Origin of the sequence: Pseudomonas sp. LH21, from assembly GCF_036549575.1 — a bacterium.
In the GTDB taxonomy this organism is placed as follows: Bacteria; Pseudomonadota; Gammaproteobacteria; order Pseudomonadales; family Pseudomonadaceae; genus Aquipseudomonas; species Aquipseudomonas peradeniyensis.
In genome coordinates, this window is sequence record NZ_CP144367.1 from 3,505,361 (window position 1) to 3,563,031 (window position 57,671).

General features: G+C 63.8%; 43 protein-coding genes, 1 pseudogene and 1 riboswitch (2 of these 45 running past the window's edge). Of the genes and pseudogenes, 27 read left to right on the forward strand and 17 right to left on the reverse strand.

What is annotated here, in order from left to right; all coding sequences use genetic code 11:
- The 3 genes and pseudogenes from VUG52_RS15875 to mobA form a co-directional block, all read left to right on the forward strand.
- On the forward strand, window positions 1–14 hold the final stretch of the coding sequence (locus VUG52_RS15875; RefSeq protein ID WP_262952892.1) for an efflux RND transporter periplasmic adaptor subunit. 1,162 nt of this gene lie to the left of the window's left edge; 14 of the gene's 1,176 nt are visible here — the last part of the coding sequence; the start codon falls outside the window, past its left edge; it ends in the stop codon at window positions 12–14.
- Between the two features lie 11 nt (window positions 15–25).
- Window positions 26–3,147: pseudogene (locus tag VUG52_RS15880) on the forward strand (efflux RND transporter permease subunit).
- A 120-nt stretch (window positions 3,148–3,267) separates the two neighbouring features.
- Entirely contained in the window at window positions 3,268–3,783 is a 516-nt protein-coding gene (mobA, locus tag VUG52_RS15885; RefSeq protein ID WP_442964593.1) for a molybdenum cofactor guanylyltransferase MobA, read from the forward strand.
- Window positions 3,784–4,001: 218 nt separating this feature from the next.
- On the opposite strand, the gene VUG52_RS15890 is transcribed toward mobA, so the two are convergent.
- The 3 genes from VUG52_RS15890 to VUG52_RS15900 are packed head-to-tail and all read right to left on the reverse strand — an operon-like array spanning window position 4,002 to window position 9,691.
- Window positions 4,002–5,405 (reverse strand): efflux transporter outer membrane subunit, encoded by a 1,404-nt coding sequence (locus VUG52_RS15890; RefSeq protein WP_331831734.1) that lies wholly within the window; start codon window positions 5,403–5,405, stop codon window positions 4,002–4,004.
- Window positions 5,405–8,533 carry an efflux RND transporter permease subunit gene (locus VUG52_RS15895; protein ID WP_262952898.1) on the reverse strand — a complete coding sequence of 1,043 codons (3,129 nt, stop codon included), beginning with the start codon at window positions 8,531–8,533 and terminating at the stop codon, window positions 5,405–5,407. Before VUG52_RS15895 ends, VUG52_RS15890 begins: the two co-directional genes overlap by 1 nt.
- A gap of 15 nt (window positions 8,534–8,548) precedes the next feature.
- Complete coding sequence (locus tag VUG52_RS15900) at window positions 8,549–9,691, reverse strand: MexC family multidrug efflux RND transporter periplasmic adaptor subunit (protein WP_331831735.1); 1,143 nt, start codon at window positions 9,689–9,691, stop codon at window positions 8,549–8,551.
- A gap of 182 nt (window positions 9,692–9,873) precedes the next feature.
- Between VUG52_RS15900 and VUG52_RS15905 the strand changes: the two genes are divergently transcribed.
- From VUG52_RS15905 to VUG52_RS15925, 5 genes are all read left to right on the forward strand, one after another.
- On the forward strand, window positions 9,874–11,406 hold the full coding sequence (locus VUG52_RS15905; protein ID WP_331831736.1) for an FAD-dependent oxidoreductase: 1,533 nt from the start codon (window positions 9,874–9,876) through the stop codon (window positions 11,404–11,406).
- Between the two features lie 88 nt (window positions 11,407–11,494).
- A complete protein-coding gene (locus tag VUG52_RS15910) occupies window positions 11,495–12,040 on the forward strand; it encodes a hypothetical protein (protein WP_331831737.1) in 546 nt (181 codons plus the stop codon).
- Window positions 12,037–12,468: a hypothetical protein gene (locus VUG52_RS15915; protein ID WP_331831738.1), complete on the forward strand. Its 432-nt coding sequence runs from the start codon at window positions 12,037–12,039 to the stop codon at window positions 12,466–12,468. The genes VUG52_RS15910 and VUG52_RS15915 overlap by 4 nt, the downstream gene beginning before the upstream one ends.
- A 94-nt stretch (window positions 12,469–12,562) precedes the next feature.
- Complete coding sequence (locus VUG52_RS15920) at window positions 12,563–13,570, forward strand: aldo/keto reductase (RefSeq protein ID WP_331831739.1); 1,008 nt, start codon at window positions 12,563–12,565, stop codon at window positions 13,568–13,570.
- A gap of 252 nt (window positions 13,571–13,822) precedes the next feature.
- Window positions 13,823–14,455 carry a LysE family translocator gene (locus VUG52_RS15925; RefSeq protein ID WP_050705894.1) on the forward strand — a complete coding sequence of 211 codons (633 nt, stop codon included), beginning with the start codon at window positions 13,823–13,825 and terminating at the stop codon, window positions 14,453–14,455.
- A 36-nt stretch (window positions 14,456–14,491) separates the two neighbouring features.
- On the opposite strand, the gene VUG52_RS15930 is transcribed toward VUG52_RS15925, so the two are convergent.
- Window positions 14,492–14,707: a hypothetical protein gene (locus VUG52_RS15930; RefSeq protein WP_050705895.1), complete on the reverse strand. Its 216-nt coding sequence runs from the start codon at window positions 14,705–14,707 to the stop codon at window positions 14,492–14,494.
- 432 nt (window positions 14,708–15,139) lie between these two features.
- On the opposite strand from VUG52_RS15930, the gene VUG52_RS15935 reads away from it, so the two are divergent.
- From VUG52_RS15935 to VUG52_RS15960, 6 genes are all read left to right on the forward strand, one after another.
- On the forward strand, window positions 15,140–18,220 hold the full coding sequence (locus tag VUG52_RS15935; protein ID WP_331831740.1) for a T6SS effector BTH_I2691 family protein: 3,081 nt from the start codon (window positions 15,140–15,142) through the stop codon (window positions 18,218–18,220).
- 20 nt (window positions 18,221–18,240) lie between these two features.
- The gene (locus VUG52_RS15940; RefSeq protein ID WP_016391483.1) at window positions 18,241–19,437 is read left to right on the forward strand and encodes an IS256 family transposase; all 1,197 of its coding nucleotides are present in this window, start codon (window positions 18,241–18,243) and stop codon (window positions 19,435–19,437) included.
- 82 nt (window positions 19,438–19,519) lie between these two features.
- Entirely contained in the window at window positions 19,520–20,413 is an 894-nt protein-coding gene (locus VUG52_RS15945; RefSeq protein ID WP_082337755.1) for a DUF6708 domain-containing protein, read from the forward strand.
- Entirely contained in the window at window positions 20,410–23,400 is a 2,991-nt protein-coding gene (locus tag VUG52_RS15950; RefSeq protein ID WP_220689826.1) for a T6SS effector BTH_I2691 family protein, read from the forward strand. The genes VUG52_RS15945 and VUG52_RS15950 overlap by 4 nt, the downstream gene beginning before the upstream one ends.
- A gap of 2 nt (window positions 23,401–23,402) precedes the next feature.
- Window positions 23,403–24,296, forward strand: coding sequence for a hypothetical protein (locus tag VUG52_RS15955; RefSeq protein WP_331831742.1), 894 nt, complete (start codon window positions 23,403–23,405; stop codon window positions 24,294–24,296).
- Window positions 24,297–24,311: 15 nt separating this feature from the next.
- Window positions 24,312–24,566: a PAAR domain-containing protein gene (locus tag VUG52_RS15960; RefSeq protein ID WP_082337758.1), complete on the forward strand. Its 255-nt coding sequence runs from the start codon at window positions 24,312–24,314 to the stop codon at window positions 24,564–24,566.
- A 101-nt stretch (window positions 24,567–24,667) separates the two neighbouring features.
- Here the strand turns inward: VUG52_RS15960 and VUG52_RS15965 are convergent, their stop codons facing one another.
- Window positions 24,668–25,855, reverse strand: a complete 1,188-nt coding sequence (locus VUG52_RS15965; RefSeq protein WP_050705898.1) for an MFS transporter — start codon at window positions 25,853–25,855, stop codon at window positions 24,668–24,670.
- 112 nt (window positions 25,856–25,967) lie between these two features.
- Between VUG52_RS15965 and VUG52_RS15970 the strand changes: the two genes are divergently transcribed.
- From VUG52_RS15970 to VUG52_RS15990, 5 genes are all read left to right on the forward strand, one after another.
- Window positions 25,968–26,888, forward strand: coding sequence for a LysR family transcriptional regulator (locus VUG52_RS15970; protein ID WP_262952807.1), 921 nt, complete (start codon window positions 25,968–25,970; stop codon window positions 26,886–26,888).
- Between the two features lie 98 nt (window positions 26,889–26,986).
- Entirely contained in the window at window positions 26,987–28,156 is a 1,170-nt protein-coding gene (locus tag VUG52_RS15975) for a DUF1624 domain-containing protein (protein WP_262952808.1), read from the forward strand.
- Between the two features lie 27 nt (window positions 28,157–28,183).
- A riboswitch (cobalamin riboswitch) is annotated at window positions 28,184–28,381 on the forward strand.
- 114 nt (window positions 28,382–28,495) lie between these two features.
- Entirely contained in the window at window positions 28,496–29,509 is a 1,014-nt protein-coding gene (locus tag VUG52_RS15980) for an ABC transporter substrate-binding protein (protein ID WP_331831743.1), read from the forward strand.
- Window positions 29,506–30,522, forward strand: a complete 1,017-nt coding sequence (locus VUG52_RS15985; protein ID WP_331831744.1) for a FecCD family ABC transporter permease — start codon at window positions 29,506–29,508, stop codon at window positions 30,520–30,522. The genes VUG52_RS15980 and VUG52_RS15985 overlap by 4 nt, the downstream gene beginning before the upstream one ends.
- The gene (locus VUG52_RS15990; protein ID WP_331831745.1) at window positions 30,519–31,307 is read left to right on the forward strand and encodes an ABC transporter ATP-binding protein; all 789 of its coding nucleotides are present in this window, start codon (window positions 30,519–30,521) and stop codon (window positions 31,305–31,307) included. The genes VUG52_RS15985 and VUG52_RS15990 overlap by 4 nt, the downstream gene beginning before the upstream one ends.
- A gap of 217 nt (window positions 31,308–31,524) precedes the next feature.
- On the opposite strand, the gene VUG52_RS15995 is transcribed toward VUG52_RS15990, so the two are convergent.
- A complete protein-coding gene (locus VUG52_RS15995; protein ID WP_331831746.1) occupies window positions 31,525–32,862 on the reverse strand; it encodes an AAA family ATPase in 1,338 nt (445 codons plus the stop codon).
- The gene (locus VUG52_RS16000; RefSeq protein ID WP_331831747.1) at window positions 32,859–34,004 is read right to left on the reverse strand and encodes a DUF262 domain-containing protein; all 1,146 of its coding nucleotides are present in this window, start codon (window positions 34,002–34,004) and stop codon (window positions 32,859–32,861) included. The genes VUG52_RS15995 and VUG52_RS16000 overlap by 4 nt, the downstream gene beginning before the upstream one ends.
- 434 nt (window positions 34,005–34,438) lie before the next feature.
- On the opposite strand from VUG52_RS16000, the gene VUG52_RS16005 reads away from it, so the two are divergent.
- The gene (locus VUG52_RS16005) at window positions 34,439–34,786 is read left to right on the forward strand and encodes a DUF6124 family protein (RefSeq protein WP_331831748.1); all 348 of its coding nucleotides are present in this window, start codon (window positions 34,439–34,441) and stop codon (window positions 34,784–34,786) included.
- A 276-nt stretch (window positions 34,787–35,062) separates the two neighbouring features.
- On the opposite strand, the gene VUG52_RS16010 is transcribed toward VUG52_RS16005, so the two are convergent.
- Both VUG52_RS16010 and VUG52_RS16015 read right to left on the reverse strand, forming a co-directional pair.
- Complete coding sequence (locus VUG52_RS16010; protein WP_331831749.1) at window positions 35,063–35,497, reverse strand: bleomycin resistance protein; 435 nt, start codon at window positions 35,495–35,497, stop codon at window positions 35,063–35,065.
- A gap of 247 nt (window positions 35,498–35,744) precedes the next feature.
- Window positions 35,745–36,116: a GFA family protein gene (locus VUG52_RS16015; RefSeq protein WP_050705904.1), complete on the reverse strand. Its 372-nt coding sequence runs from the start codon at window positions 36,114–36,116 to the stop codon at window positions 35,745–35,747.
- 165 nt (window positions 36,117–36,281) lie between these two features.
- On the opposite strand from VUG52_RS16015, the gene VUG52_RS16020 reads away from it, so the two are divergent.
- The 6 genes from VUG52_RS16020 to VUG52_RS16045 all read left to right on the forward strand — a co-directional run bounded on the left by VUG52_RS16020 (window position 36,282) and on the right by VUG52_RS16045 (window position 41,621).
- Window positions 36,282–36,437, forward strand: a complete 156-nt coding sequence (locus tag VUG52_RS16020; protein ID WP_155952705.1) for a hypothetical protein — start codon at window positions 36,282–36,284, stop codon at window positions 36,435–36,437.
- Window positions 36,438–36,495: 58 nt separating this feature from the next.
- Entirely contained in the window at window positions 36,496–36,975 is a 480-nt protein-coding gene (locus VUG52_RS16025; RefSeq protein WP_050705905.1) for a hypothetical protein, read from the forward strand.
- A 230-nt stretch (window positions 36,976–37,205) separates the two neighbouring features.
- Window positions 37,206–38,708, forward strand: a complete 1,503-nt coding sequence (locus tag VUG52_RS16030; RefSeq protein WP_262952818.1) for a sensor domain-containing diguanylate cyclase — start codon at window positions 37,206–37,208, stop codon at window positions 38,706–38,708.
- 210 nt (window positions 38,709–38,918) lie between these two features.
- Complete coding sequence (locus tag VUG52_RS16035; protein WP_262952813.1) at window positions 38,919–39,698, forward strand: DNA/RNA non-specific endonuclease; 780 nt, start codon at window positions 38,919–38,921, stop codon at window positions 39,696–39,698.
- Between the two features lie 233 nt (window positions 39,699–39,931).
- Window positions 39,932–40,138 (forward strand): hypothetical protein, encoded by a 207-nt coding sequence (locus VUG52_RS16040; protein ID WP_050705907.1) that lies wholly within the window; start codon window positions 39,932–39,934, stop codon window positions 40,136–40,138.
- 148 nt (window positions 40,139–40,286) lie between these two features.
- Entirely contained in the window at window positions 40,287–41,621 is a 1,335-nt protein-coding gene (locus tag VUG52_RS16045) for an MFS transporter (RefSeq protein WP_331831751.1), read from the forward strand.
- Window positions 41,622–41,736: 115 nt separating this feature from the next.
- Here VUG52_RS16045 and katG read toward each other — a convergent pair whose 3' ends face one another.
- From katG to VUG52_RS16075, 6 genes are all read right to left on the reverse strand, one after another.
- A complete protein-coding gene (katG, locus tag VUG52_RS16050; RefSeq protein WP_331831752.1) occupies window positions 41,737–43,983 on the reverse strand; it encodes a catalase/peroxidase HPI in 2,247 nt (748 codons plus the stop codon).
- Between the two features lie 316 nt (window positions 43,984–44,299).
- On the reverse strand, window positions 44,300–45,712 hold the full coding sequence (locus VUG52_RS16055) for a DOPA decarboxylase (RefSeq protein ID WP_050705910.1): 1,413 nt from the start codon (window positions 45,710–45,712) through the stop codon (window positions 44,300–44,302).
- 184 nt (window positions 45,713–45,896) lie between these two features.
- Window positions 45,897–46,841 carry a LysR family transcriptional regulator gene (locus tag VUG52_RS16060; RefSeq protein WP_050705911.1) on the reverse strand — a complete coding sequence of 315 codons (945 nt, stop codon included), beginning with the start codon at window positions 46,839–46,841 and terminating at the stop codon, window positions 45,897–45,899.
- An 86-nt stretch (window positions 46,842–46,927) separates the two neighbouring features.
- Window positions 46,928–47,638: a YebC/PmpR family DNA-binding transcriptional regulator gene (locus VUG52_RS16065; RefSeq protein WP_028688730.1), complete on the reverse strand. Its 711-nt coding sequence runs from the start codon at window positions 47,636–47,638 to the stop codon at window positions 46,928–46,930.
- A gap of 105 nt (window positions 47,639–47,743) precedes the next feature.
- A complete protein-coding gene (locus VUG52_RS16070) occupies window positions 47,744–49,135 on the reverse strand; it encodes an FAD-dependent oxidoreductase (RefSeq protein ID WP_050705912.1) in 1,392 nt (463 codons plus the stop codon).
- 14 nt (window positions 49,136–49,149) lie between these two features.
- Window positions 49,150–50,466: an MFS transporter gene (locus VUG52_RS16075; protein WP_050705913.1), complete on the reverse strand. Its 1,317-nt coding sequence runs from the start codon at window positions 50,464–50,466 to the stop codon at window positions 49,150–49,152.
- Between the two features lie 245 nt (window positions 50,467–50,711).
- Between VUG52_RS16075 and VUG52_RS16080 the strand changes: the two genes are divergently transcribed.
- Window positions 50,712–51,581 (forward strand): LysR substrate-binding domain-containing protein, encoded by an 870-nt coding sequence (locus VUG52_RS16080; RefSeq protein ID WP_050705914.1) that lies wholly within the window; start codon window positions 50,712–50,714, stop codon window positions 51,579–51,581.
- Window positions 51,582–51,722: 141 nt separating this feature from the next.
- On the opposite strand, the gene VUG52_RS16085 is transcribed toward VUG52_RS16080, so the two are convergent.
- Window positions 51,723–53,086, reverse strand: a protein-coding gene (locus VUG52_RS16085) for an IS3 family transposase (protein ID WP_220689812.1) whose coding sequence is annotated in 2 segments (ribosomal slippage) — window positions 51,723–52,621 and window positions 52,621–53,086 — 1,365 coding nt in all. Because the reading frame shifts where the segments join, the coding sequence is not laid out codon by codon here.
- Between the two features lie 902 nt (window positions 53,087–53,988).
- Window positions 53,989–57,671, reverse strand: partial view of an amino acid adenylation domain-containing protein gene (locus tag VUG52_RS16090; RefSeq protein WP_331831755.1) — the end only. Its footprint extends 4,960 nt past the window's final position; only the last 3,683 of its 8,643 coding nucleotides appear in the window; its start codon lies off the right edge, out of view; its stop codon occupies window positions 53,989–53,991.

The window sequence follows — 57,671 nt, forward strand, 5'->3', positions numbered from 1 at the left end:
ACACCGGCCAATGAGGGCCTGATCCATGCCGCAGTTCTTCATCGACCGCCCGGTATTCGCCTGGGTGGTCGCCCTGTTCATCCTCCTGGTCGGCGCCCTGGCCATCCCGCAGCTGCCGGTAGCCCAGTACCCCGACGTGGCGCCGCCGCAGGTGGAAATCTACGCCGTCTACCCGGGCGCCTCGGCGGCGACCATGGACGAGAGCGTGGTCAGCATCATCGAGCAGGAGCTCAATGGTGCCGACAACCTGCTCTACTTCGAGTCGCAGAGCAGCCTGGGCAGCGCCACCATCACCGCCAGCTTCCAGCCCGGCACCAACCCGGACATGGCCCAGGTCGACGTGCAGAACCGCCTCAAGGTGATCGAGTCGCGGCTGCCGCGCCCGGTGACCCAGCAAGGCCTGCAGGTGGAAAAGGTGTCCACCGGCTTCCTGCTGCTGGCCACCCTCACCTCCGAGGACGGCAGCCTCGACGAGATCGCCCTGTCGGACATCCTCGCGCGCAACGTGATGAACGAGATCCGCCGCATCAAGGGCGTCGGCAAGGCACAGCTGTACGGCTCGGAGCGGGCCATGCGCATCTGGATCGACCCGGCCAAGCTGGTCGGCTTCAATCTCACGCCCAACGACGTGGCCGAGGCCATCGCCGCGCAGAACGCCCAGGTCGCCCCCGGCAGCATCGGCGACCTGCCCAGCCGGCCGACCCAGGAGATCACCGCCAACGTGGTGGTCAAGGGCCAGCTGAGCACCCCCGAGGAATTCGCCGCCATCGTCCTGCGCGCCAACACCGACGGCTCGACCGTCACCGTCGGTGATGTCGCCCGGGTCGAGATCGGCGCCCAGGAGTACCAGTACGCACGCGTCTGAACGGCAAGGCCACCAGCGCCTTCAGCGTCAAGCTGTCGCCCGGCGCCAACGCCATGGAAACCGCGGGCCTGGTCAAACAGAAGCTCGACGAGCTGGCGCGCTACTTCCCGGCCGGGGTGAAGTACGACATCCCCTACGACACCTCGCCGTTCGTCAAGGTCTCGATCAAGCAGGTGATCAACACCCTGGTCGAGGCCATGGTGCTGGTGTTCGCGGTGATGTTCCTGTTCCTGCAGAACTTCCGTTACACCCTGATCCCGACCCTGGTGGTGCCGGTGGCACTGATGGGCACCTTCGCGGTGATGAACGCGCTGGGCTTCTCGATCAACGTGCTGACCCTGTTCGGCATGGTGTTGGCCATCGGCATCCTGGTCGACGATGCCATCGTCGTGGTGGAGAACGTCGAGCGGATCATGGCCGAGGAAGGCCTGCCGCCGAAGGAAGCCACGCGCAAGGCCATGGGCCAGATCAGCGGCGCCATCGTCGGCATCACCCTGGTGCTGGTGGCGGTGTTCCTGCCGATGGCCTTCATGAAAGGCTCGGTGGGCGTGATCTACCAGCAGTTCTCGGTGTCGATGGCGGTGTCGATCCTGTTCTCGGCGTTCCTCGCCCTGAGCCTGACCCCGGCCCTGTGCGCCACCCTGCTCAAGCCGCTGGAAAAGGGCGAGCACCATGAGCGCAAGGGTTTCTTCGGCTGGTTCAACCGCCGCTTCGAGGGCATGAGCAACGGCTACCAGCGCTGGGTGACCCACGCCCTGGCCCGCAGCGGCCGCTACCTGCTGGTGTATGCCGCGTTGCTGGCGGTGCTCGGCTACGGCTTCAGCCAGCTGCCCACCGCCTTCCTGCCCACCGAAGACCAGGGCTACACTATCACCGACATCCAGCTGCCGCCGGGTGCCAGCCAGGCCCGTACCATCGAGGTGGCGCAGCAGATCGAGGCGCACAACGCCGAAGAACCGGGGGTGGCCAACACCACGCTGATCCTCGGTTTCAGCTTCTCCGGCAGCGGGCAGAACGCGGCGCTGGCCTTTACCACCCTGAAGGACTGGTCCGAGCGCGGGGGCGACGACAGCGCGCAGTCCATCGCCGACCGCGCGACCATGGCCTTCACCCAGCTCAAGGACGCCATCGCCTATGCGGTGCTGCCGCCGCCGGTGGATGGCCTGGGCGAGTCGACCGGCTTCGAGTTCCGCCTGCAGGACCGTGGCGGCATGGGCCACACCGTGCTCATGGAGGCCCGCGACCAACTGCTGGAGGCCGCGCGCAAGAGCAAGGTGCTGGTCAACGTGCGCGAAGCCTCGCTGGCCGAAAGCCCCCAGGTAGAGCTGGAAATCGATCGGCGCCAGGCCAACGCCCTGGGCGTGTCGTTCGCCGACATCGGCGCGGTGCTCGACACCGCGGTGGGTTCCAACTACGTCAACGACTTCCCCAACCAGGGCCGCATGCAGCGGGTGGTGGTGCAGGCCGAAGGCGACCGACGCAGCCAGGTCGAGGACCTGCTGAAGATCCACGTGCGCAACAACAGCGGCAAGATGGTGCCCCTGGGCGCCTTCGTCACGGCCCACTGGCAGTCCGGCCCGGTGCAACTGACCCGCTACAACGGCTACCCGGCGGTGTCGATCTCCGGCGAGCCGGCGGCCGGCTACAGCTCCGGTGAGGCAATGGCCGAGGTCGAGCGCCTGGTCGCCCAACTGCCGGCCGGCTCCGGCCTGGAATGGACCGGCCTGTCGCTGCAAGAGCGACTGTCTGGCAGCCAGGCGCCGCTGCTGATGGCGTTGTCGCTGCTGGTGGTGTTCCTGTGCCTGGCGGCACTGTACGAAAGCTGGTCGATCCCCACCGCAGTGCTGCTGGTGGTGCCTCTGGGCGTGCTCGGCGCGGTACTGGCCGTGACCCTGCGCGGGATGCCCAACGACGTGTTCTTCAAGGTCGGCCTGATCACCCTGATCGGCCTGTCGGCGAAGAACGCCATCCTGATCATCGAGTTCGCCAAGGACCTGGTGGACCATGGGCACGACGCGGTGGACGCCGCGATCCAGGCCGCGCGCCTGCGCCTGCGCCCGATCGTGATGACCTCGCTGGCGTTCATCCTCGGCGTGGTGCCCCTGGCCATCGCCAGCGGCGCCAGCTCGGCCAGCCAGCAGGCGATCGGTACCGGGGTGATCGGCGGCATGCTCAGCGCCACCTTCGCCGTGGTGTTCGTGCCGGTGTTCTTCGTCGTGGTGATGCGCCTGGCAAGGCGTGGCCGGACAAGGACGGCCGAAGCAGCCACCCACGAGGCCTGACTGGACAAGCCCCGCGGTAAATGGGAGGGTTCCCGGCATTGACTGCCCGGAACCCTTTTTCATGCCTGACGCCCTCCCCCCTGCTCCATCCTCATCCTCGCCGGAGGCCGTGGCCAGCGCATGGGCGGCCGCGACAAGGGCCTGGTGGCCTGGCGCGGCGAGCCGTTGGTGGCCCATGTGCAACGTGCCGTGCGGCCGCTCAGCGATGACCTGGTGATTTCCTGCAACCGCAACCAGGCGGCCTATGCGGCGTTTGCCGACCAGCTCGTCGGCGATGCCGAAGCAGGCTTTCCCGGTCCGCTGGCCGGGGTCATCAGCGGGCTCAAGGTGGCGCGACATGAGTGGGTAGTGCTGCTGGCCTGCGATGCACCACGGATCGACCGGGCCTTGATCGAGGACCTGCTGGCCCTGGCGGTGGCCCACGACAGCGCGGCCATGGTGCGCCAAGGTGGGTATTGGCAGCCGATGTTCAGTGTGTTGCCGCGGCGGTTGCTGCCACTGCTGGAGCAGGCCTGGCAGGCGGGTGAGCGGAGTTTGCAGAAGGCCTTGCTGAAGGCGAGCGTCCAGGGGCTGGAGTGTGGCGAGGACGATCCGCGATTGAGTAACTTCAACAGCTCGGATCTGTTGCACCATTAGCCTGTCCACGACCCTCTGTAGGAGCGGCCTTGTGCCGCGAAAGGGCTGCAAAGCAGCCCCAGGATCTCGTGGCGAGGCGGATATTGCCGGGGCCGCTACGCGGCCCTTTCGCGGCACAAGGCCGCTCCTACACAGATTATGTAAGCCCAAATAAAAAAGGCCCCGGGGCAAAGATCCCCCGGGGCCAAGCGGTTGGATTCCCCAACCAAAGGAGTCTTTCAGCCCTTGTCCGGCCAGCCACCGCCCAGGGCACGGAACAGATCGACCAACGCCAGCTGGCGCTGGGTGCTGGCCTCGATGAAGGCCGCTTCGTTGACATAGCCGTTGCGCTGCGCGTCCAGGTAGCGCAAGTGGTTGTCCACCCCGCCCTCGTAGCGCGCCTTGGCCAGCGCCACGGTCGCCCGGCTGGTGTCGGCCAGGGCCCGGCGCGCCGCTTCCTCGCGGCGCAGGGTGTCGGTGGCGGCCAGGGCGTCGGCCACTTCGCGGAAGGCGGTCTGGATCGTGCCTTCATACGCCGCCACCGCCGAATCCTTGCGCGCCTCGGCCAGGCTCAGGCCGGCCTTGTTGCGCCCGGCGTCGAACAGCGGCAGCGACAGCTGCGGCATGAAGCTCCAAGTGCGCGAACCACCGTCGAACAGCCCGGACATCTGCGCGCTGGAAGTGCCGAAGCTGCCAGTCAGGCTGATCCGCGGGAAAAACGCCGCCCGCGCCGCGCCGATATCGGCATTGCGCGCCCGCAGCCGGTGCTCGGCGGCGAGGATGTCCGGACGGCGTTCGATCAACGCCGACGGCGCGCCCGGGGCGATGTCCTGCAGGACCAGCGGTGCCTCGCTGCGCTCGGCCGGGATCGCCTTCGCCGCGTCCGCGCTGCCCAGCAGCAGCACCAGGGCGTTGTAGGCCTGGCGCTGCTCGCGCACGATGCCTTCCAGCTCGGCCCGCGACTGCTCGACCAGCCCCAGCGCCTCCTGGTGATCCAGCGCCGTGGCCGTGCCGGCGGTGCGCCGCTGGCCGACCAGGGCCAGCGAATCCTCGCGGCTGGCCAGGGTCTGGCGGGTCAGCGCCAGGCGCCGCTCGGCGCCGTCCAGGGTCAGGTAGGCCTGGCTGACTTCGGCGATCAGGGCAATGCGCGCGGCGCGGCCAACTTCCTCGGTGGCGAGGTACTGCTCCAGGGCCGCGTCGCTCAGGCTTTTCACCCGGCCAAACAGGTCCACCTCGTATTCGGGCAGCGACAGGCCCACCTGGTAGGTGCTGCTCACCCCTTCGCGGCCATCGCTCGACAAGTCGGTCGGCAAGTGCTGGCGGTTGCCGGAAGCCCCGGCATTCAAGCCCGGGACCCGGTCGGCACGCTGGATGCGGTACTGCGCGCGGGCCTGCTCGATATCCAGCAGGGTCTGGCGCAGCGAGCGGTTGTTGTCCAGCGCGGTCCCCACCAGCTGGCGCAGGGACGGGTCGACGATGAACGCCTGCCAGTCCAGTTGCTCCACCGCCTGGCCGTGATGGCCGGCGGCATCGCCCCACGCGGTCGCCACCGGCGCCTCGGGGCGCTGGTAGGTCGGTGCCAGAGAGCAGCCGGCCAAGGTGACGGCCAGCGCGAACGGAATTGCAAGATTGCGCATGAGCATCACTGGGTTACCTCGACAGCGTGTTGCACGGGGGCCGGCTTGCGCTTGAGCAGCTTGAGCACGAATACGAAACAGATCGGCACGAACACCACGCCCAGCAAGGTGGCGCTGAGCATGCCGCCGATCACCCCGGTACCGATGGCGCGCTGACTGGCCGCACCGGCGCCGGTGGCGATGGCCAGCGGCACCACGCCGAGAATGAAGGCCATGGAGGTCATCACGATCGGGCGGAAACGCAGGCGCGCGGCCTCGATGGCGGCGTCGCTCAGGCTGTAGCCCTTCTCCCACAGTTCCTTGGCGAACTCGACGATCAGGATGGCGTTCTTCGCCGCCAGGCCAATGATGGTGATCAGGCCGACCTTGAAGTACACGTCATTAGGCAGCCCGGTAAGCATCACCGCCCACACCGCGCCCAAGGCGCCGATCGGCACGATCAGCATCACCGTCAGCGGGATCGCCCAGCTTTCGTACAGCGCCACCAGCAGCAGGAACACCACCAGGATGGCCAGGGCGAACAAGGCCGTGGCCTGGCCGCTGGAGACCTTCTCCTGGTACGACAGGCCCGTCCAGGCATAGCCGATGCCAGGCGGCAGCTCGCTGACCAGACGCTCCATCTCGGCCATTGCCTGGCCGGTGCTGTGGCCGGGCGCGGCGTCACCGGCGATGCGGATCGACGGATAGCCGTTGTAGCGCACCAGCTGCACCGGGCCCTCTTCCCATTTCGTGGTGACGAAGGCGCTGAACGGCACCTGCTCGCCACTGGCGTTGGGCGCATACAGGCGCAGCACGCTTTCCGGGGTCATGCGCTCGCCCTGCTCGGCCTGCACCACCACGCGCTGCTGGCGCCCGGCGTTGGTGAAGTCGTTGATCACCGCCGAACCGAAAGCGGTGGCCAGAGTGCTGTTGATGGTTTCGAAGCTCACACCCAGGGCGCGAGCCTTCTCGCGGTCGATCTGCACGCGCAGCTGCGGCGCCTCGGCCAGGCCTTCCATCATCGCGTAGAGGATCACCGGGTTGCCGTTGGCGCGGGCCAGCAGCTGGTCGCGGGCCGCCAGCAGCGCTTCGCGGCCCAGGCCGCCACGGTCCATCAGGCGCAGGGCGAAACCGCCGGAGTTGCCCAGGCCGTCGATCGGCGGCGGCATGACCGCAGTGATGGTGCCGTCGCCATTGGCCGCGAACTGGGCGTTGATGGCAGCGGTTTCCGCCTCCGCCGATTGCTCGGGGCCGCGCACGGACCAGTCCTTGTAGGTAGGGAACGCCAGCGCGGCGTTGTCACCCTGGCCCGAGAAGCTGAAGCCGCTGACGATGAACGAACTGGCCGTCGCCTCGCGGGACATCAGGAATTGCTCCAGCGCCTCGGCGGTGTGGTCGGTACGCACCCGGCTGGCGCCCGGCGGCAGTTGCACGTCGACGATGCTGTAGCCCAGGTCTTCCGCCGGCACGAAGGCTTCCGGCAGACGCAGGTAGGAATAGCCGAGCACCACCAGGATACCGACGTAGGCCAGCATCCAGCGCCCGGCGCGGGCCACCAGGGCGCTGTTCATTACCGAGTAACGCTCGGTCACGCGGGCGAAGGCGCGGTTGAAGGCGCCGAAGAAACCGCCTTTCTCGTGGTGACCGTGGGGCACCGGCTTGAGCAGCGTGGCGCACAGCGCCGGGGTGAAGGTCAGGGCGAGGAAGCCGGAGAACAGGATCGACACCGCCAGCGACACCGAGAACTGCTGGTAGATCACCCCCACGGAACCGGACATGAACGCCAGCGGCAGGAACACCGCCGCCAAGACCATGGTGATACCGATGATCGCCCCGGACACCTGCCCCATCGCCTTGATGGTGGCGTCCACCGGCGACAGGCCCTCCTCGGCCATCAGCCGCTCGACGTTCTCCACCACCACGATGGCATCGTCCACCAGGATGCCGATGGCCAGCACCATGCCGAACATGGTCATCATGTTCACCGAGAAGCCGAGCAGCTTCATGATCATCAGTGTGCCCAGCAGGCACACCGGCACCACGATCGACGGGATCAGGGTGTAGCGCACGTTCTGCAGGAACAGGAACATCACCAGGAACACCAGCACCATGGCTTCGATCAGGGTATGGATCACCTTCTCGATGGCCACGTCGACGAAGCGCGAGGTGTCGTAGGGCACCGAATACTCGACGCCCTCGGGGAAGAACTGCGCAAGCTCCGCCAGGCGCTCCTTGACCAGCGTCGCGGTCTGGATGGCGTTGGCGCCGGGCGCCAGCTGCACCGCGCCGGCCACGGCCGGGTGGCCGTTCAGGCGCGAGGACAGGTTGTAGTTCTCGCTACCGATGGCCAGGCGCGCGACATCGCCCAGGCGCACGCTGGAGCCGTCCGGGTTGGCGCGCAGGACGATGCCGGCGAAGGCCTCGGGAGTATCGAGGGTGCCCTGTACCGCCAGGGTCGCGGTCAGCTCCTGCTCGCTGGCCCCCGGCGTGCTGCCGAAGCTGCCGGCCGGCACCTGGACGTTCTGGCCACGGATGGCGTTGTTGATGTCGTCGATGGACAGGCCATAGCCCACCAGTTTCTGCGGATCGACCCAGACCCGCATGGCCGCTTCGGAGGCGAAGAACTGCAGCTTGCCCACGCCCGGCACGCGCAGCAGTTCGTTGTTGATGTTGCGCGCGGCGTAGTCGGCCAGGGCCGTGGTGTCGCCGCGGTCGCCGGCATTGCTGGTCAGGGCGTAGATCAGCAGGAAGCCGGAGCTGGCCTGCTCCACCTTCAGGCCCTGGGTCAGCACTGCCTGGGGCATGCGTGCCTCGGCCTTCTTCAGGCGGTTCTGCACATCGACCTGGGCCATGTCCGGTTCGGTACCGGGCTCGAAGGTCACCAGCACCTCGGCGACGCCGTTGGAGTTGTTGGTGGACTCGTAGTACAGCAGGCCCTTGGCGCCGTTGAGCGACTCCTCGATGATGCTGGTCACCGACTCCACCAGCACCTTGGCCGAAGCGCCCGGGTAGCTGGCGGTGATGGAAATCTGTGGCGGTGCCACGCTGGGGTACTGGGCCACCGGCAACGCCGGGATCACCAGCAGGCCGGCCAGGGAAATGAACAGCGCCACGACCCAGGCGAAGTTCGGCCGATTGATGAAGAACTTGGACATCTCGCTACCCTCGCTTTATTTCGCCGCGACCGGCTGCGCCTGCGCCGGCACCACGGGCATGCCCGGGGCCAGGCCGGCCGGGCTGCCGACGATGACCTGGTCACCGCCGCGCAGGCCTTCGACGATCTGCCAGCGCGAACCGTGCATCACGCCGGTGCGCACGCTGCGCGCCTCGGCCAGGTTGCCGGTGCCGACCACCATCACCCGTGCCTCGCCGTCGCTGCCGCGCTGCACGGCGCGTTGCGGCACCAGGGTGGCCTGCTGGTCGGTGCCCTGGGGGGTGCGCACGCGCACGTACATGCCCGGCAGGAGAATGCCGTCGGCATTGTCGAAGCGCCCGCGCAGGGTGACTTGGCCAGTGCCGCGGTCGACCGCCACGTCGGTGAACATCAGCGCACCCTGGCGCTGGTAGTCGGTGCCTTCCACCTGGGCGGTCAGCGCCTTGTCGTCGCCGCCACCCAGAGCGCCGTCCTTGAGGGCCTGGCGCAGGCGCAGGGCGTCGGCGGCGGACTGGGTGAAGTCGACATAGATCGGATCGAGCTGCTGGATGCGCGCCATCAGCGTGGCGTCGCCCTGCCCGACCAGCGCGCCTTCGGTGGCCAGGGCGCGACCGATGCGCCCGGAAATCGGCGCGGTGACCGTGGCGTAGCCCAGGTTCAGGCGCGCGGTCTGCACGTCGGCCTGGGCCGAACGCACGGCAGCCTGGGCGCTGCGCAGCTCGGCGGTGGCGCTGTCGAAGTCCTGCTGGCTCACCGCCTCGATCTTCACCAGCGGCTCATAGCGTTTTACCCGCGCCTGGGCTTCCTGCTGCACGGCCTGGGCCCGGGCCAGGTCGGCCTCGACGCGGGCCAGGGCCGCCTTGAACGGCGCCGGGTCGATCTGGAACAGCACATCGCCGGCCTTGACGTCGGCACCTTCCTCGAAACGCTTGTGCAGGACGATACCGGCCACCCGAGCACGCACCTCGGCCACCCGCATCGGCTCGACCCGACCTGGCAAGGTCGAGGCCAGGGCCAGTGGCTCGGCGGCCACGGTCACGATTTCCACCGGAAACGCCGTTTCAGCGCCGACCTGCTGTTCGTCGGCCGCCCCGCAGCCAGCCAGGGCTACTGCCACTGCCAACCAGCTGGCCACGCCTATTGCACGCAAATTGCTCATGAACTCACCCGAGCCGTTAACTAAATTTGGCGCGAATGGTACTTGCACATTCGATTTGAGTCAATTTAGTCTCATTTGAAGTTTTTGTGAAAAGTTGTAATGGCCATCTCCGATCGTCGGCTCGTCGCAGCCCGGGCCCATGGCAGGCGTCAAATGAAACACAACGCCTGAGGAGATCCGCCATGACCCTGCACGCCGTGGCCAGCCTCGACCAGCTCGAGGAACACCGCCCCCTGCGCGTCCAGGCCGGCACCGAGGACATCGTCCTGGTGCGCCAGGGCGAGTTGGTGAAGGCCTACCAGGCCAACTGCCCGCATGCGGGCGCGCCCCTGGAGGAAGGCGCGGTCTGTGGCGGGCTGCTGATCTGCCCCTGGCACAAGGCCGCCTTCGCCGTGGACGAGGGCGCGGTCTGCGAGCCGCCGGCCCTGACCGGCCTGCGCCGCCATGCCGTGCAGCTCAAGGACGGCCAGGTCTGGGTCGACGACCAGCCGCTGTCCGAGACAGCGCCACCGCGCCACAGCGACGCCCGCACCTTCGTCGTGGTGGGCGCCGGCGCCGCCGGCTCGGCCGCCATCGCCACCTTGCTCGAGCATGGCTTTGCCGGGCGCCTGCTGTGGATCGACCAGGAACAGCCGAACGCCTACGATCGCACCGCCCTGAGCAAGTTCGTCATCGCCGGGCAGATGCCGGTGGACGAAGTGCCGACCCTGCTGGCCCCGGACGCCCTGCGCCGTGGCCAGCTACAGCGTTTGCACGGCAAGGTGCGCGCCGTGGATGCCGGCAAGCGCGTGATCACCCTGGCCGACGGCCAGAAGCTGAAATACGACGCCGCCCTGCTGGCCACCGGCGGCAAACCCAGGCGCCCCGAACTCTCCGGCGTACAGTTGCCCGGTATCTGCGTACTGCGCTCGCGCACGGATGCCGCGCAACTGCTCGACCTGGCCGAGCCGGGCCAGCCGGTGGTGATCGTCGGCGATGGGTTCATCGGCCTGGAGGCCGCCAGCGCCCTGCGCAAGTACGGCCTGCAGGTGCATGTGGTCACGCGTCACGCCATCCCGCTGGCCCGGCAGCTGGGCGACCGTATCGGCCAGACCCTGCGCGAGCTGCACGAGCGCAAGGGCGTGGTATTCCACGGGCCGACCGAGGTGAGCGGCTTCGAAGGCCGGGAGCGGGTCGAGGCCGTGTTGCTGGCCAATGGAGAGCGCCTGCAAACCCCGCTGGTGCTGCTCGGCACCGGCGTCAGCCCGGCCACCGGCTACCTGCACGACCTGCCCCTGGCCGAGGACCGGTCACTGACGGTGGACGCCCACCTGCAGGCCGCCGACGGCCTGTGGGCGGCCGGCGATATTGCCACCTTCCCCCTGGCCGGCCGCCCGGTGCGCATCGAGCACTGGCGCCTGGCCCAGCAGCATGGGGTGATCGCCGCCGCCAACATGCTCGGCGAGCGCCGCCGCTACGACGACGTGCCGTTCTTCTGGACCTACCAGCACGGGCGCACCTACGAAGTGCTCGGGCATGCCAGCGGCTGGAACCGCATCGAGTACGTCGGCACCCCGGAACAGGGCGACTTCATCGCCCTGCAGTGCCTGGACGACCGGGTCGAGGCGGTGATCGCCAAGGGCCACGCACGGGCCATGGCGGTGCTGTCGCAGCGGCTGAAACGGCCGCTGTCGAGCCGCGAGGCGCGTGATCTGATCGATGCCTGGCCAGATTGAGACCTGACGTTGCCCGGGCAGTGGCAACCGCGCGCTCGTCGCCGTACAGTACGCCGCAGACTCGCCCCAGCGCATGGAGATTGACCCAGTGCACTTCGACTGGCACGAACACCAGGCCCACCTCTTTGCCAGTACCCAGGCGCTTGCAGAGACGCCACAAGCACACCCCTTGGCAGGCTACTTCAGCCATGACGACGGGTCACTGCCGGAAATCGAGCTCCACTTTGCCCGGAGCGCGGATATGCCGAGCGCATTCGCACGCCTGTTCACCCTCGGTGCGAGGGTGGACTGCGGCAGCTTGTGGGACAAGGCAAGCGGGTGCGAAACGCCCTTTACCGGCCCACAGGATGCCTCACGTGTCAGTGACGGTGTTGTCGAACCGTTTCATATACTGGCCAAGGGCATCGACATCGATGGCCAACCCCTCCCTGACCTGGGCGTGATGGTCTGCGAGCACGGCCTGACACTGGACTATCGCATGGGGCCTGACTGGGATGCGCCTCGAATCGACGCCCTGCTGTCGCTGCTGCGCCAACTTCGGCAACAAGGCGGCCAGGTTCGCATCCCTTGGTGGCAGGCAGACGGCGAACAGGACTTTCTGCAGGCCCTGGGCCGCGGCGGAGCCGACGGATGAACTCGCGCTCCCTGGATATCCAGCGGCTGCTCAGGAAGCGACAACTCAATGTGCAGGAACAGAACCTGCTCACTGCCCATCGCATCAGAGAGTCGGCACGCCCCTGGCTCACCCGTGAGGTGCCGCCTGCCCTGCTGCGCGTCGCCGAAAGCCATGGGATCGACTGGACACGCTCCCTGCTGCTGGACCTTGAGTTCGACTTCCCCGGCATGGCCAGCCTGACGGGCAGTCTGTTGACCGATACCGAACGCTTCATAGACTTCGAGCTCGAGACCGACAGCAGCTACTGCCAGCTGCTGTCTGTCGAATGCTGGGAAGACGTGACGGCCCAGCATGACCACGGATTGCGCAACCGGGGTACCGGCAAGGGTTATGCAACCATTGCCCTGGAAACAAGGCGCGAACTGCTCGGCCCGCCGACACGCTGAGCACATGCCCTGCCTTTGCCACCGCGAGCTTTCATTACCGGGGTGAACTGTGTAAAACAAGTTCACCCACACTGTAAGGAAAGGATGACTCGCAATGATCTACCGCCCCCTCGGCCGCTCCGGCCTGCACGTCTCGGCCCTCACCCTGGGCAGCATGATGTTCGGTGAGCAGACCGGCACCGAAGACTCGCTGCGCATCATCGACAAGGCCTGGGACCAGGGCATCAATTTCGTCGACACCGCCGACGTCTACAACGGCGGCCGTTCCGAGGAGATCGTCGGCGAGGCGGTGGCGCGCAACCGCCACGACTGGATCATCGCCTCCAAGGCCGGCTACGGCCCGGTCGATGGCGTGCCGAACCGCAGCGGCCTGTCGCGCAAGCACCTGTTCAATGCCATCGAGGCCAGCCTCACCCGCCTGGGCACCGACTACCTGGACATCTACTACCTGCACCGCGAGGACCACACGGTCCCCCTGGAGGAGACCGTGCGCGCCATCGGCGACCTGCTGGCCCAGGGCAAGATCCGCTACTGGGGCGTGTCCAACTTCCGTGGCTGGCGCATCGCCGAGATCTGCAACCTGGCGGAGAAACTCGGCGTGGCCAAGCCCGTGGTCAGCCAGCCGCTGTACAACATCGTCAACCGCCAGGCCGAACCCGAGCAACTGACCGCCGCCGCCTACCATGGCCTGGGCGTGGTACCGTTCAGCCCGCTGGCCCGCGGCGTGCTCAGCGGCAAGTACGCGCCCGGCTCGACCCCGGACCAGGGCAGCCGCGCCGGCCGCCAGGACAAGCGCATCATGGAGGTGGAATGGCGCCAGGAGTCGCTGGCCATCGCCCAGAAGATCCATGCCTACACCGAGGCCAAGGGCGTGGGCATCGTCGAGTTCGCCATCGCCTGGGTGCTGAACAACCGCCTGGTCAGCTCGGCCATCGTCGGACCGCGCACCGAGGCGCAGTGGGACACCTATGCCGGCGCGCTGGAGGTGAAGATCACGGCGGAGGACGAAGCGTTCATCGACTCGCTGGTGACACCCGGCCATGCCTCGACGCCCGGGTTCAACGATGCGGCGCACTTCGTCAGCGGGCGCCTGCCACGCTGACGCTCAGGTCTAGGTCTGGGTCTGGGTCTAGGGCGTAGAGCCTAGAACGTGGGAGCGGGCTTGCCCCGCGATGAAAGTTACGCAATGCCTGGCACCCGCTTCGCGGGTGTTCGCGGGGCGCGTCGCATCGGCGCACTGCCGCTCCCACGCCGTCCCCAGCAGATCCACAGCTCATGTGTCCGCAAGCCCCCATGGCGGTCCGCCCCGATTGCTGGCATTGTTCGACTTTCCCCGCGCAAAGGACGCGCTTCCATGGCCCTGCACCTCTGGTTGACCTTCTCCTTCGCCTACCTGCTCACCTCGCTGATCCCCGGCCCCAACGTCCTGCTGACCGTGCGCAACGCTTTGCGCTACGGCCCCTCGGGCATGGGCATGACCCTGTTCGGCAACCTCACCGCACAACTGCTGACCATCACCGCCGTGGCCATGGGCGTGGGCGCCCTGCTGATCTCGCTGCCCACGGCGTTCCTGGTGCTGAAGTTGGCCGGCGCCGGCTACCTGATCTACCTCGGCCTGCGCCAGTTGCTGGGTAATAGCGGCCCCGCCGCCCCGGCGGCCCAGGTGGTCGCGACGCCACCCCAGACGCAATGGCGGATCGCCGTGGAGGCCTTCCTGGTCTCGGTGAGCAATCCCAAGACCCTGGTGTTCTTCTGCGCCTTCCTGCCGCAGTTCCTCGAGCCCGGGCGGCCGATCTTCGGCCAGTTCGCGGCAATGTACCTGAGCGGCGCACTGATCGTCTGCCTGGTGCATTCCTTCTACTGTTTCACCGCCTGGCGCTTCGGCCTGCGCCTGAAGGCTTCGCCCCTGGCCGCCTGGTTCAAGCGCGCCACCGGCGCGCTGTTCATCGGCCTGGGCGTGCGCCTGCTCAACGCCCGGGCAGTGTGACGCTCACCTGCTCCCTCGCAAGGCCTGGGTGGTGATTCAGGACTGCCCCAGGTTGAGCACCAGCGCGATGAACGCCTGCTCGTCGAGCCACTCGTCCTCATGCAGGTCGATGGCCCGGCAGGAGTCGCCCTGGAGACTGGCATTGAGCAGCCCGGCCTGGTGGATCAGCGCCCTGAGTCGGGCCATTCGCGGACCACGCCAGTCGGCAAGGCTGGCGATGCGGGCGTCGATCTGCTCGCGGGCTTCGGGCATGGGGGCATCCTCAGGCAGGTTCTCCCAAGAACTGTAAGCGAATGCTGCCAAATAGCCCTTAAAGGGAAAATCAGAGAAACGTCCTACGCGGATTTGGGAAGCACTGTCGACCACCCACAATCCGTTCCTCGCTAGTGTTTCAGGTCTGCGTCACCGTCGCCCGTGGCTGGCTGCAACAGCCATCCACGGGCCTGCACGACGGTACGGCCATTACCAGCCAGCGAGGACCTTATGCGAACGTTCCCCGGAACACGTCAGCACCAAAACCCCGCCCCCAATCGAGGCGCTCAACGCCGTCATGCTGCGATAGCTGACAGGCCACTCCCAAGATGCCAGGCAACGACGAGCACCGTCTAGTTCAAGGACAGCCGTATCCGAAGGACCTCTCATGTCCAGCCAATCAAACACTGGCCCCACGCAAGGAGCTAAACCATGACTGACGCCGCCGTCGGCAGTGCCACCTCCGGCCCTGCCTGCAGCCCACGCGTGCCCATCCTGCCGGTGCGCTATGCCATCGTGCCGCGTACGGGCGATGCCCCTGCCTGTCGCTACGCAGGCGCAGGCTTCAACCTGGAACAAGGCTTCGCCCCGCTGCAGCACTCGTCCTACACCCTGCGCGCGCTGCGCCCAGGCTACATCTACGTGTTTATGAAAGGCCCCCAGGGCGAAAAACTGGTCATTCATGAGTACGACGGCGAAGGACGCTACCAGGAGTTGCGCTACCAGGGCCTGGAAGGCTACCACTTGCGCGAACGCTACCTGTCCAGCCAGAGCATGGGCTGGGTATGGGCCGACACCCGCCCGGACACCGCCAAGGAAGTGTGGATCGGCTACAGCCCGCACCTGTGGACCAACGCCACGACTGCCCGCATCACCGCTTCAGCAACCCTGCGCAAACGGCATATGCGCCAGCTGGACATGGCCGAGCTGATTGCCGGCAACCAAGCCCCCTCCACCCAGCCCCATGTGCTGCCGCTCAGTGCGCTGCAAAACTGGGTCGAAGACTACAAACCGGCAAGCCGGCGTATGTCCCTGACCTGGAGCAGCCACGCGTCCACAACCACCTTGTCCGTCGGCAGGCTCAACGCTATTGCCCGGGACTATCCCAGCACCCAGCCGAAAATACCGGTGGTGGTGGCGCTGGCTGATGCTGAAGGCGTGGCCCTGGACCTGAGCCTGTCGGTCTCGGCCTACCAGCACCAACTGCATGACCTGATGCCCGCCGAACAGCTGGAACACACCAAGCCCGCGCAAGGCACCGAGCAGGAAGGCGTACCGGCGTGCTATCAGCTGGATGCCGAACGGCTCAGTCAGCAGAGCCGCGATTTTCACCATCGCAACCTGGTCGCCCTGTTGCTGAACAAAACCCTGGAGACGATGTACCCGGCGGATATGCCCGCTACCGAAGTGGTCGAAATAAGACTGCAGTCCACCCGCACCGGACGTCCTCTCCCCCCGGCCGAGGCACGTTACCGGGCCCTCACTCACAAGGACTATTCCCCGAACGGTGCGCGTTTGGCGCTGCGCATCGATACCGACAAATACCTGCAGTTCCTCGCCGAACGCGATGAGCTGGAGCAGCGCATTGCAGGCCTGCGCAAACTTGCCCTGCAAGCCAGTCATGATCACGACACGTGGCTGGCCACGGCCGAAGCTGCGCATATCGATGACCCCTACAGCCTGGCCGCCGCACTGGCGTGCTATGACCGCAACGAACGCATCTCGGCCCGTGGCCTCGAAATCGCCCTGGCCCTGCTGATTTACCCGATGGGCCAGCCGGCACCCGGTACCGAAGACCAAGATCGGCGCTTCAAACGCCTGGAACAGTGGCTGGACCAGCACGACAGCCCGCTCTACACCGCCCTGGCGCCGTTCAACCCCTTCAAGGACAAAGCCGATGCGGCCGGCAGTGTGCTGGGTGGCAGCGACAATGTCATCGAAGGGCTGGCCGGGCGTTTTCCGGCCATTGCCGACATCACCGATCTCACGGCCCAGTCCGTCAACGCCGTGGTGCTCAAACGCCTGCGTGGTCACACCCGCTGGGATGCCAGCCATACCCTGCGTCAGCAAGTACTGCTGGCGGCGCGTGAGGCCAATGCCGAGAAAGCGCTGGGGCTGTTGGCGGCGCGTTACCAGATCACCGACCAGGCCATCCGGGAAAACCCGTTCAGCCAGGAGGTGGAGCGGTATTTGAAGAGCGGCATGGCGCAGGTTGAGGAAATGAAGCAGCTGCGTATTTCGGGCAACCGGACGGTGGCGGTTGAGTTGACCACCACTGCGCGGGTTAAACCCAACTTGCTCGGGTTGCTTACGTCGGGCGGAGGCGGTGGTCTGAACGCTGGAATGCTGTGGTTCAACGTGATCTCGCTGAAGACGGCTTACAACAGCCTGCAGAAAAGCAATGCGCCGGAATACACCCTGGGGTTTGCGGCATCTATTTTTGGGGTGATCGGTGCGGCCGCGGCGACATTGGTTAGCGTACGCGCAACGCAGAAGGCGGTGATGTTGAGATTGAGCTCGACGGCGCCGGGGATGGCGTTTGGTAACAGCGTGATCAAGTTCCTAAGTAGTAATCTATTTGCGCGCTTAGCGGGATATCCCGCAATTGGCTTTGGCTTGCTCTCTGATGGACTCAAGACGAAACGCCAACTCGATAATGGTGATTCAACTGCAGCCAGCTATACGTCAGCCGGTGGAGTAAGCATGGCTGTTGGCTCTGTCATCGTCCTTGAGGCCGGGCTTGCAATAGCAGGGCCCACGGTGTTTGTGCCCTTCGCCGGATGGGCCGCAGTTGCATTGTTGCTCGCGGGAGCAGCAATCATTGCTGGAGGCCTGTATCTTCACGCCAAAGCACATGAACGCGTTCACAGGCCGATTGAGCTTTGGGCAGCACGCAGCATCTTTGGCAATCGCATCAACGATGGAGAGGCCCGTTCTGAAATTATCCTGGACCTTGAAAAGAAACTTCCGAGATTCTCCTCACTGCACGCAGAAATCAAAGCTTGGCACAACGAGCACTACGGACCAAAGCTCATATCAGCCGAGCAGGCCCTATCATTTGGTGTAACCAATGTGGACACCAAGTGGCATCATAACAACCATTGGGCACCGCCAAACTGGACCGCTATCACGCATAACGAAGTAGTCACGCCTCAACCAAGCGCTGAGTTCACAGTTCTTTTACCGGGCTTCGCAATAGGAACAAGCGAGTGGTCAGGAATTTCGAGCAGCCTTCGTAACGATGGAGGAATGGACGTATTTCCGATCACTCCCGCCGCCTACGTTGTGGGCGCCGGCTTGATTCTGCATTTCAAGCACACGCTGACCCACCAAAACCACGTCTCACTGCATCTCGCCTACAGCGCCAGTCAAGGGCTGGACGAAGGCACTGAGATTCATTCGAACTTCGATCGTGTCCCAGGAAGTGGTGTAACTGAACCAGCCGAAGGCGCCCTGCGGGCGAAAGAGGATGGTCATCGTGGTTCTTGGCTAACGTTGAGTTTGCGGACTTAACCTTCACCAGAGAAACCACGATGACCAAGCCCACTATCGCATTGACCGAGTTGGTTGAGAAAGGGGCAGACGCTGATCTGCTCAAGCAAATGATCCAGTTCGTTGCCCAGCGCATGATGGAGTTCGATGTCGAAGGCCTGTGCGGCGCCGGCTTCGATGTCAAAAGCCCAGACCGGACAAACAGCCGCAATGGCTACCGTGATCGCCTCTGGCAAACCCGCGCCGGTGACGTTGACCTGAAGATCCCGAAGCTGCGCCAGGGCAGCTACTTTCCTGGCTTTCTCGAGCCTCGACGTACCGCCGAGAAGGCCATGGCAGCGGTGATCCAAGAAGCTTACATTCAGGGCGTTTCAACGCGTTCGGTGGACGAGCTGGTCAAGGCCATGGGCATGACCGGCATCTCCAAAAGCCAAGTGTCACGGCTGGCTGGTGAGATCGATGAGCGCGTTCACGCCTTCCTTGACCGACCGCTTGAAGGCGACTGGCCCTATCTCTGGATAGATGCCACCTACGTCAAAGTGCGGGAGGCCGGGCGCATCGTCTCGGTCGCCGTAATAATCGCTGTGGCCGTGAACACCGATGGTGGCCGTGAAGTCCTGGGCATGCGTGTTGGCCCATCAGAAGCCGAGCCGTTCTGGACGGACTTCCTGCGAAGCCTGATGCGGCGTGGCTTACGTGGAGTGAAGTTGGTCATCTCCGATGCCCACGAGGGGCTCAAGGCGGCTGTCTCCAAGGTCTTCAACGCGACCTGGCAGCGCTGCCGCGTGCATTTCATGCGTAACGCCATGGCCCATGTCGGCAAGGGTCAGCGCACCATGGTGGCAGCGCTTCTGCGCACGGTTTTCGCCCAGGACAGCCGTGCCGAATGTCATCAGCAGTGGCGCCTGGTCGCCGATCAGTTGCGCGAAAAGTACCCCAAGATCGCGACGCTCATGGACGGCTGCGAGGATGAAGTGCTGGCGCACATGGCGTTTCCAAAAGCGCACCGTCAGCAGTTGCACAGCACCAATCCACTGGAACGGCTCAACGCTGAAATCAAACGTCGCACCGACGTCGTGGGCATCTTTCCCAACGACCCTGCAATCACACGGCTGGTAGGCGCGATGCTGCTGGAGCAGAACGACGAGTGGTGCCTGCAACGGCGGTATATGCAGTTGGAGGCCTTCGAGGCAGTCAGCGATAATCCACAGGCCAAGCTGTCGGCCGTGATCAACTAAACGGCAAACTCAGTGGTCAAGGCCATGATGAGTTACACCACTTCCCGGGACACGATCCGAACTTCCGTCTCGAGCGCTGATCATGGCAACCATATGGCTATTTAACTCAACCTCATGCTCAGGGTACGAACCCGCCATTGGTGGACAGCTATTAAACATATCCAAAAACTCTTTATGCCTACGCAACCCATGGGTAACAGACTCTGTATTCATGGGAAAACTTTACTGCGCAATGATTATTGGATTAATGATCGGCTTCTACCCATTTCTATTTTCTAGCGTCAGCTGGAAGGATTTTTTACTTGAGCCCATACTAATGACCGGAATGGTGCTTATGCCTTTCACCTTCCTTCCATTTCTATTTTACCGAATATGGTTCATCAAAGGCTTATCAAGCGTTTGCTTCAACCGCTCAACAAAAAAAATCTACTACCAACGTTTTAAGAAGGTATTCGTCTTCGAGTGGAGCAATACTGGAGGTGGTCTTTTCAGGCGCACAGAGTTTGGTGGTTCATCTTTCACCACCTCCTATGCACTTGCATTCGCACCCCGTCGAAAAGACGGAAGTCTCCATCAAAAAGATTGCCTCTGGACCGACAGCAACGAACCCGCCGAACCCGGCATCAAGCACGTCGCCGAAGTCTGGGAATACCTTCGCCACTTCATGAACCACGGCCCAGCCAAACTCCCTCCTCCCGGCGAACCCAACTGGTGGCACCGGCCGCTTCATGCCATCTGCCTGACCCCGGCAGAAGCCTGGCGCCACTACGCCCCCTGGCGAACCGGCGAGCCCGGAGAAATGCAGGGTAAGAAGAACTGGCAACTGCCGTTCTGGGCCGTGTTGTTCCCCTACAACCTCGGCCTCGCCCTCTGCTGGTATGGCGTCTGCCGACTCTTCAATGTCCGGGCAGCACCGCCTCCGCCTGAGGCCTTCGACGAAGCCCCAGTACGCTCAACCAAAAGGCAGCGTAAATGACCGACGTTTCTGCCAACAGCGCCACCTCCGGCCCCGCCTGCAGCCCACGCGTGCCCATCCTGCCGGTGCGCTATGCCATCGTGCCGCGTACGGGCGATGCCCCGGCGTACCGCTACGCAGGCGCAGGCTTCAATCTGGAACAAGGCTTCGCCCCGCTGCAGCACTCGTCCTACACCCTGCGCGCGCTGCGCCCAGGCTACATCTACGTGTTCATGAAAGGCCCCCAGGGCGAAAAGCTGGTCATTCATGAGTACGACGGCGAAGGACATTACCAGGAGCTGCGCTATCAAGGGCTGGAAGACTACCACTTGCGCGAACGCTATCTGGCCAACCAGAGCATGGGCTGGGTATGGGCCGACACCCGCCCGGACACCGCCAAGGAAGTGTGGATCGGCTACAGCCCGCACCTGTGGACCAACGCCACGACTGCCCGCATCACCGCTTCAGCAGCCCTGCGCAAACGGCATATGCGCCAACTGGACATGGCCAAGCTGATTGCCGGCAACCAGGCCCCCTCCACCCAGCCCCATGTACTGCCGCTCAGTGCGTTGCAAAACTGGGTCGAAGACTACAAACCGGCAAGCCGGCGTATGTCCCTGACCTGGAGCAGCCACGCGTCCACAACCACCTTGTCCGTCGGCAGGCTCAACGCCATTGCCCGGGACTATCCCAGCACCCAGCCGAAAATACCGGTGGTGGTGGCGCTGGCGGATGCTGAAGGCGTGGCCCTGGACCTGAGCCTGTCGGTCTCGGCCTACCAGCACCAACTGCACGACCTGATGCCCGCCGAGCAACTGGAACACACCAAGCCCGCGCAAGGCTCAGAGCAGGCAGGCGTACCGGCGTGCTACCAGCTGGATGCAGAACGCCTCAGCCAGCAGAGCCGTGATTTTCACCATCGCAACCTGGTCGCCCTGTTGCTGAACAAAACCCTGGAGACGATGTACCCGGCGGATATGCCCACTACCGAAGTGGTCGAGACAAGGCTGCAGTCCACCCGCACAGGGCGCCCTCTCTCTCCGGCCGAGGCACGTTACCGAGCCCTCACTCACGAGGACTATTCCCCGAACGGTGCGCGCTTGGCGCTGCGCATCGATACCGACAAATACCTGCAGTTCCTCGCCGAACGTGATGAGCTGGAACAGCGCATTGCAGGCCTGCGCAACCTTGCCCTGCAAGCCAGTCATGATCACGACGCGTGGCTGGCCACGGCCGAAGCTGCGCATATCGATGACCCCTACAGCCTGGCCGCCGCACTGGCGTGCTATGACCGCAACGAACGCATCTCGGCCCGTGGCCTGGAAATCGCCCTGGCCCTGCTGATCTACCCGATGGGCCAGCCGACACCCGGTACCGAAGACCGAGACCGGCGCTTCAAACGCCTGGAACAGTGGCTGGACCAGCACGACAGCCCGCTCTACACCGCCCTGGCGCCGTTCAACCCCTTCAAGGACAAAGCCGATGCGGCCGGCAGTGTGCTGGGGGGCAGCGACAATGTCATCGAAGGGCTGGCCGGGCGTTTCCCGGCCATTGCCGACATCACCGATCTCACGGCCCAGTCCGTCAACGCCGTGGTGCTCAAACGCCTGCGTGGCCAGACCCGCTGGGATGCCAGCCATACCCTGCGTCAGCAAGTACTGCTGGCGGCGCGTGAGGCCAATGCCGAGAAAGCGCTGGGGCTGTTGGCGGCGCGTTACCAGATCACCGACCAGACCATCCGTGGAAACCCGTTCAGCCAGGAGGTGGAGCGGTACTTGAAGAGCGGCATGGCGCAGGTTGAGGAAATGAAGCAGCTGCGTATTTCGGGCAATCGGACGGTGGCGGTTGAGCTGACCACCACTGCGCGGGTTAAACCCAACTTGCTCGGGTTGCTTACGTCGGGCGGAGGCGGTGGTCTGAACGCCGGAATGCTGTGGTTCAACGTGATCTCGCTGAAGACGGCTTACAACAGCCTGCAGAAAAGCAATGCGCCGGAATACACCTTGGGGTTTGCGGCATCTATTTTCGGTGTAATTGGTGCAGCCGCGGCGACATTGGTTAGCGTACGCGCAACGCAGAAGGCGGTGATGCTGAGATTGAGTTCGACGGCGCCGGGGATGGCGTTTGGTAACGGCGTGATCAAGTTTTTGGGGAGTAATCTGTTTGCTCGTTTAGCAGGCTACCCTGCAATTGGCTTTGGGTTAGTATCAGACGGCTTAAAAGCGTTTCGTCAGTACAACAACGGTAATTTAACTGCCACTGTCTATACAGCTAGCGGTGGACTGACCATGGCCGCTGGTTCTGTGGTCGCCCTTGAGGCGGGACTCGCAGTTGCGGGAGCTACATCAGTAGTGCCCTTTGCCGGGTGGGCCGCAGCTGGGCTAGTGCTTCTAGGAATAGCGATTATTGCCGGAGGCTTATACCTTCACGCCCAGGCACATGCGCACCTGCACTCCCCTATTGAGTTCTGGGCAGCACGGAGCATTTTCGGCAATCGTAAAAACGATGGCGAGGTGCATGCCGAAATCGTTCTGGATCATGAAAAAAGACTCCCAACATTTCCTTCAATCCAAGAAGAACTCAAAGCTTGGCACGATGTGCATTACGGACCAAGGTTAATATCTGCAGAAGAGGCGCAATCCTTTGGTATAACCGGGGTCGACAGTGGTTGGCATGAAAATAATTATTGGGCGCCAGCAAACTGGGCTGCTATCACCCATAACGAAGTCACCACCCCACAACCCACCGTGGAATTCACAGTATTCCTACCGGGTTTCATCGTAGGCACAAGCGAATGGTCAGGTAGCTTGAGCAGCCTTCGTGAAGACGGTGAAATGGTCGTCTTTCCACTTGCTGCTGTTTGCTACGTTATAGGCGCCGGCTTAATTCTTAACTTTAAAAACACGATCAACAACCAAACCCATGCCTCACTGCATTTAGCCTATAGCTCAAATCAAGGCTTGAATGAAGGAAATGAGGTTAATTCAATTTTTCGTCTCGAGCGCTAACCATGTCAGTTATTTGGGCACTCAATATAAATTCGAGCTCCGGATACAAACCCGCCATTACTGGACAATTAGCAAGTCTCTCTGGAGATACATTATGCCTACGAAACCCCTGGGTAACAGACTCCGTATTTATGGGAAAACTGTATACCGCATTAATCATCGGGGTAATGACTGGTATTTACCCAAATTTTCTATCAATCAAAATATTAAACTTCGACACCCTCGATCTTGCTTTCATAGCCATGATGACACTTGCACCCTTAATTTTTCTCCCCCTCCTGCTTTACCGAATCTATTTTATAAGAAACCTCTCTGGATTTTACTTCAACTGCTCAACCAAGGTAATTTACTATCAGCGCGGCAAAAAACTTATAACCTTTAATTGGAAAAACTTATACGGAGGCGTATTCCAACGCACTGAATTCGGCGGCTCATCCTTCAGCACCAGTTATGCACTCGCCTTCGCCCCACCTCGGGAGGATGGCAGCCTGCACCAAAAAGATTGCTTATGGGTCGACAGCAACGAACCCACCGAACCCGGCATCAAACACGTCGCCGAAGTCTGGGAATACCTTCGCCACTTCATGAACCACGGCCCAGCCAAACTCCCTCCTCCCGGCGAACCCAACTGGTGGCACCGACCGCTTCATGCCATCTGCCTGACCCCGGCAGAAGCCTGGCGCCACTACGCCCCCTGGCGAACCGGCGAGCCCGGAGAAATGCAGGGCAAGAAAAACTGGCAACTGCCGTTCTGGGCCGTGTTGTTCCCTTACAACTTCGGCCTCGCCCTCTGCTGGTATGGCGTCTGCCGACTCTTCAATGTCCGGGCAGCACCTCATCCACCGGAGGCCTTCGAGCAAGCCCCTGTCCAGCCAAGTAAAAGGAAGCGCAAATGAGGGTGAACTGACTCGTTGGTCACCGCCCGAGTCGACCATCGCCACCTTTGCCCTTTTCACGGGGAAGGCACCGTCATCAGCGGCGCGGGCAGTGCCGTAGTGAATGGTCGTGCAATCGTACGCATAGGGGATGAGCTCAGTTACGGTGCAATCATCGAGATCGGTGCCGCGTATACGCTCATTGAGGGCAGCCCTGCGGCGCGCCAGGGAGACAAGACCAGCCATGGCGGAGTCCTGATTGAAGGCGATCCTGCCTGGCTGATCGAATAAGGAACGGCAGGATTGCAACAAGTCGCCCTGCTGGCATCCCAAACCCGGCAGCCGTCCCAGCCAAGGCATAAACGCGCATTGGCTGGAGAGTGGAACAAGCCTCACTCGCTCCGTTGCAGTACCAACGTGGCCACCCACGCCAGCACCGCAAACCCACAGGCCACATACCCCAACGCAGCCAGACCAAGCCCCTGGATCGCCGCGCCCCCCAGCGCGGCACCGGCGGCGATACCCGCGTTGGCCGCCGACACGTTGAGGGTCCCGGCCAGGGCCTGGGCCTTGGCGCCGGCGCGCATCACCCGCACCTGGCACACCGGGAACAGCGCCGTGTAGGCGATGCCCCACAGGGCCAGGGCGCCCACCAGCAGCAGCGGGTTGCCGATCACCGGGGTGACCAGGCCCATGCCCAAGGCCAGCATCGCCAACAGCAGCAGCGTGGCCCGCAGCGGGCTGCGATCGACGATCCGTCCGGCCAGGGCGTTGCCGAGCATGCCCACCAGGCCAAAGCCCATCAGCCACCAACCGACCGCGTTGGCCGGCACGGCGGCGAGCTGCTCGAGGATCTCGGCCAGGTAGGTGTAGGCAGTGAACATGGCGGTGAACACCAGCGCCGAAAGCAGCACATGGGCGATAAAACGACGGTCCTTGAGAATCACCGTCTGCCGCTCCCCTGCGACGCGGGCCGGAACCTTCGGCAGAGGCGGCAGCCAGGCCCACATCAGCAGCGCCACCAACAGGCACAGCCCGGCGAGCAACCAGAAGCTGCCGCGCCAGCCGACCAGCCCGGCGGCCAGGGTGCCCAGCGGGATACCGAAGACGAATGCCGCGGTGATCCCCAGGTAGACCCGCGCCACCGCCCAGCCCTCGCGCCCCTGGCCGGCCAGTTGCCCGGCGCTTTCGCTGGCGGTGCCCCAGTACACCGGCAGGGCAAGTGCGGCGAGGAACCGCGCCAGGGCCAGTACCCAGACGTTCGGCGCCAGCGCCGACAGCGCATTGGAAGCGGCGAACAGCAGCAGGATGGCGATGAACAGCCCCTTGCGTGGCAGGGCCGACAGCCAGGCGGTGAGCGGTGGCCCGAACAGCATCACGGTCACCGCGAACAGGGTGACCAACTGGCCCGCGCCCGCGACCGACAGTCCAAGGTCGCGGGCCAGCGCAGGCAGCAGGCCAAGAATCAGGAACTCGGTGGTCAGCACCGCGAAGCCGCCGACGGCGAACAGGCCGATCGACAGCCCCACGCGCGGTGCCGGCCGCGTCAAGGTGGCATGGGTCAAGCTGGAGGTGGACATCTACTGCAATCCTCGATGAATGGCAGGCCAGCTTAATCTGGAATCTTGTTCCGATTACTGGTAGATATTCCCTTATCAAGTGAACCATATTCAGTAATCGCGAGCCCCCGCCATGTCCGCCTCGGAACGCCTGAAAGACATCGACTTCTTCGTCAGCGTGGCCAACGCCGGCAGCTTCATCGCCGCCGCCGAGCGCATGAACCTCACCAGCTCCGCCGTGAGCAAGGGCGTGGCCCGCCTGGAGAAACGCCTGCAGGTGCGCCTGTTCGAGCGCACCACCCGACGCCTGGCCCTGACCGACAGCGGCGCCGACTACTACCGCACCTGCACCCGCGTGCTGGCGGAAATCGAAGAGGCCGAACTGGCCCTCAACGACGAGCACAAGACCCCCTGCGGCAAGCTGCGCATCGACCTGCCGGCCACTTTCGGCCGCCTGCACGGGCTGCCCGCCGTGCTCGACTTCGCCGCGCTGCATCCGCGTCTGCAACCGCACATCACCCTCTCCGACCGCTTCGTCGACCTCGCCGAGGACGGCATTGACATCGTCGTGCGCATCGGTGGACCACAGACTTGGCAGCCGGGCATCGAGCACCGCTACCTGGGCAGCCAGCGCCTGGTGTTCTGTGCCGCCCCCGCCTACCTCGCCCGCCACGGCACGCCCCGCGACCTGCAACAGTTGCAGGCCCAGGGCTGCGTGCTCTACGCCTGCGCCGACGGCAGCACACCAGCCCTGCATTTCGCCGGCACCCGTCCGGGCCTGGCGCAGCTGCGGCCGATGCCGGGCCGCCTGGCCATCGGCGATGCCGAGGGGCAGGCCCTGGCCATCAGCGCCGGGCACGGCATCGCCCAACTGCCGACCTGGCTGGTGCAGCGCCAGCTCGACGCCGGGACCTTGCAGCAGGTGCTGCCGGAGTACGCGATGGAGGGGTTGCCGATCAACCTGGCCTGGCGCCGCAACCGCGGGCATCTGCCCAAGGTCAGCGCGACGGTCCAGGCCCTGGCCGAGCGGCTGGGGCCGCTGATTCAGGGCTGATTCAAGTGGAGTGCCAGCGCATGGCTGTATCCAGACACAAGCAAATGAAATAAAATAACATTTCATTTGAATGTTATTCCTGCCTGCGACCCGCCTCGATGACCAGCCTCCCGACTGCCCTCCCCAGCCAACGCCTGCACAGCATCGACGCCCTGCGCGGCCTGGTGATCCTGTTCATGCTGCTGGACCACGTGCGCGAAACCTTCTTCCTGCACCGCCAGGTCAGCGACCCGATGACCATCGACGCGATCGACGCCACCGACCCCAGCCTGTTCGTCAGCCGCACCCTGGCGCACCTGTGCGCGCCGGTGTTCGTGCTGCTCACCGGGTTGTCGGCCTGGCTCTATGGCGAAAAGCACCAGGGCCGGGGCGATGTAGCGGCGTTCCTGTTCAAGCGCGGCCTGTTCCTGGTGCTGCTGGAGCTCAGCCTGGTCAACTTCGCCTGGACCTTCCAGTTGCCGCCAAGCGTGATCTACCTGCAGGTGATCTGGGCCATCGGCCTGAGCATGATCGCCCTGTCACTGCTGGTATGGCTGCCACGCCCGCTGCTACTGGCCCTGGGCGCGCTGATCGTCGTCGGCCACAACCTGCTCGATGGCCTGCACTTCGCGCCGCACTCGGCGCTGCATGTGCCCTGGGCGATCCTGCACGAGCGCAGCTGGCTGGAGCTGTCCGACAGCCTGCGCCTGCGCACCTCCTACCCGGTGCTGCCGTGGGTCGGGGTGATCGCCCTGGGCTATGGGCTCGGCCCCTGGTTCGGCCGGGGCAGCGATGCCGGCGAGCGGCAGCGCCGCCTGCTGCTGGGCGGCGTGATGCTGCTGCTCGGCTTTGTCGTGCTGCGCCTGCTCAACGGCTACGGCGAGGCGCCGTGGACCTTCTACGCCAGCGTCGGGCAAACGCTGATGAGCTTCTTCAACATCACCAAGTACCCGCCGTCGCTGCTGTTCCTGGCATTGACCCTGGGCGTCGGCCTGTTGCTGCTGCGCGGTTTCGAGCGGGCCGGCGAGGCTCGCTGGATCGGCCCGCTGGCAGTGTTCGGCGCCGCGCCGATGTTCTTCTACCTGCTGCACCTGTATGTGCTCAAGCTGCTGTATGTGGCCTGCGTGGCGCTGTTCGGCCTGAACCAGGGCAGCCATTTCGGCTTCGACGGCATCGGCGCGGTGTGGCTGGTCGCGGTACTGCTGGCGATCGCCCTGTACCTGCCGGTGCGCGGCTTCGCCCGGCTCAAGGCGCGGCGGCGCGACATCGCCTGGCTCAAGTACCTGTAAAAGCGTTTTCAGCCGATGGCCCGATGGTCTACCATGCCGCCCGCCGGTTTCCACACGGAATCAAAAGGGAATCCCGGGCGCGCCGAGGGCGGGCCAAAGGGAACTGCCCCCGCAACTGTAGGTGCCGAGCCTGCGCCACCGATGCCACTGGGTCTGCCGACCCGGGAAGGCCGGCGCCGGCCAGGACGCACCAGTCAGGAGACCTGCCGGCACGCATTCACCAACCGGCGGGGTGTCCGGGATGGTCATCCGCCCCTGGCCGCGCGCTTGCCGCACGACGCCTGGCGATGCCTGTCCGTGGGCCATTCCGTGCACCACCCGACAGGAGATCGCCCCACCATGCCGCACCGCTTCGCCACCCTGCTCGCCGGCCTGTCACTGGCGGGCCTGGCCCACGCCGACGCCACCCGCTACCCGCTGACCGTCGACAACTGCGGCCTGCCGCAGACCTTCGCCCAGGCCCCGCAGCGCGCGGTGACCATCGGCCAGGCCGGCACCGAGCTGCTCTATGCCCTGGGCCTGGGCGAGCGGCTGGCGGGCACCTCGCTGTGGTTCAACAACGTGCTGCCCGAGTTCAAGGCGCAGAACGACAAGGTCGAGCGCCTGGCCGACAACGAACCGGGCTTCGAGGCGGTGGTCGGCAAGCGCCCGCAGCTGGTGACGGCGCAGTTTGAATGGATGGTCGGCCCCCAGGGCGCGGTCGGCACCCGCGAACAGTTCACGGAACTGGGCATTCCCACCTACCTGCTGCCCTCGGATTGCGAAGGCAAGGACAACCTGGTGGGCGCCGACGGGACCCGCCTGCAGCCGTTCAGGATCGACACCATCTACAAGAGCGTCAGCCAGCTGGCCGAGATCTTCGACGTGCAGGATCGTGGCGAACGCCTCAATGCCGAGCTCAAGGACCAGCTGGACCAGGCCCGGCAACGCCTGGCCGGCCAGGACCTGAGCCACACCAGCGCGCTGTTCTGGTTCTCCAGCGCCGACCTCAAGGTCGACCCTTACGTCGCCGGTCGCCAGGGCGTGGCCGACTTCATGTTGCAGACCCTTGGCGTGCGCAACGTGGTGGAGTCCAGCGAAGAATGGCCGGCGGTGGGCTGGGAGACCCTGGCCAGGGCCAATCCCACCTGGCTGATCGTCGCGCGCATGGACCGCCGCCGCTACCCCGCCGACGACTACCGGAAAAAGCTCGAGTTCCTGCGCAGCGACCCGGTGACCCGCAACATGGACGCGGTCAGGCAAGGCCGGATCATCGTCCTCGACGCCGACGCCATGCAGGCTGGCATCCGCCTGTTCCGTGGCCTGGAGGTGCTGTCCAGCGCCTTTGCCAGCGGTAAAGCGCCACAACCATGAACCGTTTGCTGCCCATCAGCGCGTTCGCGCTGCTCGCCCTGTGCCTGGCCATGCTCGCCGGGATCGCCATCGGCGAGACGCGGATCAGCGCCGAGGTGGTCTGGCAGGTACTGGCCAACCAGCTGTGGCAGGCCGGTCATGCCCTCGACCCGATCGACGCCGGCATCGTCTGGAACTACCGCCTGCCGCGCACCCTGGTGGCCGCCGCCTGCGGCGCGGGGCTGGCGACCTGCGGGGTGATCCTCCAGGCGCTGCTGCGCAATCCGCTGGCCGAGCCGTACCTGCTGGGCCTGTCGGCGGGCGCCTCGACCGGCGCCGTGGCGGTGGGGCTGTTCGGCCTAGGTGGTGCGGTGCTGTCGCTGTCGGCCGGCGCCTTCATCGGCGCGCTGGCCGCCTTCGCCCTGGTGCTGGTGTTGTCGCGGGCCAGCGGCAGCCGACACGACAACGCCCAGGTGATCCTCGCCGGCATCGCCGGCTCGCAACTGTTCAACGCGCTGACGGCCTTTCTCATCACCAAGTCGGCCACCGCCGAACAGGCCCGGGGCATCCTGTTCTGGCTGCTGGGCAATCTCAGCGGCGTGCGCTGGCCGGCGGTGTGGCTGGCGCTGCCGGTGGCCCTGGTCGGGCTGGCGGTGTGCCTGTGGCACCGCCGGGCGCTGGACGCCTTCACCTTCGGCGCCGACTCGGCGGCCTCGCTGGGCGTGCCGGTGCGACGCACGCAACTGTTGCTGATCAGCTGCACGGCGCTGGTGACCGCGGTGATGGTCTCGATCGTCGGCGCCATCGGCTTCGTCGGCCTGGTCATCCCCCATGCCCTGCGCCTGCTGCTCGGCCCCGGGCACAGCCGTCTGCTGCCGGCCAGCGCCCTGGGCGGCGCGTTGTTCCTGATCGTCGCCGACATCCTCTCGCGCACCCTGATCGCCGGCCAGGTGATCCCGGTGGGCGTGGTCACCGCCTTGATCGGCGCGCCGGTGTTCGCGTTGATCCTGGTCAGCCGCCGGGGGCGTCCATGACCGTGATGACCGCCCTCGCCAACGCCCCGCTCGCCTGCAAGGGCCTAAGCCTGCGCCTGGGCGACCGCGAAGTGCTGCAAGACATCGACCTGAGCGTGATGCCCGGCGAAACCCTCGGCGTGGTCGGCCCCAACGGCTCGGGCAAGTCCACCCTGCTCAAGCTGCTCGCCGGCCTGCGCACGCCCAGCAGTGGCAGCGTGCGTTTGCTGGGCGAGGCGCTGGAGCGCATGCCGCGTCGCCGGGTTGCGCAAAGCCTGGCGCTGGTCGAACAGCAGGCCGACACCCTGGACGCCATCAGTGTGTATGACGCCGTGGCCCTCGGCCGCACGCCGTGGCTGTCGGCCCTGGCGCCGTTCGGCGCGGACGACCGTGCCATCGTCGAGCAGGCCCTGGCCGACGCCGACGCCGGCCACCTGCGTCGGCGCCTGTGGGGCGAGCTGTCCGGCGGCGAACGCCAGCGCGTGCACATCGCCCGGGCCCTGGCCCAGCGGCCGCAGGTGCTGCTGCTGGACGAGCCGACCAATCACCTTGATATCCAGCATCAGCTGAGCCTGTTGCGGCAGGTTCAAGCGCTGCCGGTGACTACCCTGGTGGCCTTGCATGATCTCAACCAGGCGTTGACCTGTGATCGGTTGGCTGTGCTGGACCAAGGGCGGTTGGTGGCCTTGGGGAAGCCTGAAATGGTGCTGACGCCGGAGCGGTTACTGGGGACGTTTGGGGTTCAGGCTCATTACCTGGTCGATCCGTATGATGGGGCGCGGGTGCTGCGGTTTCGTACTTATTGAGTTAGAGGCTGCTCAAATGTTTCTGTGTCTTGTTGTATGGCAACTTTGACCAACCTGCCAGTTGCCCTGAGCAGTATATTAGCACCAAGGCAACGCCGACAGGTTAAATGTAGAGAGCAAGCAGAGTGAGCGCCTTTAATAACCAGTTCACGCCCCTACAGCCTTGAAAGAGATTGAACTCATGAACAGTCGAACCTGCCAGACACACGCTACCAGGTCAAGCAGTCAAACGAGTAACCAACGATTCACACGCCTGAGCATTTACCCCAAACCATACTTGGAAAGCCCCAACAAGGACATTGTACTCTTTAAGTCCAGCCTTCCTAGCCAACTCTACAAAGTAATCATGATGATCCAAACCCCTTACCGCTTCTAACGCCCTGGAGATTTTGATTCGATTAGACGCAGGGAAGCAGCCCAAAAACTCAGAAATATTGTTATTAACAGCGGTGATCAACTCCTCTTCAGGGGAGTCTTCCCCAGGCAGAAGAAAAGAATAAGCCTTTTCAACCTCACTAAAAACCTTTCCTTTTTTCACCACATCTGCATCATAAACCAACCATATTTTATTTTCATCTATACCACTTACCCTGGCGTGTACCTCCCCCAAGTCAGACTCTCCATTTTCGCAAGAAAACACGAGAAAGTCATGGCGCCAACCTGGGGCCATCTCTTCCAAAATTGACTCCAAAACAAACTTAGCCTTGGCATCCTCAACAAGAAGTATTTTAGCCCATCTTGGCGCAATACCAATATAGTTCAAAATTGATCTATCACCTCGCTCAACGACCAGATCATTAGCAATCTTGCTTACACAGAACGAATATTCATAACCAATTGCATCAAGTATATACGGCGAATGTGTTGCTGCCAGAAACTGGATCGTCCGATGTCGCGAACCTGCTGCACAATCCATAAGCACATGTGAAAGCCTCGTCTGTGCCAATGGACTCAAAAAAGTCTCAGGCTCATCAAGGAGAACGACATTAAATCCCTCTACGGCCTCCATCATCCACACTAACAGTATGGCATAAATCTCCCCATGAGATAGGGACAATGTATCTCGTACTGCTCCCTTTCTTTCAGCAATGCAATACTGAAAACTGCTAGCTTCCTCCGCATACTGCCCCTCTATCGATTCAATTGTAAACACCGACACTCGATCATAGTCAGAGTGTATGAGATAGTTTACACGATCGAGTAGCACCGAGTTAAAATCAAAAGACTCATAAGCCTGGACAAGCTCTTCAAACCCGCCCTGAGCTTTGAGCTGAACCGTTTTCCTTATACTATTCGATACCATTTCCGCAGGACTTAGATAAATCGGAAAGCTATCAGACCTAGCAATAACCATATCAGCAGAAGAATGCGATTCTTCCTCAAGCGCGAAGCGCTTAAGGAGCCGAGTCTTCCCTGCTCCATTTAACCCGCAGAATGTATTAATCAGCGCAAGATCAAAAACCTGATCACTAGGCGAGGAAATTTGAGTAACACCTTTTTGGGGCCTAGTAAATTTTATCTTCCTTCGAAGATCCGAAAGAGCAGCTGCCTTCATACTATCTCCCCCCATCCATGGAGCACAAGTATTTCATAGGCCTCTTCTGTCTGCAGTTCCTTCAGCCTCAAAGACAGCTCGGCGACGGTGTCATCGACACGGCCAAAATCAGAGTCATTTAAAATACGAGCTTTGAAAGCAACATAGTATAAGAAGAACCTCCTAACTATTAAAGACTTCGAGTCATTAACACTTGTACTAAGCCTGTAGGAATACTCTTTAACAAGCCAAGTATCAAGAACCGAGGAAGTACTCATGATTTGATCTCTTAGCCACATTGCATCTTTATAGCTAAGCAAGAATATCTCCACCTGTTCAAGCTCAAGCGAGCTTGACATTTCCGATAGGAATTCTAAAACTGAAAACAGGGATGGCTTGCTAAACTTAAATTTCCCCACATTTTCGATAGCGCCCATCAGAAGCTCTAGCGAGCGCCCCAGACGTGATTCAAGAGTGGAATCAAACGCAACATGCGACCTGTAACGATCGGTGATTTCAGCGTCAGTCATTTTCCTCATCAATGACTTTGCCTCTAATGCGAGCAGAACACGCACTATTACATCATGATATGACAGCCGTGTATTTGAAAAGCCAATAGTATCTCGACCATACCCCAAACCTTCCATGTAATGAACAAGTTTCTTTACCTGCTCCCTCACTCGACCATAGAATGTATTTCTTCTTTCCGCAGAAGTGAGCTTCACACTTTGATTTAGCCTGAAAAACAGTTCAAATGGCTCCGACTCATTATAATCTGTTATATCAAACATTCGAATCGAATAATTCTGAAATCTCTTTTTAACCTGCTCAGGAAGGTCTCTATAAAGCAATCCATGAAGCCCTTCTATTTCATCATTAGCCGGTTGAATCTCGCCATCTATTCTAAACTTATTATTATAAAAATCCATTACAGAAGTCAGACGCTGATGACCGTCAAGAACCGCCTTCTGCAGTTCATCCCCACTCGAAACCACAAAGACCGGCGGCATTTGCCAATTGCGTAATATAGTATCAATTAGCATCTGTTTTTTTTGAACATTCCAGACCTCACCACGCTGAAAGTCCGGCTCTAAATCTATCTCGCTCTCTTCCACCTGAGAAATAATCGTTCTGATTATGGGGTCTTTAGACTCAAGTTTCATTCTTAGTTCAACCCTAGCTAGTAGATCACAAACACCCAATACAACTACTACATCGGCAGGCTTGGCTGTTCATTCTCAATGACGAAAATAGCAGTGTGCCATCATGCTGATTTTTACGCCATATCTGAGAGGTGTTTTCTCTACAGGCGTTAACAAAACCTTGAACCATCTTGTTCACCCAAGTAATATGGAGGATGCCGCTGTCAATCCAGCGACCGGGCGTCGCGGCCCGCAATGCAAAAGGCGCTCAGCGCCCCTCCACCACAATCGCAGGCGCTTTTTTTGTGCCCGCGTTTTGTGCAATGGCGGCTGTGCGTGGGAGACCTTCGGGTCTGCCGGGTTCCTTTTGCCTCGGTCCGCGAACCCGCGTACAGCTGCCACCCTAATCGTTTCGCGGCGATGGTTGGCAGCTCCACCGCAAAAGGAGTTCCGCCATGACCAAGGGAATACCCGACCCACCCTGCTGCGCCCACTACACCTTCGGCACCTGCAACAACCATCACGCCCCGCTCTTCACTGTCCGTCCCGGTGTCTTCGCCGAGGATGCGCTGGTCCACGCCATTCAACTCGTGCAACAGGCCTACCAGGCCACCACCCTCGCCCGTGAAGACGTGCAGGGCGATGCCCGGCGCTTGCTGGGGGGATCGCAATTGTCGCTGGAGATGGTCGAAGCCTTGCTGAACAAAGTGCTGGATGGGCTGGTGCTGCTGCCGAGCAATCCACCTGCGCCTGATCGGCCAGGGCGACGGGAAAAACCGATCAGACGAGAGGATTTCAGCTAGCAGTGGGATACGTGTCTGGCTGGCAGGTCTGTCGCCAGACGCTTTGAAGTGATTGCTTCGAGGTTTGGTGATTGGATTTTTCTCACAGCTCCCTGGGATCTGCATGGGGCCTGATACGGTAGAGCATCGCCGGCAAACCGGCTCCCACAGGTATTCGCTAGTGTTTTGCAACTGCATGGCACCGGCGACGCCGGTGATCGCGGGGCAAGCCCGCTCCCACGTTGGTCTGATAGCGCTGCTCCCTGCGCGACAGCGCAAATGAGCAGGACGCGGGCTCTACCGCAGATTCGACTGTGCCGGACGCTCGCCCATGCGTTGCGCCAGCCTCAGCAGATAACCATCCGGGTCCTGGACCAGAAACTGACGCAGCCCCACCTCGACCGCATCGGCGCGATACCAGACGTCCTCGCACGGCTGGAACAGCGGCCAGCGATGGCGCTCGAGCCGCTCGACCAGCGGCGCGACCGCCCCGACGTCGATCTGCAGGTTGATCCCGCGCCCCAAGGGTTTTTCCAGGGCCCCGGTAAGCCAGTGATCCTCGGCGTCGAACTCCTCGAGCATGACCTGCGCGCCCTGCAGGTCGAGGTAGGCGAAGCGCTGTTCGGGGCGCTGATAGGCAATCTCGAACCCCAGCAGCGAAACCCAGAAATCCAGGCTGCGATCAAGGTCGCTGACAATCAGTTCGGGCACCATCTTGTTACGCTGCAGCATGCGGGTCGTCCTTGAACGGCATGGAAAAGTGGGGGGCATGATACCCCTTATCCAACCTTCCACCATGCCGCCTCACCGGTCTCAAGCCATGCACCAAGGCGGGCAACCATGGCCTGACAGGTTCGGCACGTTGCAACAAATGTAGGAGCGGATTCATCCGCGATGCGCCGCGCGGGCGGCGCTCGATCTCACAGGCGCTGCAAGGCCCTCGCCGAACACCTGTCAGCCTCCCCCCAATCCCCAACCATCACCCAACCTTCCACCAACGCGGCCGACAAGCCCGAAACGAATGCGAACTCGGCCGCAGGGCCTGGTCACCCTTGGCATCGAAGCAGCCCAGCAGCAAGGCCACCGTCGGCGCATCGTCAATGGCCCCGAGGGAACTGCCGCAGGTGGCACAGAACGCACGGCAGGAGCCCTCGGACGAGCGATACAGCGCAGGCAAGCCACCCTCCCCGGTCCAGGCGACCGCCGCCTTGTCGAACTCCACCCAGCACAGGGTCAGGCTGCCGGAATGTCGCTGGCACTGCCCGCACGAGCAGGTATGCGGAAAACGCGGCTCGCCGCTGGCGGCGAAACGGATACGGCCGCACAGGCAGCCACCTTTGTAGAGGGTCATGGGGTTACCTTCCTTGGCTGCCGGGATTGCCGCACAATAGCCAACCTGGCGCCCGACGGCGGCGCAAAAGTGTTACGCCGTGTGGCACCGACCTGCACTGCCTGCGCCACCTGCTACAGTGCGCCCCGCGGCCCTTCCGGCCCCTGCAATGATGGAAACCTGCTGATGGAAAGAATGATCCAGTTCGTGGCCGTGGTGGTGGTCTGCACCCTCATCGGCGTCGCCTGCGAACACTACGAAGTGAACCGCTACCTGAAATGGCTGCTGATGGCCCTGCCGGCGATCCTATGGGTGCGCCTGCGCAATCCACTGCAACGCTGATTCCTCCGCCACGGGTTTGCAGTACACTTCCAGGCCTTACCGTGCCCAAGGCCCCGCCATGCCCCGCCTGCCTCGTCTACTGCTCCCCGTGTTGCTGCTCGGCGCCCTCGCCGCCTGCGACCAGAAACCCAGCCGCGAGGAAAAGATCCTCGCCAACCTGCCCCTGCAGGAAGCCTACGACCACAACATCGAGCGCATGGCCGGGCTCTTGGCCATGACCCATGCGCAGGTGCCCGAGGACAAGATCAAGGACGTGCTGCGCAAGCACCTGACCGTCGACGACCAGCGCCAGGACCTGTTCAGGTTGTACAGCGAGGAGCACTTCAGCGATGCCGAGTTCGACCTCATCACTCAGGCCACCCGCGATCCGGCCAAGGCCAGGGAACTGGGCCAGAGTCAGGAAGGCAAGCGCCTGAGCGAGAAGCTCACCACGCTGATGCGCGAAAGCGCCAGTGACGCCAAGGTCCAGGCACTGGTGCAGGAGCGCATGCAACAGGTCGAGGATGACCTGCGGGCGCTGGAGCAGACTGCGCCCTGAACATGGATAACAAGGAAGGATAATTCCGCGAGTTCCGTGGGAAACCGGAGCCCCCCTTGTGCTCCAACCCTGCAATTGCGCTCAAGCATGGTCCACCTTGCGCCAAGCGCGTAAGGTGCGTTTTCCGCTGTATCCGACGAGGCCAAGGATTGCGATATTTCACCCCGCACGGACCGCGCCCCGACCTGCGCACCCTCATACTCGCCCTTTGCGCCACCACGGCCCTGGTCATGCTGCTGGCCAGCTACTTCGCCAGTTACCGGGTACAACGGCAACTGCTGATAGACAGCGCCCTGGAAGCCAACCGGGCCTATGCCGCCAAGCTGGCCGCCGTGACCGAGACCACCCTGGGCAACGCCCTGCAGCAACTGGCCTACAGCGCCAGGCAATCTGGCCTGCACCCGGACGACGACAGCCTGGTGCAAGCTGAGATCGACCGCTTGCAGCAGCAGGGCAACCTGTTCAACTCCACCTTGCGGATCGACGCCAAGGGGACCTTGCGCGCACTCTCGCCCGCCCCGCTGCAGCACCTGGCCGGGACCCAGGCGTCCTCACCCGGCGCCCTGGAAGCACTGCGCACACGCCACACGCTGATCTCCACGCCTTTCCTGTCGGCGGCCGACAACCTGCTGGTGGTGCTCTCACAACCGATCTTCGACGCCAACGGCAACTACCACGGCTACATCGGCGGCAGCCTCTACCTGCGCGAGCGCAACCTACTCAACAGCCTGCTGGGCACGCACTTCTACCAGAACGGCTCTTACCTCTATGTGGTCGATCGCAACCGCCGACTGCTGTTTCACCCAGACAGCAAACGCGTCGGCACCCTGGTCGGCGACAACGCACTGCTGGACGACCTGCCGAACCTCGACCATGGCACCCGGCGCCTGGTCAACAGCCAGGGCGTCGAGATGCTCGCCGGTTTCGCCACGGTGCCGAGCGCCGGCTGGACCATCGTCGCCCAGCAACCGTTGCGCCAGACCGTAGCTCCGCTGCGCCAGCTGGTCCTCAATGTGGTGGCGATTTCCGCGCCGTTGGCCCTGCTCGGCTGCCTGCTGTTGTACTGGCTGACACAGGTCATCGCCCACCCGCTGCGACAGCTGACCAGCGTCGCCCGGGGCATGGGCCAGCAGCAGACCAGCGAACGTATCCACCAGGTCCGCGCCTGGTATGCCGAGGCCGCCGAGCTCAAGCGCGCACTGCTGTTCGGCGTCAACCTGCTGCAGGAACGTATCGGCCGACTCAATCGTGATGCCCAGACCGACCCGCTGACCGGGCTGGTCAATCGTCGTGGCCTGCAACAGGCACTGCGCCTGCTGCAGGCCGAAAAGCGCGGTTTTGCCGTGGTGGTGTTGGACATCGACCACTTCAAGCGGATCAACGACAGCCACGGCCACGATATCGGCGACCAGGTCCTGCAACAGTTGGCAGGCCTGATGCGTGGGACCTGTCGCGAGGGTGACCTGCTATGCCGCACCGGCGGCGAAGAGTTCCTGATGATGCTACCGGGAGCGAGCCTGGAGGTGGCAACCGCCATCGCCGGTCACCTGCGCCTGAGCGTCGAGCACGCACCTGTCGCGCCTGTTGGCGGCGTCACCATCTCACTGGGCGTAGCCAGCTGGAGCCCCGGCGACGGCAGCGAGCCCAGCGACGCACTGAGCAATGCCGACAGGGCGTTGTATCGGGCCAAACAGAAGGGGCGCAACCGCGTCTGCATCGACAGCCCGGCCTGACAGCCAGATGGCGTTGGCCGTTCGCACCGCACCCTCCCGAAACAATAAACGACTCGTGGGAGCGGGCTTGCCCCGCGATAAGATCGTGAGCGGCACTCCCAGCGCCATCGCATGGCAAGCCCAAGCGCCACACAGGCCCGTTCCCACAAGGCAAGCCTGCCCTCGCAGAGTGCTGTAAGATCCCGCGCTTTTGCTCAAGGAAGACGCGCCATGCGCCGTTTGCTGTTCCTGCTGCTGGCCCTCAGCCTGACCTCCTGCGCCCCGCGCCTGCCCTCGCCGCCCGCGCCCGAACCCGCCACCACGCCGCTCACCCTGCTCGACCACGGCCGCTTCCAGCTCTGGTACGACTGCCTGCGCGGCGAGCCGCATCGTTTCCAGTTCACCCTCGGCCAAGACCAGGGGCACCTGCAGCGCATCGACAACTTCCGTGTCGACCACGGCCTGCCTGAAGGCTGCAAGGGCCAGCGCTCGGCCAAGGCCTATTCGATCCCCAAGGGCTACCATCGCGGCCACCTGGCGGCCAACAATCATTTCGACGACGACCGCGCGGCGATGGATGCCTCCAACCTGATGAGCAACATCGTCCCGCAACTGGCTTCGCACAACAGCCGCACGTGGTACCAGACCGAGCTGCTCACCGAGTGCTACCGCGACCTGCACCCGGTGACGGTGATCGGTGGCGTGGTGTTCGGTCATGCCGGCGCTGCGCTGGATAACGACGCCTTCGTCACGTCCCACGGCATCGCCACGCCCGAGGTGTTCTGGAAGGTCCTGCTGACCGAGAATGACCAGGGCCAGCCCCAGGTCATCGCCTGGTGGATCCCGCACCAGGCCGGGCTGGGCACCGACCTCGACCCGTATCTGCGCAGCGTTGGTGAAATCGAGAGGTTGCTCGGTCCTGACGAGCTGCCGATCGATGTTCCCGAGTCGCTCAAGGACCTGCGCGCATCGCACACCTGGCCGCTACCTGCACGTTGCGATCGGGAATGACCGCAACCTGTTCCTTGAAGATCATCGCCCCGGTCTCGTTCATCCAGCGGGCCTAGTGTCCTGTCTCGGAAATACGTTCTCTTTTGGCGGCGTCTTGGGCGCCCGGCCGGCGTTGCCAAAAGAGAACGTATTTCCGAGACAGGACACTAGCGTTTTTCCAACCCGGTACACGAAGGTACCGAAGCTCTCGACCAAGGACGTTCCCGTGTCACAGAACCACCGCCTGCAAGGCCATGCGCAGCTCCCCCGCCTTGCAAAGCCGGCTGCCCCCGCTGACGGTGACCTCCGACTTCAAACAGCTGGCGCAACTGGTCGAGCGCCAATGCTGGCAGACCACCTATCCACCCGTGCCCGAAGGCTTGTTCGAGAATGACCAGGTCGAGGTGATCGCCCCCCTGGTACTGATGCCTCACGTGCCGAGATCGTTTGTGCGGCCATGAGGTCGAGGGGGCGGTGCTAACGGATAACCGGAGGTCGCCCCCGACAAAGCCTCCTCGCCCTGCCGCTTGTCTACTGGCCGCAGAACAACGACGGCGCGCCCCGAGCGCGTCGCATTCGTCCAGGCTGCCAGAGCAACGGAGAGCATCCATGTCCATCCCCCATGAGGTCCCACCCGCCACCTTGCGGCGGGTGATCGCCGCCTCGGCCATCGGCAACTTCGTCGAATGGTTCGACTTCGCTGTCTACGGCTTTCTCGCCACCCTGATCGCCAGCCAGTTCTTCGCCAGCGAAGACGCAGGTGTGGCCCTGCTCAAGACCTTCGCCGTGTTCGCCGTGGCCTTCGCCCTGCGCCCGCTGGGTGGCATCGTGTTCGGCGCGCTGGGCGACCGGCTCGGACGCAAGCGCATCCTGTCGCTGACCATCCTACTGATGGCCGGTTCCACCACCCTGATCGGCCTGCTGCCGACCTACGCCAGCATCGGCGTGCTGGCCCCGGTGCTGCTCACCCTCGCCCGCTGCCTGCAGGGGTTTTCCGCGGGCGGCGAATATGCCGGCGCCTGCGCCTACCTGATGGAGCACGCGCCACGGGGCCGGCGGGCGTTCTACGGCAGCTTCGTGCCGGTCTCGACATTCAGCGCCTTCGCCTGCGCGGCGGTCATCGCCTACGGCCTGGAGGCCAGCCTCACGCCCGAGGCGATGAATGCCTGGGGCTGGCGCGTGCCGTTCCTGGTGGCCGCGCCCCTGGGCCTGGTGGGCCTGTACCTGCGCTGGCGCATGGAGGAGACCCCGGCGTTTCGCCAGGCGCTGGCCGAAGGCAAGGCCCACGCGCACTCACCGCTGGGCGACACCCTACGCCACCACGGCCGCACCATCCGCAACCTCGGCGCGTTCATCTCGCTGACGGCGCTGTCGTTCTACATGTTCACCACCTACTTCGCCACCTACCTGCAGACGGTCGGCCACCTCAGCCGCGCCCAGGCGCTGCTGGTCTCGACCGTGGCCCTGCTGTTCGCCGCTGCCGGCTGCCCGCTGGCGGGGGCCTTCAGCGACCGTGTCGGCCGGCGCCGGACCATCGGCTTCACCTGCCTGTGGGTGATGCTCGCGGTGTTCCCCGCCTACTGGCTGGCCAGTTCCGGTTCGCTGTCGGGAGCCTTGCTGGGGGTGATCCTGCTGGCCATCGGCGCACTGATGAGCGGCGTGGTCACCGCCGCGCTGCTGTCGGAATGTTTCCCCACCCGCAGCCGCTACACCGCCTCGGCGATCACCTACAACGTCGCCTACACCCTGTTCGGCGGCACCGCGCCGCTGGTGGCGACCTGGCTGATCGAACAGAGCGGCAGCCGCCTGGCACCGGCCTTCTACCTGGTGGTGATTGCCTTGCTGGCGTTGGTGGGCGGGTTGGCCTTGCCGGAGACCTCGCAGGCTTCATTGCATGAGGGCACTCCAGGCAGCGACCAGCCTGGGGTATCCCAAGACCTGTAGGTGATAGCCCTGGGGCTTCTCGTGGGAGCGGGCTTGCCCCGCGATGATGGCCATCAACCGTTCAGGCCTCATCGCGGGGCAAGCCCGCTCCCACAAACATCTCCCACGCCTTTCCTCAGGTCAGGTCGAACCTGTCCAGTTCCATGACCTTCACCCACGCCGCCACGAAGTCCTTGACGAACTTGTCCTTGGCATCGCTGCTGCCATACACCTCGCTCAGGGCACGCAGCTGCGCATGGGAGCCGAACACCAGGTCGACCCGGCTGGCGGTCCATTTCGGCTGGCCGGTCTTGCGGTCACGGCCTTCGAACGCCTCGTTGTCCGCCGAGGTCGGCTTCCACTCCACGCCCATGTCCAGCAGGTTGCGGAAGAAGTCGTTGCTGAGCACGCCGACCTTGTCGGTGAACACGCCGTCCTTGCTGCCGCCATGGTTGGCGCCGAGCACCCGCAGGCCGCCGATCAGCACGGTAAGCTCCGGCGCGGTGAGGGTCAGCAGCTGGGCCTTGTCCAGCAGCAGCTTCTCGGCCTTGACGCTGTAGCGGGCCTTGCTGAAGTTGCGGAAACCGTCGGCCAGCGGCTCGAGCACGGCGAACGACTCGACGTCGGTCTGCTCCTGCGAGGCATCCACGCGCCCCGGATGGAACGGCACGCTGATGTTGTGCCCGGCATCCTTGGCGGCCTTCTCCACCGCCGCGCTGCCGGCCAGCACGATCAGGTCGGCCAGGGAGATCTTGTTACCGCCCTCGCTGCGAATCTTCTCCAGTGCCGTCAGCACCTTGTCCAGGCCCTGGTTCGCCGTCCAGCCGTTCTGCGGAGCCAGGCGCAACCGCGCGCCGTTGGCGCCACCGCGCTTGTCGGAACCGCGGAAGGTCGAGGCCGAGGCCCAGGCGGCGGAAACCAGTTCCGAAACACTCAGCCCCGAAGCCAGCACCTTGGCCTTGAGCGCGGTGATATCGGCATCGCTCGGCTGAGGGCCGGCCTTGGGCAGCGGGTCCTGCCACAGCAGTTCCTCGTTGGGCATTTCCGGCCCGAGGTAGCGGGCCAGCGGGCCCATGTCACGGTGGATCAGCTTGTACCAGGCGCGGGCGAAAGCGTCGGCGAGCTGGTCGGGGTTGTCCTTGAAGCGCCGGGCGATGGGTTCGTAGATGGGGTCGAAACGCAGCGCCAGGTCGGAGGTGAGCATCGATGGCGCGTGCTTCTTGCCGGGGTCATGGGCATCGGGCACGGTCCCTGCTCCCTTGCCATCCTTCGGCCGCCACTGGTGGGCACCGGCCGGGCTCTTGGTCAGCTCCCACTCGAAGTTGAACAGGTTGTTGAGGTACTCATTGCTCCACTTCGTCGGGGTCGAGGTCCAGATCACTTCCAGGCCGCTGGTGATGGTGTCGCCGCCCTTGCCGGTACCGAATTTGTTGTGCCAGCCAAAGCCCTGCTGCTCCAGGCCCGCCGCTTCCGGCTCGGCGCCGACATTGTCGGCGGGGCCGGCACCGTGGGTCTTGCCGAAGGCGTGGCCACCGGCGATCAGCGCCACGGTCTCTTCATCGTTCATGGCCATGCGGCCGAAGGTCTCGCGGATGTCCTTGCCCGAGGCGACCGGATCGGGGTTGCCCTCCGGGCCTTCCGGGTTCACATAGATCAGGCCCATCTGCACGGCGGCCAGCGGGTTCTCCAGGTTGCGCTCGGCCGACAGGTCGCGGTTCTGTTCTTCGCCATGCTTGGCGGGCTCGGCCACCAGGTCACCCTGGCCGGGTGGCTGGGCCTTGGCCTGGTCCTTGCCGTAGCGGGTGTCACCGCCGAGCCAGACCTTCTCCGACCCCCAGTACACGTCTTCGTCCGGCTCCCACACATCGGCGCGGCCACCGGAGAAGCCGAAGGTCTTGAAGCCCATGGATTCGAGGGCGACGTTGCCGGTGAGCACGATCAGGTCGGCCCAGGAGATCTTGTTGCCGTACTTCTGCTTGATCGGCCACAGCAGGCGCCGGGCCTTGTCCAGGCTGACGTTGTCCGGCCAGCTGTTGAGCGGGGCGAAGCGCTGCTGGCCGGAGCCTGCGCCGCCACGGCCGTCGCCGATACGGTAGGTGCCGGCGCTGTGCCAGGCCATGCGAATGAACAACGGGCCATAGTGGCCGAAGTCGGCCGGCCACCAGTCCTGGGAGTCGGTCATCAAGGCGGTCAGGTCTTTTTTCAGGGCCTGGAAGTCGAGGCTCTTGAACGCCTTGGCGTAGTCGAAGTCCGGGTCCATGGGGTCGGACTTGCTGGAGTGCTGGTGGAGGATCTTCAGGTTGAGCTGGTCAGGCCACCAGTCACGGTTGCTGGTGCCGCCACCGGCGGTCTGATGGAACGGGCATTTCGATTCGTTCGCCATCTGCTTCTACCTTTTGGGTCGGTTCAATTCAGATTTCCGGGCGTTCTTGTATTTTCGCTGCCAGGTGTTGGAACAGACGCGCCCGAAAGCGCGCCACTCCTCATCAGTTGTGACCGGGCACGCCTGTGCACCGGCTTTTTGCGGAACCAGCAGAAAGACTAGTCGAGCCTGGGCAGAGGTCTAATAGAGGCGCTATTGGGGAGTAATAGCCTCGCTCTGTCAGCCTTGCTGAACGTATCGCGGGGCAAGCCCGCCCCCACAAATACGTGGGAGCGGGCTTGCCCCGCGACAGGGTCCAGCGCTTGCGTTTGCCGCGTTACTCGGCCACCACCGCCTGCAACCGGGTCCACAGTCGCTCGACATGTTCGCGCTCGGTCGGCAGCGCCCCCACCGACACCCGCACCATCCAGCGCCCGTCGAGGGTCGCCGGGGTCACGTAGGCATCGCCCGAGGCGTTGAGGCGCTCGGCCCAGGCGCGGGTGTGGGCATCCAGCGCCTCGCCTTCGAGGCCCGCCTGGCGATGACGGATGCACAGGGTCTGCAACTGCACCGGCGCCAGTACTTCCCACTGTGGTGCCGACTCGATTTGGGCGGCCAGCCAGCGGGCGTTTTCCAGGTCGCGGCGCAGGCGTTGCTGCAGGGCTTCGACCCCTTCGCTGCGCAGCATGAACCACAGTTTCAGCGCCCGGAACCGGCGGCCCAGGGGGATGCCCCAGTCGCGCAGGTTCTTCACCTCGCCATCGACCGCAGACTGCAGGTAGCTGGGGTTGGTGCTCATCACCCGGATCAGGTGCTGCGGATCGCGCACGTAGTAGATCGAGCAGTCGAAGGCCACGCCCAGCCATTTGTGGGCGTTGACCACCACCGAGTCGGCCAGCTCGATGCCGTCCCACATCCAGCGGCATTCCGGGAGGATCATCGCCGAGCCGGCCATGGCCGAGTCCACGTGCAGCCACAGCTGGTTGGCCTGGGCGATCTCGCCGATCGGGCGCAGCGGGTCCAGCGCGGTGGTGGTGGTGGTGCCGGTGGTGGCGACCACGGCGCAGGGCTGGTTGCCGGCGGCCAGGTCCTGTTCGATGGCTTCGCGCAGTGCCTCAGGACGCATGGCGTAGCGCGCGTCGGTGGGGATCAGGCGGATGTTGTCGCGGCCGAAACCGGCCAGCAGCGCGGCCTTGTCCACCGAGCTGTGGGCGTGGGCGCTGACATAGACGATCAACGGTTTGGCCTGGGCCTGCAGGCCGCCGTGCACCTGGGCGTGGTCAGTGGCGCGCTCGCGGGCGCTGATCAGCGCAACCAGGGTGCTGGTCGAGGCGGTGTCCTGGATCACCCCGCTCCACTGCCCGCTCAGGCCCAGCAGCTGACGCAGCCAGTCGAGGGTGGTTTCCTCCAGCTCGCTCAGGGCCGGGCTGGACTGCCAGGACAGGCCGAGCACGCCCAGGCCGGTGCTGAGGAAGTCGCCGAGCACCGATGACAGGGTGCCGTTGGAGGGGAAGTAGCCGTAGAAGTCCGGGTGCTGCCAGTGGGACAGGCCCGGCATCACCAGCTTGTCGACGTCGGCGAGGATGGCTTCGAACGGCTCGCCCTGCTGCGGCGCGCCCTGAGGCAAGGCGGCCTTGAGGTAGCCCGGCTGGACCTGGGCCATGACCGGACGCTCGCCGACGGTCTGGCGGTAGTCGGCGATCAGGTCGATCAGTTGGTGACCGTACTGGCGAAACTCTTCTGGGGTCATGCGCGTTCTCCTGAGAGGTGTCCGCTGCCTGTTCCGGCCCTTTCGCGGGGCAAGCCCGCTCCTACAGGGACCGCGCAATCCTGTGGGAGCGGGCTTGCCCCGCGAAAGGGCCGGCACAGGCAACACAATGCCCGCAGTCTAGGCGCCTGCCGGCCTGCGAATAACCCCGCTTCGCGCATAGCTGCTATGGCGAAGGCGCATGCCCACCCTGCACGCCGAACTGCGACTGGCGCCACACCTCGAACACCCGGTTGCGCAACCAGCGGTGCTCGGCCGAGGCCTGCAGGCGCTGGTGCCACACCACCCAGTAGCGCTGGGTGTGGTCGATGAAGCCCATCGGCCGCCAACTGAGGCCGTGCAGCCGGGCCAGTTGCCGGGCGATGTGCTCGGGCACCGTGGCCAGGGCCTGGCCATTACCAAGCACCTGGACCATGGCGCTGAAGAACGGCACCTCCAGGCTGATGCGCCGCTGCAGCCCCTGGGCGCGCAGATGACGGTCGATGAAGCTGTCCTTGTCACCGCCCCCTGACACCCGCACATGCTTGAAAGCCAGGTAGTCGTCCTGGCTCAACTCGGCGCGGGCGCTCAGCGGATGATCATGGCGCATCAGGCACACCGCCCGGTCCTCGCCCAGCAACCGGCCATGCAGGTTGGGCGGCGACTCGTCGAACAGCGTGGTGGCCAGGTCGATCTCGCCGCTGGCGAGCAAGGCGTACTGCCCGGCCTGCCAGGTGCGGTACTCCAGCGACACCCCCGGCGCCTCCTGCTCCAGCACCTTCACCAACTGCGGCAGCATGTGTTCGGCCACGTAGTCGGAGGCGGCCAGGCAAAAGCGCCGCTCGCAGCGCGCCGGGTCGAACGCCGCGGGCTGGCGCAGGGCGTTGAGTTCCTCCAGCACCTGGCGCAACGGTTCGACCAGCGCCTCGGCGTGCTCGCTGAGCACATAGCCACGGCCCTGGCGCACCAGCAGCGGGTCGTCGAAGGCCTCGCGCAGGCTGGCCAGCTGGCGGCTCAGGGCCGATTGGCTACAGCCCAGGCGCTCGGCGGCGTGGCTGAGGTTCTTCAACTGCAGGAGGCAGTCGAGGGTGCGCAGGTGGGCGAGGCTGAGGGAGGCGAAGGTGGGGTGCATGGCACGGGTCCGGAAATGATCGCGGGGCAAGCCCGCTCCCACAGATGCTCTGGGAGTTGGCTTGCCCCGCGAGGATGACGCGCGGATCAGTCGGTCAGGCCGACATAGACGTTCTGCACGTCTTCGTTCTCGTCGATCGCTTCGAGGAAGGCCTCGACCTCGGCCAGCGCTTCGGCGCTCAGGCCGGCGGCGCTCACCGGGTTCTTCGGGGTGTAGCCGATCTTGGCCGAGGTGACGGTGAAGCCATGCTCCGGCAGGGCCTTCTGCACGGCGTCCAGGTCGGTGGTGTCGGTGATGAACAGGGTCGATCCCTCTTCCTCGCCGTCCTCGAAGTCCTGGGCACCGGCTTCGATGGCCGCCATTTCCGGGTCGGCGTCGCCTTCCGGGGTGGCCTCGATCAGGCCGACATGGTTGAAGTCCCAGGCCACCGAACCGCTGGCACCCAGCTGGCCCTTGCGGAACAGCACGCGGATCTGGGCCACGGTGCGGTTGATGTTGTCGGTCAGACACTCGACGATCAGCGGCACCTGGTGCGGGGCGAAGCCTTCGTAGCTGACGGCATGGTACTGCACGGCCTCGCCGTCCAGGCCCGCGCCTTTCTTGATCGCGCGCTCCAGGGTCTCACGGGTCATCGAGGCTTTCTTGGCCTGGACGATGGCCAGGCGCAGGCGCGGGTTCATGTCCGGGTCGGCGCCCGACTTGGCAGCGATCTGGATCTCCTTGGCCAGCTTGCCCATGATCTTGCCTTTGGCATTGGCCGCTGTTTCTCTATGTTTGGCTTTCCACTGTGCGCCCATAACGACTCTCTTTGTTTCCGCGGCCGGTTCAGGAAGCGACCGGCCTTAAAGTGGGGAGAGTTTATACGCCCTGCGCACCGGGTTCGACAAGAAATCGCGTCGGCTTCAGCCCTTGTCCGCCTTCCCCGCTGCCGCCGCGAACTTCGCCAGGCGCACATCCAGCCGCCGCGGTCGCACGCCACGGTCCTCGGCGCGCTCCTTGCGGCGGATGGCATTGCGTACCAGCAACGACCCCAGGTAGCGCACCGGCTCCGGCGGAAACTGCCCCAGCGGCCCCTTGACCAGCGGCGAGCGGGTCCAGGCGTTGTCCTGCCCCAGTGCCAGCGACGACAGGATCTGCCCGCCCATGTGGCACGGACCCACACCACTGCCGGAGTAACCGAAGCCATAGAACACATTGCCCTGCCCATCGAGCCGACCGAAGAACGGCAGCCCGGTCACCGAACGGTCCGACGGCCCGTTCCAGCTCGCCGCCAGCGGCACCTCGGCCAGCGCCGGGAAGAACTCGCCCAGGCTTTCGCGCAGCAACGGCTGGTACGGCGACGGCTGGTCGAACACCGGCAGCATGCGCCCGCCGTAGGCGAAGGTATTGCCGCCCTTGCCGAGCATCAGCCGGCCATCGGAGGTATTGTGGTAGTAGTGCACGAAGATCCGCGAGTCGAGCACACTGACGCCGCTGTCCAGTCCGATCCGGCGCAACAGTTCGGGGCACGGCTCGGTGATCACCATGTCGCTGGAAACGATCGCCACGCTGCGTTCGAACTGCGGGAAGGCCCGCGCCATCCAGGCATTGAGGCCCAGCACCACGCGGTCGGCGCGAACGGTGCCGGCGCGGGTGCGCACCTGCACCGGCGCGCCGTGTTCCAGGCCGGTCATCGCCGTGCCCTCGTGGATGCGCACGCCGCGCTGCAAGGCCACCCGGCGCAGGCCGCGCACCAGCCGTCCCGGCTGCACCGTGGCCGCGGCCGGCGAGTACCAGCCCTCCAGGTGCCGCTCGGAGCCGGCCAGGCGCTGCACCTGCTCCAGCGCCAGGCGCTGGAACGAATTGATGCCCTGCTGCTCCAGCGCGGCGATCACCGCATCGGTGCCACCGAGCTGGGCCTGGTTGGTGGCGGTGTAGAGCGTGCCGTCCATGCGGTAGTCGCAGCGGATGCCGTTGGCCACGCAGAACTCGCCGATGGCGCCGATGCTGCGTTCGGACTCACGCACCAGGCGCACCGCCTCGGCCACCCCGAACAAGCGCTCGAGGGTGAAGTACTTGGCCGACCAGGACAGCGCGCAACCTCCGTTGCGCCCGCTGGCCCCGGCGCCGCAGATATCCGCCTCGAGCAGCAGCACTTCCAGCTGCGGCGCCTGTTCCTTGATCATCAGCGCGGTCCACAGGCCGGTGTAGCCACCACCGACGATGCACACGTCGCAGCGCACATCGCCGGCAAGCGGCGGGCACAGCGCCTCGTCTTCCTGGTCCAGGGCCTGTTGCAGCCAGAAGGGTCTCATCTACTCGCTTTCCTTTAAGTACGCAGTGGCTTGATCGCCATGCTGGAGTTGGGTGCCACGTCATTGGCCTGCACGGCGGTCGCTGGTCGGCTGTTCCAGTGCGGCAGCAGCACCAGGGCGGAGAACAGCGCGGTGCCGGCGAAGACGATGAACACCGTGACGCTGTCGAAGTAGCCGGGCAGCAGGCCGCCGAGCACCGCACCCACCGAGCCGCAGCCGTTGACGAAACCGGCCGCGGTGGCGCCGGCCTTGGCCGTGCCGAAGTCGATGGCCGCGGCGCCGCTGATCATCGAGTCCGGGCCGTACAGGGTCAGGCCCATCACGAACAGCAGGGCCACCACCAGCAGCACGCTGCCGCTGTGCATCGCCGCCATGAAGCCGGCCAGGGTCAGGGTCAGCAGCACCAGGCTGATCACGCAGGCCGGCATGCGCCGGGCGCCGAACAGCTTGTCCGAGGCCAGGCCGATGAGGATCGGCCCGAGCAGCCCGGCCAGTTCGAAGGCCGTGGGGATGATCGCCGCGCCGACCTTGCCCACCGAGGGCATCTGCTCGAAGACGATCACCGGGCCCCACAGCAGGATGGCGTAGCGCGCCGGTTTCAACATGAAATAGGCCAGGCCCAGGGTCAGCACCGTGCGGTTGCGCAGGATCTCGCGCAACGGCGCCCAGACACTGCACAGGTTCGCCCCCGGCGCCATGCTCTGCGGCTCGGGCTCCACCGCCGGCAAGCCGACGTCCTCGGGCTTGTTGCGCTGGAAGATGAAGAACAGCACCGCTACTGCGGCCACCACCACGGCGCTGGAAAAGAACGCCGCATGCCAGGTGCCGACCAGGGTGTAGGCCCACCAGCCGGCGAACGGCGAGGCCACCAGGCCGCCGAAGGCGTAGCACGAACTCCACAGTCCCAGCACCCGTCCGCGCTGGGAGGCCGGGAAGAAACTGCCGATGTTCTTGCACAGCCCCGCCCAGCCGGTGGACTGCGCCAGCCCCTGAATCAGCATGCAGGTAGCAAAGATCGGGAAGGTCGCGTAGCTACCCATCACCACCGCGGCCGCCGCCGAGATCAACAGCCCGCCCAGCACCACCACGCGGGGGCCGAAGCGGTCGGCGAGCATGCCCCAGGTGAACTGGCCCACGGCGTAGGCGGCCAGGTAGATCGCATCGAGGTTGGCCATGGCGGCCTTGTCGAGCATGAAATTCGGATCCTCGCCGATGCCGAGCTTGGCCACCGAGAAGGCCTTGCGGGTGAAGTAGAAGGCGGCGTAGGCCAGCCAGGTGATCGCGAAGATCTGCACGCGCCAGCGCTTGATGGCGCCCAGGGATTGGTTCATTGACTCTGACCTCTTGCTTGAGTGTGCCGGCAGAATGTGAAGAAACGCCTGTCTTGTTGTTGTGTTGCGCACTGCGTGACGGAGGGACGTCACCTGGTCAGATGGCGGTGGTGTCGCCATGGCCGACATGGCGCCGCTCGTGGCAGCGTGGTCGGGTTGAAACACATGGAAACAGCTGCTGACTGATAAATAAAATCGATTTATCGTATTTCACACATAAGCCCAGCTTGTAAGCGGAGTGTTCGATGTCGGTCTCCCATGCTCAACTCAAGGCCTTTCATGCAGTCGCCGAACAGGGCAGCTTCACCCGTGCGGCGCAAAAGCTGTTTTTGACCCAGCCGGCGGTCTCCGACCAGGTACGCAAGCTCGAGGAGCGCTTCGGCGTGCTGCTGTTCCAGCGCAACAAGCGCTCGGTACAGCTCACCGACCTGGGCGAGCGCCTGCTGGGCGTGACCCAGCGCCTGTTCGCCTGCGAGGCCGAGGCCGTGGAGCTGCTGCAGGACTCCCGCGCCCTGCACACGGGCAGCCTGACCCTGGCGGTGGACGCCCCGGTGCACGTGCTGCCGCAGATCGCCCGGTTCTGCCAGCGCTATCCGGGGATCCAGGTGAAGATCGAGACCGGCAACACCGACGAGTCGCTGGCCCGGCTGTTCAGCTACCAGGCGGACCTGGCCCTGCTCGGGCGCGATGTCGATGATGAGCGGTTGTTCTGCGTGCCGATGCGGCGTGACCCGATGGTGGCGTTTGTCTCGCACAACCATCCGTGGGCCAGCCGGGGCCAGATCAGCCTGGCGGACCTGGACGACACGCCGTTGGTGCTGCGTGAGCCGGGGTCGGTGACGCGGCAGACGCTGGAGGAGGAGATGCAGCGGGCCGGGTTGCGGATTCGGCCGGCGATCCAGGTCGAGGGGCGGGAGGCGGCGCGGGAGGCGGTTGTGGTGGGGATTGGCGTTGGGGTTGTTTCGGCGGCGGAGTTCGGGGCTGATGCGAGGGTTTGTGCTTTGCCGATTGTGGATTGTCGGCGGCATTTGACTGAGACGCTGGTTTGTTTGAGTGAGCAGAGGACGCGGCGGGTGGTGGGTACGTTTTTGGAGATGGTTTTGGAGGGGGTTTAGGGCTTTAGGGCTGGGGCTGGGGCTGGGGCTGGGGCTTTGATGATTGTTTTGGTTTTTGTATGCGCATTCGTAGAATATATCGACATTTAGTCACCTTTTCGCCTTTACGTGAACTGACCCCCGAAAGTTGGACGGGGTACGCTATGGGTTCAGCGCTTGAGTCCGAAATTGTACCGGGCTCAAGCCATTCAGTCTTAGACTTATACGTTCTTGATTGTAGTAGGCGATGTAGTCCTCTAGCCCTGATGCCAGTTGCTCAACACTGTCAAACGATTCCAGATAGAAAAACTCGCTCTTGAGTGTACCGAAAAAGCTTTCCATCGCGGCATTGTCCAGGCAGTTGCCCTTACGCGACATGCTCTGCTGGATTTCCTTTCCGCCCAGCATATGTCGATAAGCAGGCTGTCGATATTGCCAACCTTGATCGGAGTGCAATATCGGTTTGTCATCTGGGCTCAGCCGCTCGAAAGCTTGCTCCAACATCGTCGATACCATCTTGAACTCAGGGCGCGGATTGATCTGATAGGCAAGAATTTCGCCGTTGTACAGGTCCATCACAGGTGAAAGATACAGCTTCTGCCCTTTCACCTTGAACTCAGTCACATCGGTTACCCATTTCTGATTAGGGGCTTCCGCCTTGAATTCACGCTTGAGCAGATCAGATGCAACAAGCCCTTCGGAACCTCGGTAGGAGCGATATTTCTTCACTTTTACCAGGGATTTCAGATTCATCAACTGCATCAACCGCTGCACCTTCTTGTGATTGATCACTTCGCCGTGCCGCTCAAGCACTGCGGTGATGCGGCGATAGCCGTACCGCCCCTTGTGCTTGTGATAGAGGCTATTGATGCGCTCTTTGAGAACCGCATGCTTGTCGGTCACCAACGCTTTGCTTTGGTAATAGAAGGTGCTGCGTGCCAGCCCTGCCGCGCGTAAAAGCAGAGCTAGCCGATGCTCATGCCTCAATCCTTGGACGGTCTGCGCTTTCTTGATTGCGCAGTGCTGGGGTCCGCTTGGATCAAGGCATCGAGCTTTTTTAGATAGGCATTCTCCGCACGCAGATACTCCAGCTCTTCGAGCATCTGCTCAGGTGTCAGCTCGGTATCTGCAGGGGGAGCCGGGCTTATGCTGGGTTGTTTTGATGCTTTGCGGGGCATTCGGGATTCTCGGGCACGATGCGGGTGAAGTGCTTCTACTCCGCCTTCATCGTACAGCCTTTTCCACTGCCTGATGCTACTCGGACCTCGGATATCAAACTGTATGCAGGCTTGCTGGGCTGACAGTCCGCCTTGCTCGATGCACTGCAAAACCTTCAACTTGAACTGGGCGTCGTAGTGGCTGTACTTGGTAGTCAGACCTGCTGCGCCGTGTTGCTCATAGCCCTTTATCCAACGGCGTAGCAACGATGGACTCAGGCTATGCTTCAGTGCTACCTCATGAACACTCCGTGCAGAAAGGCACTCTTCGATGAGTGCTTGCTTGAGCGCTAGATTGTATTTCGTCATGGAACACCCTCCGGTTGGAGTCAGGCGTCCAACTTTCGGGGGTCAGTTCAACGGCGACCTACTTTTCTCTAGGGAAAAGTAGGCAAAACCGTTCCGCTCCGTTCATACGGCCCCTGCGCTTCGCTCCGGGGTTCCCTCGCTCCGTTCTTGCTCCCGGGAGGACCGCGCTGAACGCCCCATCCTGGGGCGCAGCGCTTGACGGCCATCCATGGCCGTCACCTCCCTCCGCAAGAACTCCGCTCGGCCTCCTGAAGTCGCAATTGGCGGCGCCTGGACTATTGCGCGCTTAGAAGCAAGAGCAAGAGCAAGAGCAAGAGCAAGAGCAAGAGATGCGAAGTTAGTTGTTTAACAGTTAGTTATGCATTGATTCTTCCGGCCCTTTCGCGGGGCAAGCCCGCTCCTACAGGGTTATATATAACGGCGACTGTCGTGTAGGAGCGGGCTTGCCCCGCGATGCGAACGAAAGATTAATTATATTTAAACTAGCGACAGCTGCGCCAATCCAGGCGCCGCCCGTAACTTCGCGACTTCAGGAGGCCGAACGCAGGTCTTGCGGAGGGAGGTGACGGGCATGGATGCCCGTCAAGCGCTGGGGCCCAGGATGGGCCCTGCAGCGCGGTCCTCCCGGGAGCAAGGCCGGAGTGAGGGGACCCGGAGCGAAGCGTAGGGCCGGATGAATGGAGCGAGGCGGCTTTGGTTACTTTGGCCAAGACCAAAGTAACCCGCCGTAAGGGCGGAAAGGTGAATAAGCGTCGACATCCTAAATGAATGCACATACAACTTTCAAAACCACCCAACAACAATAGTTCTCAAAGCACTGACAACTAAGACACCATGAAAATCATCAGGCACGCAATAAAAAACGGGTAGAACCTAACGCCCCACCCGCCCCCAATCACCCATCAAGCCTTATCAGCCAACCTCCCCACCAGCCCATCGACAAACGCCAAGGCATTGATAACCCCCTCATGCCCATCAGCGATCACCGTAGAACTGGCCAACCCATTGACCGAAGCCTGCGCCAGCAACCCCGCCTCCCCCATCCGCACCCGCTCCAGGCTACGACTCTCGCTGGCCCACCAGCAATCCACCCGGACCGCCAGCGGCCGCAGGCGAAACGCCTGGCTCAGTTCGACGTTGCGATCGAGGACAGCGAAGCCATCGACGATCTCCCGCTGCAGATGCACATCCTCGTGAATGGCCCGCAGCCGCTCTGCGCTGACACCGCCGGCAGCGGCCACCTGCTCGATGACCCACTCGGTCCTGTCGACCCCGGCCGGCAGACGCCCGGCCTCGTCGATGAAGCCGACGATACGGGCTTCACCAACCCCCGGAGCGAAGGCCAGCAGACCACGCAACAGGCTCTCGTCCGCCCGCGCCACCTGCACCACCTCGACAGGCTCGGCCTCAAGGCCGGACACGTCCTTCGGCAGCAGGGTATCGACCAGGCCGACGAAGCCCACTTCCTGGCCTGCCTGCTCCAGGGCGTGAGCCACCTCCAGCGCCAGGGCGCCACCCAGCGACCAGCCCAGCAGATGGTAAGGGCCGCTGGCCTGGGTACGACGAATCTGCTCGACGTAATAGCCGACCATCGCCGCCCAGGACTCGTCCACCCAGCCCGGCTCGGCGTAGCACTTGTTGACCAGGCCATACACCGGACGCTCGTCGGCCAGACGGCTGGCCAGCGGGTAGTAGGCATAGGCACCGCCACCGCCCGGCGGTAGGCAGAACAGCGCCGGACGCTGCAGTTGGCAACCGTTGAGGTTGATCACCGACGATTTCAGGCGATCCTTGCCACCACCGATGAAATTCGCCAGTTCCTCGAAGCTCGCCATCAGCATGAACTCATGCAGGCTGATGTTGGTGGCAAAGGCCTCGCGCACCCGGTTTACCAAAGTGATCACCAGTAGCGAGTGACCGCCCAGCTCGAAGAAGTTGTCGTGCAAGCCAACCTGCTCGACCTTCAGTACTTCGCTCCAGATCGCCGCCAGCTGTTGTTCCAGCTCCGTGCGTGGCGCCACGTAACCTTGTTGCAGCTGGCTGGCGTCGGGCTTGGGCAGGGCCTTGCGGTCCAGCTTGCCGTTGGCGGTCAGCGGCCACTGCTCCAGCACCAGGAAGTGGGTGGGGACCATGTAGTCCGGCAGGTTGGCTTTCAGGTGCTGCTTCAAGCTGTCGCGCAGAGTGGCGTGATCGGCGTTGGCGTCCTGTGCGATCAGGAAGGCCGCCAGTTGCTTGCCCCCTGCCCCGTCGATATCCAGCACCAGCACTTCGCGCACGGCAGAGTGCTCTTGCAGACGTGCTTCGATTTCGCCCAGTTCGATACGGAAGCCGCGGATCTTCACCTGATGGTCGATCCGGCCCACGTACTCGATCACCTCCTGGCCGCGATAACGGGCCAGGTCGCCGGTGCGGTACAGGCGTCCACCTTCGCTGGAGAATGGATCCGGCACGAAACGTTCGGCAGTCAGCGAGGCACGGTTGTGGTAACCGCGTGCCAAGCCGGCATGGCCGACGTGCAGTTCGCCCGTGCAGCCCTTGGCCACCGGATTGAAATCGGCATCCAGTACATACATCGACAGGTCCGGGATCGCCGCACCGATCGGGCTGCCCGGCTGTTGCGTATCGGCAAAGCGGATAGGCCGGTAGGTCACGTGGACCGTGGTCTCGGTGATGCCGTACATGTTGATCAGGTTGTCGCAGTCTTCACCGAAACGCTCGAACCACGGTTGCAGCGCGGCCACATCCAGGGCTTCGCCGCCGAAGATCACGTAGCGCAGCGAAAGGTCGGACGCACTGTCACAGGCCACCCGCATCAGCGGCTTGAACGCCGATGGGGTCTGGTTGAGCACAGTGACGCCCTGCTCCACCAGCAACTGGTGGAAGTCTTCCGGCGAACGGGTCACCTCACGCGGCACGATCACCAGGCGACCGCCGTGCAGCAGCGCACCGAAGATCTCCCACACCGAGAAGTCAAAGGCGTACGAGTGGAACAGCGTCCACACATCCTGCGGACCAAAGCCGAACCAGGCATCGGTGGCCTTGAACAGGCGCAGCAGGTTGTGGTGCGGCAGCAGCGTACCTTTCGGCTTGCCGGTGGAACCCGAGGTGTAGATCACATAGGCCAGGTTGTCCGGCTGGGTCAGGTGCTCCGGGTTTTCCTCGCTGTAGCCAGCCAGGTCGTCTTCCAGCTTCAGGCTGCGAACCTGCGCCGGTACGGGCAGATCGGCCAGCAGATGCCCTTGCGCCAGCAGCAGTTGAATGCCGCTGTCTTCCATCATGTAGCTCAGGCGGTCCTGCGGGTACTCCGGATCCAGCGGCACATAGGCGCCACCCGCCTTGAGGATCGCCAGCAGCCCGACGATCATCTCGAACCCGCGCTCCACCGCGATGCCCACCAACACATCCGGCCCCACGCCCTGCTCGCGCATCTTGTGGGCCAGACGGTTGGCGCGACGATTGAGCTGGTCGTAGCTCAGCGACTGCCCGGCGAAGGTCACGGCGATCGCCTCAGGCGTACGCGCCGCCTGCGCCTCGATCAGCTCATGGGCGCAAGCTTCGCTAGGGAAGCTGGCAATGTCCTGCTCCGCCGCCACGCTCAAGGCCAAGTCACCCAGCGCCTGTTGCGGCGAATCCGCCAATCCTTCCAGCAGCTCGACGAAGTGCGCTGCCAACTGTTCAACGGCCGATTCGGCATAACTGGCGCGATCAAACTTGAAGCTGGCCAGCAGCTTGTCACCCACCTGTGCCACCAGGGTCAGCGGATAGTTGGTCTGCTCCTGGCTGACCACCTCGCCAAACGCCAGTTCCTGGGGCGCACCGGCTTGAAGCGCCTCGGACACCGGATAGTTCTCGAACACCAGAATGTTGTCGAACAGCGCCTCGCCGCTCCAGCCGGCCCAGCGCTGGATCTCGTACAGCGGCGTGTGCTCATGCTCGCGCAAGGCCAGGTTCAGCGCCTGGACCTGCTGCACCCAGTCGCCCACGGTCTGTTCCGGACGCGGGCTGGCGATCACCGGCAGGGTGTTGATGAACAGCCCCAACTGCTCCTCGACACCCGGCAACTCGGCCGGACGACCGGCCACGGTGGCGCCGAAGGTCACGCTGGACTGCCCGGTATAGCGCTGCAGCAGCAGCAGCCAGGCCGCCTGGACCAGGGTGTTGAGGGTGACCCGCTGTTCCCGGGCAAACTCGCCCAGGCGCTGGGTGCGTTGCGGGTCGAGCAGCACCGGGTATTCACCTTGTCCCTGCCCATGAGCCTCGGAGCGGAACGCCTGGGCGAGCCGGGTGGGTTCGTTCAAGCCGGCGGTGCGCTCGCGCCAGAAGCGCTCGCTGGCAGCCTGGTCCTGACGTTGCAGCCACTGGATATAGTCGCGGTAACGGCTGGTCTTGGCCGCCGGCACGACACCGGCGTAACGCTGCAGCACCTCGCCGAACAGCCGCGAGCTGCTCCAGCCATCCAGCAGGATATGGTGGTTGGTCAGCATCAGCTGGTACTCCTGCTCGCCGGTACGGATCACCGCCAGGCGCAGCAGCGGGCCACAGGCCAGGTCGAAGCCGGCGCGCAGGTCGGCCTCGGCCCAGGCTT

Bases quoted from the DNA above. Each gene is read 5' to 3' on its own strand.
- mobA (WP_442964593.1), top strand. From the start codon at position 3,268: ATGGGCGGCCGCGACAAGGGCCTGGTGGCCTGGCGCGGCGAGCCGTTG.
- VUG52_RS15890 (WP_331831734.1), bottom strand. From the start codon at position 5,405: ATGCTCATGCGCAATCTTGCAATTCCGTTCGCGCTGGCCGTCACCTTG.
- VUG52_RS15895 (WP_262952898.1), bottom strand. From the start codon at position 8,533: ATGTCCAAGTTCTTCATCAATCGGCCGAACTTCGCCTGGGTCGTGGCG.
- VUG52_RS15900 (WP_331831735.1), bottom strand. From the start codon at position 9,691: ATGAGCAATTTGCGTGCAATAGGCGTGGCCAGCTGGTTGGCAGTGGCA.
- VUG52_RS15905 (WP_331831736.1), top strand. From the start codon at position 9,874: ATGACCCTGCACGCCGTGGCCAGCCTCGACCAGCTCGAGGAACACCGC.
- VUG52_RS15915 (WP_331831738.1), top strand. From the start codon at position 12,037: ATGAACTCGCGCTCCCTGGATATCCAGCGGCTGCTCAGGAAGCGACAA.
- VUG52_RS15920 (WP_331831739.1), top strand. From the start codon at position 12,563: ATGATCTACCGCCCCCTCGGCCGCTCCGGCCTGCACGTCTCGGCCCTC.
- VUG52_RS15925 (WP_050705894.1), top strand. From the start codon at position 13,823: ATGGCCCTGCACCTCTGGTTGACCTTCTCCTTCGCCTACCTGCTCACC.
- VUG52_RS15930 (WP_050705895.1), bottom strand. From the start codon at position 14,707: ATGCCCGAAGCCCGCGAGCAGATCGACGCCCGCATCGCCAGCCTTGCC.
- VUG52_RS15935 (WP_331831740.1), top strand. From the start codon at position 15,140: ATGACTGACGCCGCCGTCGGCAGTGCCACCTCCGGCCCTGCCTGCAGC.
- VUG52_RS15940 (WP_016391483.1), top strand. From the start codon at position 18,241: ATGACCAAGCCCACTATCGCATTGACCGAGTTGGTTGAGAAAGGGGCA.
- VUG52_RS15945 (WP_082337755.1), top strand. From the start codon at position 19,520: ATGGCAACCATATGGCTATTTAACTCAACCTCATGCTCAGGGTACGAA.
- VUG52_RS15950 (WP_220689826.1), top strand. From the start codon at position 20,410: ATGACCGACGTTTCTGCCAACAGCGCCACCTCCGGCCCCGCCTGCAGC.
- VUG52_RS15955 (WP_331831742.1), top strand. From the start codon at position 23,403: ATGTCAGTTATTTGGGCACTCAATATAAATTCGAGCTCCGGATACAAA.
- VUG52_RS15965 (WP_050705898.1), bottom strand. From the start codon at position 25,855: ATGTCCACCTCCAGCTTGACCCATGCCACCTTGACGCGGCCGGCACCG.
- VUG52_RS15970 (WP_262952807.1), top strand. From the start codon at position 25,968: ATGTCCGCCTCGGAACGCCTGAAAGACATCGACTTCTTCGTCAGCGTG.
- VUG52_RS15975 (WP_262952808.1), top strand. From the start codon at position 26,987: ATGACCAGCCTCCCGACTGCCCTCCCCAGCCAACGCCTGCACAGCATC.
- VUG52_RS15980 (WP_331831743.1), top strand. From the start codon at position 28,496: ATGCCGCACCGCTTCGCCACCCTGCTCGCCGGCCTGTCACTGGCGGGC.
- VUG52_RS15985 (WP_331831744.1), top strand. From the start codon at position 29,506: ATGAACCGTTTGCTGCCCATCAGCGCGTTCGCGCTGCTCGCCCTGTGC.
- VUG52_RS15990 (WP_331831745.1), top strand. From the start codon at position 30,519: ATGACCGTGATGACCGCCCTCGCCAACGCCCCGCTCGCCTGCAAGGGC.
- VUG52_RS15995 (WP_331831746.1), bottom strand. From the start codon at position 32,862: ATGAAGGCAGCTGCTCTTTCGGATCTTCGAAGGAAGATAAAATTTACT.
- VUG52_RS16000 (WP_331831747.1), bottom strand. From the start codon at position 34,004: ATGAAACTTGAGTCTAAAGACCCCATAATCAGAACGATTATTTCTCAG.
- VUG52_RS16005 (WP_331831748.1), top strand. From the start codon at position 34,439: ATGACCAAGGGAATACCCGACCCACCCTGCTGCGCCCACTACACCTTC.
- VUG52_RS16010 (WP_331831749.1), bottom strand. From the start codon at position 35,497: ATGCTGCAGCGTAACAAGATGGTGCCCGAACTGATTGTCAGCGACCTT.
- VUG52_RS16015 (WP_050705904.1), bottom strand. From the start codon at position 36,116: ATGACCCTCTACAAAGGTGGCTGCCTGTGCGGCCGTATCCGTTTCGCC.
- VUG52_RS16020 (WP_155952705.1), top strand. From the start codon at position 36,282: ATGGAAAGAATGATCCAGTTCGTGGCCGTGGTGGTGGTCTGCACCCTC.
- VUG52_RS16025 (WP_050705905.1), top strand. From the start codon at position 36,496: ATGCCCCGCCTGCCTCGTCTACTGCTCCCCGTGTTGCTGCTCGGCGCC.
- VUG52_RS16030 (WP_262952818.1), top strand. From the start codon at position 37,206: ATGCTGCTGGCCAGCTACTTCGCCAGTTACCGGGTACAACGGCAACTG.
- VUG52_RS16035 (WP_262952813.1), top strand. From the start codon at position 38,919: ATGCGCCGTTTGCTGTTCCTGCTGCTGGCCCTCAGCCTGACCTCCTGC.
- VUG52_RS16040 (WP_050705907.1), top strand. From the start codon at position 39,932: ATGCGCAGCTCCCCCGCCTTGCAAAGCCGGCTGCCCCCGCTGACGGTG.
- VUG52_RS16045 (WP_331831751.1), top strand. From the start codon at position 40,287: ATGTCCATCCCCCATGAGGTCCCACCCGCCACCTTGCGGCGGGTGATC.
- katG (WP_331831752.1), bottom strand. From the start codon at position 43,983: ATGGCGAACGAATCGAAATGCCCGTTCCATCAGACCGCCGGTGGCGGC.
- VUG52_RS16055 (WP_050705910.1), bottom strand. From the start codon at position 45,712: ATGACCCCAGAAGAGTTTCGCCAGTACGGTCACCAACTGATCGACCTG.
- VUG52_RS16060 (WP_050705911.1), bottom strand. From the start codon at position 46,841: ATGCACCCCACCTTCGCCTCCCTCAGCCTCGCCCACCTGCGCACCCTC.
- VUG52_RS16065 (WP_028688730.1), bottom strand. From the start codon at position 47,638: ATGGGCGCACAGTGGAAAGCCAAACATAGAGAAACAGCGGCCAATGCC.
- VUG52_RS16070 (WP_050705912.1), bottom strand. From the start codon at position 49,135: ATGAGACCCTTCTGGCTGCAACAGGCCCTGGACCAGGAAGACGAGGCG.
- VUG52_RS16075 (WP_050705913.1), bottom strand. From the start codon at position 50,466: ATGAACCAATCCCTGGGCGCCATCAAGCGCTGGCGCGTGCAGATCTTC.
- VUG52_RS16080 (WP_050705914.1), top strand. From the start codon at position 50,712: ATGTCGGTCTCCCATGCTCAACTCAAGGCCTTTCATGCAGTCGCCGAA.